Below are 57671 nucleotides of genomic sequence, written 5' to 3'. Positions count from 1 at the left end.
CGAAGCCGAGAACAGTGCGCGGCGCCAGGAGATCCTGCGCGACGCGCGGATGCTGGCGCTGGTCGTGGTGCTGGTCTGGTGGGGCGTGTCCTGGGCCTTGAAGCCGCTGCGCCGGCTGCAGGCCGACATCCGCGCGCGCCGCTCCGATGACCTGACGCCGCTGGACGCCTCGCGCGTGCCCAGCGAAGTCGCGCCGCTGGTCGAAGCCGTCAACCACCACATCGCCCGTTACCGGCGGGTGCTCGACGAGCAATCGAACTTCCTGGCCGACGCCTCCCACCAGTTGCGCACCCCGCTCGCCATCATGCTGACGCAGGCGCAGTACACGCTGCGCGAACGCGATCCGGCGCGCGCGCGCGAAGGCCTGCGCGCCATCGTCGACCAGCTCGGGCGCACGCGCCGCCTCACCGAACAGCTCCTGTCGCTGGCGCACGCCAACCAGGCCGGTCAGACTCCGCGCCAGTTGCTGGACATGAATGCCGTATCGCGCGAAGTCGTGCTGCAGTACCTGCCGCTGGCGCACGAGAAGCAGCAGGACCTGGGCTGGGTGCAGGCAGACGCCGAAGACGGGCAGGACACGCCCGTGCAGGTGTCCGGCAACGAGGCCGAACTGCACGAGGCCTTGTCGAACCTGGTCCACAACGCCATCCACTACGCGCCGGTCGGCGCCCGCATCACGGTGTCCGTCTGCCCCGTGGAAAACCGCGTCGAGGTCGCCGTGTCCGACAATGGACCCGGCCTGGAACCGGTCATGCGCAAACGCGCCTTCACGCGTTTCGAGCGCGTGGGCACGGACAAGCCGGTGGCGTCCTCGGGCTCCGGTCTGGGTCTGGGCATCGCGCGCGCCTATGCCCGGCGCAACGACGGCGATATCGAGCTGCGCGACGGCGAGCCCAACAGCCAGGGGGGCGTGGGCCTCGCGTCGGTGCTGTGGCTGCCGCTGGCGCCCACCGTCTCCCAGTACCCGCGACCTGCCGAGGTCCAGCTCAAGGGCGATCAGTAGCGCCCGCCTTTTCTCGCCTTTCCGCCTTATTTTTTGCGGCTGTCGCCGCTGCCGATCAGGGATAACCCCCGGATTCAGGAACCCGACAGCGCATAGAAAGCGGATTAGCAGCTTCCTTCCGTAATCTGCGTTCCGGCCTGTCGTCAGGGGCCGGGCGTCGCTCGTTTCGGGCGGCGCATCGCGGGCCGGCGCAGCCCGGCACAAGGAAGGAGGATGGAAGTGCAAAAGACAATCAACAGAAAGGACTATTACGGCGGCGCGCTGATGGTCCTGATCGGGCTGGCCGCGATCTACGGCGGAACCGACTATCACATCGGCACGCTCAGCCACATGGGCCCGGGCTTCTTTCCCGCGGCGCTCGGCGGCCTGCTGGCGCTGACCGGCGTGCTGATCGCGCTGTCGGCGCGCTCGGACGCACCTGCCGCGCCCGCGCCGGCAGAGGGCCATCCCACCGGCATGCCCGACATCCGCGGCAGCGTGTGCATCCTGCTCGGCATCCTGGCTTTCCTGCTGCTGGGCCATTACGGCGGCCTCTTGCCCGCCACGTTCGCCATCGTCTTCATCTCGGCGCTGGGCGACCGCAAGAACACGATCAAGCAGGCCATCCTGCTGTCGATCGCCATGTCCGCGATCGCGGTCGTCGTCTTCTGGTGGGCGCTGCAGTTGCAGCTTCCGCTGTTTCGTTGGGGTTGAAGCGCCATGATCTCTCAAGCTCTGGTAGACCTTTGGTACGGCTTTGGCGTCGCGTTCCAACTGCACAACCTGATGTGGTCGTTCTTCGGCGTGCTGGTGGGCAACCTCATCGGCGTGCTGCCCGGCATGGGCGCGCTGTCGGCCATTTCCATCCTGCTGCCGCTGACCTACGTCATGCAGCCCGTGCCCGCCATCCTGATGCTGGCCGGGATTTTCTACGGCTCGCAGTACGGCGGCGCGATCGGCGCGATCCTGCTCAACCTGCCTTCGCATCCGCCGCACGCGGTCACCTGCCTGGACGGCTACCCATTGACCAAGCAGGGCAAGGGCGGCACGGCGCTGGGCATCACGATGATCTGCTCGTTCTTCGCGGCGTCGGTCGGCATCATCGTCATGATCTTCGCATCGCCCCTGCTGGTCGAGGTGGCGTTCAAGTTCGGGCCCACGGAAATCTTCTCCATCATGCTGCTAGGCCTGCTGGCGGGCGCCACCATGTCGCGCGGCTCGCCGCTCAAGGGCGTGGCCATGACGCTGTTCGGCCTGATGTGCGGCGTGGTGGGCACGGACGTGAACACCGGCACCATCCGCTTTTCGTTCGGCCTGCTGGACCTGTCTGACGGCCTGGAACTGGTCGCGATCTCGATGGGCCTGTTCGGCGTCGCGGACTTCCTGATGAGCGTGAACCGCATGACCATCATCGGCAGCGGCGCAAAGCTGAGCCTGCGCGACATGCGGCCCAGCAAGCAGGAGCTGAAGACGGCCTTCTGGCCCATGGTGCGCGGCACGGCCGTCGGCACGCTGTTCGGCGCCATGCCCGGCACCGGTCCCACCATCACCACGTTCGTTGCCTATGCGCTGGAGCGCAAGATTTCCAAGACGCCCGAGAAATTCGGCACCGGCATGATCGCCGGCGTGGCCTCGCCCGAAGCGTCGTCGCACTCGAAGACGCAGGTCGACTTCATCCCGACGATGAGCCTGGGCATTCCCGGCGACGCCGTGATGGCGCTGATCCTGGGGGCGCTCCTGATCCAGGGCATCCAGCCCGGCCCGCAGCTCATCACCGAGCATCCGGACATCTTCTGGGGGCTGATCGCCAGTTTCTGGGTGGGCAACGTGCTGCTCATGGTGCTGAACGTGCCGCTCATCGGCGTGTGGGTCAAGCTGCTGCAGGTGCCGTACCGCTACCTGTTCCCGTCCGCGTTGTTCTTTATCGCGGTGGGCGTGTACAGCACCCAGAACAGCCTCTTCCAGATATGGGAAGTCCTCGCCTTCGGCGTGATCGGGGCCATCCTGATGACGCTGGAGTTTTCGGTGGCGCCCATCCTGCTGGGCTTCGTGCTGGGGCCCATGGTCGAAGAGAATTTCCGCCGCGCGCTGCTGTTGTCGCGCGGCGACCTGGGGGTGTTCATCGAACGGCCCATCAGCGCGTGGTTCATCGGCGCGAGCGCCTTGCTGGTCGCGCTGCAGGTCTGGGCCTACCTGCGTCGCAACAAGGGCAAGAACAAGCCCCAGGTGCCGCAGACCGCCTGATCGCCCGTCTTTCGATGCAGGCGCACACGGCCCGGCTTCATGCCGGGCCGTTTGATTTGTGCGCCAGCATCCCTCATGCTTGGGGTTTTCATCGCTCGCGCGCTGCCACCATGCATATTCTCTTTGCCTGTCCCCATCACGATCCTGATTCCTGGGTGCCTCGCCTCGAGGCCGCCATGCCCGGGTGCCGCATCTCGGTGTGGAATCCCGAAGGCCCGCCGTCCGGCGCGCAAGTCGCCCTGGTGTGGCGTCCGCCGGCCGAACTCTTCAAGCACGAAACCCAGCTGCAGACCTTGTTCAACCTGGGCGCGGGCGTCGATGCGCTGCTGAAGATGCCGGAGATCCCCCCGCACGTGCGCATCGTCCGTCTCGAAGACGCCGGCATGGCGGTGCAGATGGCCGAATACGCGCTGTATGCGCTGCTGCGCGTCTCGCGCGATTTCGAAGCCTTCGACCAGGCCCAGGCGCGCCAGCACTGGGATACCCGCGAGGGCACGCGCCAGGCCGACTGGCCGGTGGGCGTGCTGGGGCTGGGGCAGGTGGGCGCGCGCGTCGCGCAGACGCTCGCCGAGTTCGGCTATCCGGTGGCAGGCTGGTCGCGCTCGCCGCGCGAGATTCCCGGCGTGCAGTCCTTTGCCGGCGAAGCCGCATTGCCCGATTTCCTGGCGCGCACGCGCTTTCTGGTCAACGTGCTGCCATTGACGCCGGATACGCAGGGCATCCTCAATCGCGAAACCCTGTCGCGCCTCCTGCCCAATGCGCATCTGGTCAACGTGGGCCGCGGGGAACATCTGGTCGAAGACGACCTGGTGCAGATGCTCGAAGAGGGCGAAATCGCGGGGGCCACGCTGGACGTTTTCCACGAGGAACCGCTGCCCAAGGACCATCCGTTCTGGCACGACCCGCGCGTCCACGTCACGCCGCACATCGCGGCACGCACGTTGCGCGACGAAAGCATTGAGCAGATCGCGGGCAAGGTCGCGCGCCTGATGCGCGGCGAGCCCATCACCGGCGTGGTCGAGCGCACGCGCGGCTACTGAGGCGCCGGCGCCGCGGCTTTTTCCAGCCGTTGGTACATCGAGGGCAGGCGCTGCGAGAGGAAGTCCAGCAGGGTGCGCACGGCGGGCATCATGCCCCGCCGCGACGGATAGATGCAGTGCACGATGCCCTCGGGCGATTGCCACTGCGGCAGCACCGGCACGAGCTGCCCGCGGCGCAGTTCTTCCTGCGTCGCGATTGACGGCAGCAGGGCGATGCCGCGCCCGCGCACGGCCGCCTCCGTCAGGACGATGAAATCGTTGCACGACAGCTGCGGCTTCAGTTCGATCTGCACCTCTTCGCCCTTGTCATTGCGCAGCGGCCAGCGCACTTCGTTCTGCGGATCGCTGAAGCTCAGCGTGGTGTGCGACGCCAGGTCCTGCGGCGTGTCCGGCGCGCCGTGGCGCTGCAGATAGCCCGGGCTGGCCACCAGTGTGCCGCGCGCCGTGCCCAGGTGGCGCACGACCAGTTCCGCGTCCGTGTCCAGCTTGGTGCGGACCCGCAGGGCCAGGTCCACGCCTTCGCGGATCAGGTCCACGCGCCGGTTCGTGACCAGCAACTGCACGGAAATCGCGGGCCATGCATCCAGGAATTCGGGCAGCAGCGGCGCCAGCACGTCCTGGGCGATCGACACCGGGCAGCTCACGATCACCGGGCCCGTGGGCTCGGCCTGCAATTGGCGCATGGCGTCGTCCGCCGCCCGCGCCGATGCGGCCATTTCCCGGCAGTAGTGCAGGTAGCGTTCGCCGGCGGACGTGAGCCGCAGCCGGCGGGTGGTGCGCTGCAGGAGGCGCACGCCCAGGCTCTCTTCCAGGTGGGAGATCCGGCGGGAGAGGCGGGACTTCGGGATGTCCAATGCCCGCGCGGCGGCGCTGAACCCCCCTTGCTCAACGACTTGGGAAAAGTAGTAAAGGTCGTTTAGATCTTGCATGATTGTTCTATGTTTGGAACGAACAGTTCATCATACCCCTATTTATGTATCTAATTAACCCATCTACAGTGACGTCATGCACAACGGATCTGCCAACGCCGCCGCGGCGGCAAGGCCCCGCCCGATCATCCTGACGGGCTCGGCGGCGACAGGTCCAGCCGCCCGTCCCGGGGCGGTCCCACTGGAGATATTGCAATGAAGACCCTGGTCATCCTTTCCTCGATTCTCGGCGAGCGTTCCAACAGCAAGCAATTGGCCGATCACCTGATCGCGCGCATCAAGGCGTCCAACCCCGCGGCCGCGGTCAAGGTCCGCGACATCGGCGCGCAGCCCATTCCGTATTTCGACGGCAACACCGCCGGCGCCCTCTTCACTCCGGCCGAAGCCCGCACCGTGGAGCAGCAGCGCCTCGTCGAACTCAGCGATTCGCTCGTGGCCGAGTTGATGGAGGCCGACCGCATCGTGTTCGCCGTGCCCGTGTACAACTTCAACCTGCCGGCGCAATTCAAGAGCTATCTGGATCACCTTGCCCGGGCCGGCGTCACGTTCCGTTATACGCCGGAAGGCGTGCCCGAGGGGCTGGTCAAGGGTAAACAGGTGGTCGTGCTGACGGCGCGCGGCGGCAAGGCCGAAGGCACGCCCTCGGACACGATGACGCCTTACCTGCGCCAGATGCTGGGCTTTCTGGGCATGCACGACGTGACCTTCATCGCGGCCGAAGGCATGGCCATGGGCGAAGTCGCCGCGCTGGAAGGCCTGGCGCTCGCCAAGCAGCGCATCGACGCGCTGCTGCCCGCTGCCAGCGAGGCCACGCTCGCTGCGTGAACCATGGGCCGTGAACCCTAAGCCGTGAGACGTAAGCCGCAAGCCTTGCGATCTACGCCCTACACCATGAGGGCATGTCCAAAAAAAAATGGCGAGCCCCGAGGCTCGCCATTTTTGTTTGGCAGAACTGCAGCCGAAATGCAGCAGAACTGCCGCGTCAGTCGCGCAGGCGCTTGATGAGGCTGGACGTGTCCCAGCGGCCGCCGCCCAGCTTCTGGACGTCGCCATAGAACTGGTCCACCAGCGCGGTCAACGGCAGGCGCGCGCCGTTGTTGCGCGCCTCGGCCAGCACCAGGCCCAGGTCCTTGCGCATCCAGTCCACCGCGAATCCGAAGTCGAACTTGTCGTCGACCATGGTGCCGCCGCGGTTCTCCATTTGCCAGCTTTGCGCCGCGCCCTTGCTGATCACGTCGAGCACCAGCTTCATGTCCAGGTCGGCCGCCTGGCCGAACGCGATGGCTTCGGACAGGCCCTGCACGATCCCCGCGATGCAGATCTGGTTGACCATCTTGGCAAGCTGTCCGGCGCCCGGGGGGCCAACCAGCGTGACCGCGCGGCCGAAGCATTGCGCGACGGGCTTGATGGCGTCGAAAACGGCCGGCTCCCCTCCGCACATGATCGTCAGCACGCCGTTCACCGCGCCCGCCTGGCCGCCGGACACGGGCGCGTCCACGAAGTTCAGGCCCAGTTCCTTGGCTTGCGCATGCAGTTCGCGGGCAACGTCCGCCGACGCGGTCGTGTGGTCGACGAACACGGCGCCCGGCGCCATGCCGGCGAACGCGCCGTCCGGGCCCAGCACGACGCTGCGCAGGTCGTCGTCGTTGCCCACGCAGGCAAAGACGATCTGGGCGTCCGCAACCGCTTCGCGCGGCGTGGATGCGCTATGGCCGCCGAACTCGGCGACCCAGGCCTGGGCCTTGGCGGGCGTGCGGTTATAGACGGTGACGTCATGCCCGGCGCGGGCCAGGTGACCGGCCATGGGCAAGCCCATCACGCCCAATCCGAGGAAAGCGACTTTCTGGGCCACGACCGCGTCGTAGCTCTTGGTACCGATCGTTGCCATGCAATGGACTCCGCTCAATAAGGGTAGGTCTGTTTCAGGACACTAACCTTAACGCAATCAAAAGCCGGCGGCGAGCCCATCGCGTCGGCTGTCGCTGGCGCTGACGTAGCCGTCCACGGCCGGATCGCCCAGGCGCCAGATGAATTGGCCGGATCCGAAATCCATGTAGGGATCGTCCATGCCCTGCAGCACGTGACCGCGCTCGCGCAGGCCGTCGGCGACGGCGGATGAGACCGTCGGTTCCAGATCCACTTCCAGGCCGCGGTTCCATTTCCAGCGCGGCGCGTCACAAGCGGCCTGCGGTTGCTGGCCGTAGTCCAGCATGCGCACCAAGGCCTGCATCTGGCCCTGCGGTTGCATGTTGCCGCCCATGACGCCAAAGCTCATCACCGGCGCGCCGTCGCGCATCAGAAAGCCCGGGATGATCGTATGGAAGGGCCGCTTGCCGCCCGCGACCACGTTGGGGTGGGCGGGGTCGGCGCTGAAGCAGTGCCCGCGGTTCTGCAGGCTGACGCCCGTGCCGGGCACCACGACGCCGGACCCGAATCCCATGTAGTTCGACTGGATGAAGCTGACCATCATGCCATTGCGATCCGCGGCGGTCAGGTAGACCGTGCCGCCTTGCGGCGCATGGCCCGACGCGAAAGCCTGGGCCGACCGCGGATCGATCAGGCGCGCGCGCTCGGCCAGATAATCCGCGCGCAGCATCTGCTCAGGCGCAATCCGCATGTGGCGCGCGTCGGCCACGTGCGCGTAGACGTCGGCAAATGCAAGCTTCATCGCCTCGATCAGCAGGTGTTGCGTGTCGGGATGGTCGATCGGACGCGCCGCCAGGTCGAAGTTCTGCAGGATGCCCAGCGCGATCAGGGCCGCGATGCCCTGGCCGTTCGGCGGAATCTGGTGCAGCGTGTGGCCCCGGTACGACTGGCTGATCGGCGTCACCCACTCGGGGGCGTAGTCGCGCAGGTCCGCCAACGTGAGGGCCGCGTCGTGCGCTTGCGCGTGCGCCACCAGCTTGTGCGCGGTCTCGCCTTCATAGAAATCGCGTCCGCTGGACGCGGCGATGCGCTTGAGGGTGGCCGCCGCGCCCGGCAGCACGAAGCGCTCGCCAATGTGCGGGGCGCGGCCGCGCGGCAGGAAGTGCTCGGCGAAGCCGGGTTGCGGCTGCAGGATGTCGGCCTGCGCGGCCCACTTCTGATGCACGATGGGCGTGATGGCGAAACCGCGTTCGGCGTACTCGATGGCGGGCGCCAGGATGTCGGCGAACGACAGGCGGCCCAGCTTTTCGTGCAGCGCGCCCCAGCCCGCCACGCAACCCGGGACGGTGACGCTATCCCAGCCGCGGGCCGGGACGGCGCCCTGGTGCTTGCGGCGGAAATAGTCCACGTTCCAGGCGGAAGGCGCCGGCCCGGATGCATTGAGGCCGTGCAGCCTGGAGCCGTCCCAGACGATGGCAAAGCAGTCCGATCCCAGGCCATTGCTGACCGGCTCGGTCAGCGCCAGCGTGGATGCCGCGGCGATTGCCGCGTCCACCGCGTTGCCCCCTTGCGCCAGGATCCGCAAGCCTGCCTGGGCGGCCAGCGGTTGCGAGGTGGCGACGACATTGCGGGCAAATACGGGCGTACGGGTCGTCGTATAGGGATTCTTCCAGTCGAAAGTCATGGTGAATCATCGCGTGGGGTAAACCCGTAGCTTAACGTAGATGACTCGGTTGGGTACGATTGGTTGCCCGGAGTAATTAATTGTATCTTTCACTCCGCCTTGCGCCAGGGCAAAAAAATCCCCGGGCCAGGCCCGGGGATTCTGTGGCGAAGGCGCCGCCGCAGGGCGGCACGCGTTGCCTTAGTCTTCTTCGACGAAAGTCTCTTCGCGCTTCTTGCGGATGGCCGGCAGGGCCACCAGGATCACCAGGAACACGGCGACGGCCAGCAAGCTAGCAGACAGCGGACGCGTCACGAAGGTGGAGAAGTCGCCGCGCGACAGCAGCAGGGCACGGCGGAAGTTTTCTTCCATCATGGGGCCCAGCACCAGGCCCAGCAGCAGCGGGGCGCCTTCGCACTTGAGCTTCGACCACACGTACCCGATGATGCCGAAGATCGCCGTGGTGAAGATGTCGAACGGGTTGTAGTTCAGCGAATACACACCGATCGTGCAGAACACCAGGATCGCGGGGAACAGGATGCGGTAGGGCACCTTGAGCAGCTTGACCCACAGGCCGATCAGCGGCAGGTTCAGCACCACCAGCATCAGGTTGCCGATCCACATCGAGGCGATCAGGCCCCAGAACAGCTCCGGGTGGCTCGTCATGACTTGCGGGCCGGGCTGGATGTTGTGGATGGTCATCGCGCCCACCATCAGCGCCATCACGGCGTTGCCGGGAATACCCAGTGTCAGCAGCGGGATGAACGACGTCTGGGCCGCGGCGTTGTTCGCCGATTCCGGACCTGCCAGGCCGGCCGGGTGGCCCTTGCCGAAGCGCTCCGGATTCCTGGAGATCTTCTTTTCCAGCGTGTAGGAAGCAAACGAGGACAGCACCGCGCCGCCGCCCGGCAGGATACCCAGAGCCGAACCCAGCGCCGTGCCGCGCAGGACGGCGGGAGCGGCTTCCTTGAATTCCTGCTTGTTCGGGTACAGCGAGCCGATCTTGTCGGTGATGTCGACGCGGTTTTCCTTCTGCTCCAGGTTGGTCATGATTTCGGCAAAACCGAACACGCCCATGGCCACGATGGCAAAGTCGATGCCGTCCTGCAGTTCCGGCACGCCGAAGTCGAAGCGCGCAACGCCCGAATTGACGTCGGTGCCGACCATGCCCAGCAGCAGGCCCAGCACGATCATCGCAATGGCCTTGGGCAGCGAGCCCGAGGCCAGCACGACAGCGCCCACCAGGCCCAGGCACATCAGCGAGAAGTACTCGGCGGGACCGAACTTGAAGGCCACTTCAGCCAGCGGGGGCGCGAAGGCGGCCAGCAGCAGCGTGGCGACGCAGCCGGCGAAGAACGAGCCCAGCGCGGCAATTGCCAGCGCGGCGCCCGCACGGCCGTTGCGGGCCATCTGGTGGCCGTCCAGCACGGTCACCACCGCGGACGTTTCCCCTGGCAACGCCACGAGAATTGCCGTCGTGGAGCCGCCATACTGCGCGCCGTAATAGATACCGGCCAGCATGATCAGGCCGGCGATCGGGGGCAGCACGTACGTGATCGGCAGCAGCATTGCAATGGTGGGAACCGGGCCGATGCCCGGCAGCACGCCGATCAGCGTGCCCAGGATGCAGCCCAGCAGCGCGTACATCAGGTTCTCGGGCGTAAACGCCACCGAGAAACCCATCATCAGGTGGTCAAACAATTCCATGGCTGGTGGCTCCTTAGTTCATGCCCAGAAACGACGGCCACAGCGGGAAAATCAGCCCCAGCCCCTTGATGAATGCCAGGTACGTGAACAGCACCAGGAAGATGCCGTTCGCGACGGCGACCTTCAGGTTGAATTCATGGCTGGCAAGGCTGCTGACGACGACCAGCACGAACACCGAGATGTACACGCCCAGCAGTTTGAGGATCAGGCCATACAGAACCACGGAGCCCACCACCAGGAAGACGATGCGCCAGTCGAACTTGTCGACGTGCGTTTCATGGGCCTTCTTGGACAGCGAGCTAAGCAGCACGATGGCGCCCAGCAATGCGAGAACGATGCCTAGCCAGAAAGGAAAGTACCCTGGGCCCATTCGGGCAGCAGTACCCATTTGGTAGCTGCCTGCCTGCCAGGCGAATCCCAGTCCGAGGGCGATGAACATCACCCCCGACCAGAAGTCCTGTCGATTGCGTAGCTGCATGATTGGTTGGCTCCTGTTTACAGCATGTAGATAAAAGAGGTTTGTAGCCGGATGGATGCTCGCCGAAAGGCGAGTGACAGGCACAAAAAAGGCACTTCAGGGTGCCATTAGTTATTCTGAAAGCGACGACGTGGTTTCTTGGAAGGCCGAATGGTAATGGACGCCTGCCACGCTGCAAACCCTGTAAGGTCGGTGAAAGCCTGGGGTTTTCCCTAGAATTGGGGAACTCCCGATCCTCGTTTGTAACGGGGGCGGAAGATTGAGGGCTTTTTGAAAGCTAAGTGAAAGTTTATAGAAAGAATGGCGAAAGCCGGATCGGCCGGATGCGGCAATTACGACCGATGGGACTTTCCATGGCTTTGAAGAGTCGGTAACCTTCGCGCCCCGACTCACCCCCGTATTTCCTACTGAATATTGCCGGGTTTCTCACCTTGCGTGAAGAGGCCCGGTCCAACCCAGGATGGTTTACGATAGCGCCCATGCTGCAAGATCTAGACCAACTCGCCGCCCGAATCGGGCAACTGGTGCAACGCACCCGCCAACTCCACGCCGAGCGCGACTCGTTGCGCCTGCGCGTGAACGAATTCGAAGCCGAACAACGCGCGCTTAAGCAGCGCGCCGCCGAGCGCGAAGCCGAGGTCGTCACGCTGCAAAGCAAGCTTCAAGATCATGACGGCGCCGTGTCCGCCATGCTCGAGCAGGCCAGGCAGGCAGAAGCCACGCTGCGCGAACAGCTCGCGCGCGAGACCGCCGAGCGTCAGGCGCTCGAGTCCCGCTACGCCGCCCGCGAAAACGAATGGCAGGCCAGTCTGCAATCGCGCGATTCAGAACTACAGCGCCTGCGTGTGGCCGCCGCGTCGGCCCGCGAGCGCATCGACGCCGTACTGGCCCGCTTGCCGGGTGCGCCGTCCGGAGAGCAACACTAATGGAACGTGTAGACGTATCGATCCTCGGCCGCGAGTACTCACTTGCGTGTTCGGCCGAAGAAAAGCCCACCCTGTTGGCCGCCGTGCGCCACGTTGATCAGCTCATGCTGCGCATCCAGGGCACGGGCAAGGTGTCGAGCAATGAACGCATCGCCGTGATGGCTGCATTGCAGATCGCTGGCGAGCTGCTTGCAATGAAAGCACCCGATGGTCCGCTGGGCGGTTTGGCGGTCGGCGACTTCAAGCGTAGAATTGAGGACATGAACGCAGTACTCGATGACGCCTTGTCGGGTCAGGAAAAACTGCTCTAACGTTCATAAGCAGTTCATAAGCAGTATTCAAGATTTTTCAGTTTGTCCCTGCCGTGTTCGTGACTAGGCCATACATTCTCTGAACCTATGTCTTTTTGGCATATTGGTTGCGGGAGTGCAGAGCTGGAGTGATTGTCTCTTGCAGACGAACCCGATGCTCTTCGGAACGCGACCACCTTGAACCTCAGGGTTCGAGATGCCGGCCTTGACGGCACAGGCGGGGCATCTATCCCAGCGGACCTGCCATGCGCGCAGGTCCGCCCCGGGTGCCTCGGCCATCCCCCCTCCGTCCTCCCTCCTAGGACCAGTCCATGTTCAAACACCGTGTTTTTTCGCTCACCAGACTTGGTGCGGCGTGCGCAGCCGTGGCCGCCATCGCAGCCGCCCAGCCCGCTTTCGCCCAGGCCCAGGCGCCGTCCGCAACGCCAGCCGCCGAGCAGGCTGCGAACCGCTCGCCCGAGATGACGCTGCAAGCCATGGCGTCTTCCGAGGTCAAGCAGGACACCGTTCGCATTGCATTGTCCGCGGAAGTCGAGGCCCCGGACCAGCCGACCGCCGGCCAGAAGCTGACTGCCGCGCTCGAAGACGTGGTCAAGCGGGCGCGCGACACCAAAGACGTCGACGTGCGCACCAGCAATTTCAACGTCTGGCCCAACATGAACAACAAGGGAAAGATCGCGTCGTGGCGCGGGCAGGGCGAGATCGTGCTGGAATCCAAGGATTTCGCCGCCGCCGCGGCCCTCGCTTCCAAGCTGTCCGACAAGACCGCCATTTCCAACATCAGCTTCTCGCTGTCGCCGGCCGCGCGCGAGGCCGAAGAACGAAAGCTGCTGAAAGAAGCGGCCCAGGCGTTCAAGGACCGCGCACTGGCCGCGGCCAATGCCTTCGGCTTCTCGGGCTATCGCCTGTCCAAGCTGGAACTCGGCGGATCGGGCGGCCCCGTGCCGATGCCGCGCATGATGGGCGCGGCAATGGCGAAAGGCGGGTCCTTCAGCAGCGCCGACGCCAGCGTTCCCCTGGAAGCGGGGAACGTGACGGTCAGCGTCGCGGTCAACGGGACGATCGTTTTGCAGTAAGGCTGAACATGATGGCGCCCAGGGCGACCATCGGCAGGGACAGCCACTGCCCCATGCTCAACCCGCCCGCGAGCAGACCCAGGAAGTTGTCCGGCTCGCGGGTGAATTCCACCAGGAAGCGGAACGTTCCGTAGCCCATCAGGAATAGCCCGCTCACCTGGCCCAACGGACGCGGCTTGCTCGAGAACCACCACAGCAACGCAAACAGCACGATGCCTTCCAGTCCCAGCTCATAGAGCTGCGACGGATGCCGAGGCAGCCCGTCGCCGCTATCGGGGAACACCATCGCCCAGGGCACGTCAGTGGGGCGGCCCCACAACTCGCCATTGATGAAATTGCCCAGCCGGCCAAAGCCCAGGCCCAGCGGAATCAACGGCGCAATGAAATCGCTGATCGCAAAGAACGGCAGGCCCTTCTTGCGCGCGAACAGCAGCATCACCAGGATCACGCCGATCAGGCCGCCGTGGAAGGACATGCCGCCCTGCCACAGGTACAGCACTTCCAGCGGATGGGACAGGTAATAGCCCGGCTTGTAGAACAGCACGTATCCCAGCCGCCCACCCAGCACCACGCCCAGCACGCTATAGAAGATCAGGTCTTCCAGGTCTCGCACATTGAGCGACGTGGTGTGCCCGCTCTTGATGCGGTGGCGGCCCAGCAGATAAACGAGCGCGAAGCCCGCCAGGTACATCAGCCCATACCAGTGGATGGCGAGCGGCCCGATCTGCAGGGCGATGGGGTCGAATTTTGGATATTCCAGCATGTTCTGCCCGACACAATAAAGTTGAATGATAATAACCGGCGAGCACTGAAGATTCGCATTGCAAGCGAGCCAGCTTCCCCGGGTGCGTTCGCCATGTCCGCGCCCCGACGGCCGACAGGAGACACTGACCATGCCGCACAACGAACGTTCCCGCCACATCACCCAAGGCGTCGCGCGCGCACCCAATCGCGCCATGTATTACGCGCTGGGCTACAAAGAAGCTGATTTCGAAAATCCCATGATCGGCGTGGCCAACGGCCACTCGACGATCACGCCCTGTAATAGCGGCCTGCAGCGGCTGGCCGATGCGGCCATCGACGCGATCCGCGCCTCGCGCGCCAATCCCCAGGTGTTCGGCACGCCTACCATCTCCGATGGCATGTCCATGGGCACCGAAGGCATGAAGTACTCGTTGGTCTCGCGCGAAGTCATCGCCGACTGCATCGAGACCGCCGCGCAGGGGCAATGGATGGACGGCGTCGTCGTGATCGGCGGCTGCGACAAGAACATGCCCGGCGGCATGATCGCCCTTGCGCGCACCAATGTGCCGGGCATCTACGTCTACGGCGGGACGATCAAGCCGGGCCGCTACAAGGGCAACGACCTCACCATCGTGTCCGTCTTCGAGGCGGTGGGTGAATACACCATGGGCCGCATGCCCGAAGAGGATTTCAAGCAGATCGAGAAATGCGCGATCCCGGGCTCGGGCTCCTGCGGCGGCATGTACACGGCCAACACGATGAGTTCCGCTTTCGAGGCCATGGGCATGAGCCTGCCGTATTCCAGCACCATGGCCAACGAAGACGACGAAAAGGTCACCTCGGCCGCTGAATCCGCCCGGGTGCTGGTCGACGCGGTCAAGCGCAATCTGCGTCCGCGCGACATCATCACCCGCGAGTCCATCGAAAACGCCGTGTCCGTCATCATGGCGACCGGCGGCTCGACCAACGCGGTGCTGCACTTCCTGGCCATCGCCCATGCCGCCGAAGTGCCCTGGACCATCGACGACTTCGAGCGCATCCGCAAGCGCGTGCCCGTGTTGTGCGACCTGAAGCCCTCCGGCAAGTACGTGGCGACCGACCTGCATCGCGCCGGCGGCATTCCGCAGGTCATGAAACTGCTGCTCAACGCCGGCCTGCTGCATGGCGACTGCATCACCATCACCGGCAAGACCATTGCCGAAACCCTGGCCGACGTGCCCGATGCGCCGCGCGCCGACCAGGACGTCATCATGCCCATCGATCGGGCGGTCTATCCCCAAGGCCATCTGGCCATCCTGAAGGGGAATCTGTCGCCCGAAGGGTGCGTCGCCAAGATCACGGGCCTGAAGAACCCCGTCATCACGGGGCCGGCGCGCGTCTTCGATTCCGAAGACGACGCCATGACGGCCATCATGGCCCAGCAGATCCGGGATGGCGACGTGGTCGTCATCCGCTACGAAGGACCCAAGGGCGGGCCGGGCATGCGCGAAATGCTCGCGCCCACCTCCGCGCTCGTCGGGCAGGGGCTCGGCGAAACCGTTGGGCTCATCACCGATGGCCGCTTTTCAGGCGGCACCTGGGGAATGGTCGTGGGCCACGTCGCGCCCGAAGCCTTTGTCGGCGGTCCCATCGCGCTGATTCAAGAGGGCGATTCGGTTACCATCGATGCCCACAAGCTGCTGCTGCAGCTCAACATCAGCGACGAAGACATGGCGGCTCGTCGCCAGGCCTGGGTCCAGCCCAAGCCGCGTTATACACGCGGTGTGCTTGCCAAGTTCGGCAAGCTCGCCAGCACCGCGAGCCGTGGGGCAGTAACCGATGCATTTGAAGATTAGTCTGTTGGTGGCCGCGGCCGGCGTCCTGGGTGCCGGCGCGGCGCATGCGCAAGCCACTGGCCTGGATCTGGCCAAGAGCAAGGCCTGCATGGCCTGTCACCAGGTGGAGGTCAAGCGGGTGGGGCCGCCCTTGCAGAGCGTGGCCGAACGCTATGCGGGGCAGGGCGACGCCATGGTGGACTACCTGGCGGGCAAGATCCGCGGCGGTGGCCGCGGCGCATGGGGCGCCGTCCCCATGCCCGCCCAGACCCACGTGTCTCCCGAAGATGCCCACGCGCTGGCCGAATGGATCTTGTCGCTGGCGCCGGCAAAGCAGTAGCCTTGAATCTCATGCCCCGGCATCGAGCCGGGGGCGCGGGCCGCGCGCAGCGGCCGCCTATCAGTAAGGAATCGTCATGGCAGAACAACCCTCACCGGGCAATGAAGTCGCTGTTCTAGGCGGCGGTTGCTTCTGGTGTGTCGAAGCAGTGTTCACCGACCTGCGCGGCGTCCAGAGCGTGTTGCCGGGCTACAGCGGCGGACACGTCGACAACCCCAGCTACGAGCAGGTCTGCGGCAAGGACACCGGCCACATCGAAGTCGCGCGTATCGAATTCGACCCCGCGCAGCTCTCGTACAGCGATCTGCTGCGCGTCTTCTTCGCCACCCACGACCCCACCACGCCGGGGCGCCAGGGCAACGACGTCGGCCCGCAATATGAATCCGCGATCTTCTGGCAAAACGAGTCCCAGCGCGAGCAAGCAGAGGCCGTCATTGCCGAGGTCGAGGCGCAACAGGTCTATGATGCGCCCATCGTCACCAAGCTGCTCCCGCCAGCCCGCTTCTGGCAGGCCGAGGACTATCACAGCAATTACTTCGCCTTGCACCCCGAGCAAGGCTATTGCCAATTCGTCATCGCGCCCAAGGTCGCCAAGTTCCGCAAGCAATTCCACGACCGCTTGAAGCGTTAAGCGTTAAGCGTTGCACGACGCGCGTTGTCCACGAGGCCCCTTTTCGCGGCGAGTGTTTTCGCTGTTCGACAAGGGGCCTTGTCATGGCGGTTGCGCCCACAAAAAACCCCGCCATGCGGCGGGGTTGGAAAATCAGGCGCCCGGGGCGCGACGCCGTGTGCCGGCGTCGCTGGGTCTTATTCCACGGTCTTGACCACGCCGCGACGCATCTGGTCCAGCTCGATCGATTCAAACAGGGCCTTGAAGTTGCCCTCGCCGAAGCCGTCATTGCCCTTGCGCTGAATGATCTCAAAGAAGATCGGACCGATCTGATTCTCGGTGAAAATCTGCAGCAGCAGGCCGCCGCCGGGCGCACCATCCAGCAGAATGCGATTCTGCTGCAGGCGTGCCACGTCCTCGCCGTGGTTGGGCAGGCGACGGTCCAGCAGCTCGTAGTAGGTCTCCGGCGTGTCCAGAAAGACCACGCCCGACTTGCGCAGCGATTCGACCGTTGCGTAGATATCGTCCGTCGCCATCGCGATGTGCTGGATGCCTTCGCCACGGTACAGGTCCAGGTATTCCTGGATCTGGCCCTTCTCCTCGGTGCCTTCCTCGTTGATCGGAATGCGGATATTGCCGCAGGGCGACGTCATCGCCTTGGACTTCACGCCCGTCACCTTGCCTTCAATATCGAAGTACCGCACTTCGCGGAAGTTGAAGAGCCGCTCATAGAATTCCGACCACTCCGCCATGCGGCCCTTGTGCACGTTATGCGTCAGGTGATCCACCAGCGTCAGGCCCGCGCCGCGCCAGTTGACGTCGGACTGCGCATTGGCCGGATCCAGCGGGACGAAATCCACGTCATAGATGCTGATGTCGCCAATGCCGCCGTGCCCCTCCTTGCCCGCCCAGCGGTCGACCAGGTAGATCAGCGAATCGCCAATGCCCTTGATCGCCGGAATATTCAGCTCCATCGGGCCGCTATGCGAGTCGAACCCCCAGGCGCCCAGTTCCAGCGCGCGCTTGTAAGCGGCGTTGGCGTCCTGCACCCGAAAGCCGATCGCACAGATCGACGGGCCGTGCAGTCGTGCAAAGCGCTGGGCGAAGGAATCGGGCTCTGCATTGATCAGGAAGTTCACGCCGCCTTGGCGGTACAGCGTCACATCCTTGTGGCGGTGCTTGGCAATGGCCTTGAAGCCCAGCAGCTCAAACACCTTGCGCAGTGCGGCGGGATCCGGCGCGGCATATTCGATGAACTCGAACCCGGCGGTGCCCATCGGGTTCTCCCACGGTTGAAAAGCGCTGCTCATAAGTCTGCTCCCTTGCATGTTTTGTGAGGACGACTTGTTGTTCAAGTCTAGACGCAGATTGTAGGTACGAAGCACGGGCAGACGATTGCAAACATGGCGCGAAAGGGGATGAGTTGAGCAATAATATTGCTCCATACTCAAACTATGAGGTTGAACATGTCTGCAATCGAGCTTGATAGGACAGATTTAAGGATTCTGGCCGAATTGCAGCGGGACGGCCGCCTCAGCAACCAGGAATTGGCCGACAGGATTTCCCTGTCGCCCAGCCCCTGCCTGCGCCGGGTCAGGCGCCTCGAAGAACAGGGTTTCATCAAGAAGTACGTAGCGCTGATCGACGCCGCCAAGGTCGGCCTGGGGCTGCTCGCCTACGTGAACATCCGCCTGAACAAACACAGCGGCTCCAGTCACGCACCCATGAGCGACTTCGCCCGTGACGTCCAGCTCTGGCCCGAGGTGGTCGAGTGCTACGCCATGTCCGGCGACATGGACTATCTGATGCGGATCCAGGTGGCCGACCTCGCGCATTTCTCCCGGTTCGCCATGGACACCCTCATGCGACACCCGGCCGTGATCGACATGCGCTCATTCTTCGCCCTCCAGCAAATCAAGGAAACGACGGAGTTGCGCCTCTAGTCTTTGTTGGACGTGCTTCGCAGGCGGGCGCCCGTTCACGCACACCACCCTGCGCCGCCCATGTCTCCCGCGGCGAGCGTTCTACTATATAGAGCGTTCTATATATAGAGCGAAGAAGGCTGGCGAGTCGTCGCACGCACGGACCAGACCGGGGCGAATTGCAAGGTCGTCCCCATAAAGAATCATATTTCTGCAAAATGGGTGTCATGCTGGCGACACACGCCAAATTTCTGTGCTATAGTCTCGCTCCTTCGCTGCTCAAGCAGTTTTGAACAGCGAAGCCAAGCAAGTGCAACAGGTCTGGCCGATTTAGCCCGATCTGCCGCAAAAGCCCTCAGCAGTGACGGCGACGCGGTTTGTGCAAGGATTGGAGCAAATTAGGCAGAAGCCAGTTGCACGATCCGCAAAAATTGTGCTATAGTCTTGGGCTTGGTTGGTGATGACGAATCCGGGTTTACCCGGATCTACTTCCAGCCACCTGTGCGGTAACCGGCCCCTGAGTTCAGGGTCGCTTCTAAGAAGCGAGGTTGCAGGATGTGGTGCAAATCAGGCAGAAGCCAGTTGCACAATCTGCAAAAGCTGTGTTATAGTAGAGGGCTTGGCGGTTGCCGAAAAATTAGGGTTTACCCTGAAGTTTCGATAGTCGCTAAGCGCTGAGAAGTCAGCGCAGTGATTAGATTGAATTAGCAGTACCCGCTCTTTAACAATTAAACAACCGATAAGTGTGGGCGCTTGATGCGAGTGCAGCGATTGGGTTTCGGCCTTAATCGCAAGCACAAGAAATCAAGTGCTCACTAGAAGTGAAGTACCTTAGACGTCAAGTTTAAGAACATACCTCACTTCCTTTGAGTAGCGACGTATGACCTGGTTTGAATTGGCGTAAGCCAAGACGGACCAAGAATACGAAACAAATACAGAGATTAAACTGAAGAGTTTGATCCTGGCTCAGATTGAACGCTAGCGGGATGCCTTACACATGCAAGTCGAACGGCAGCACGGACTTCGGTCTGGTGGCGAGTGGCGAACGGGTGAGTAATGTATCGGAACGTGCCTAGTAGCGGGGGATAACTACGCGAAAGCGTAGCTAATACCGCATACGCCCTTCGGGGGAAAGCAGGGGATCGCAAGACCTTGCACTATTAGAGCGGCCGATATCGGATTAGCTAGTTGGTGGGGTAACGGCTCACCAAGGCGACGATCCGTAGCTGGTTTGAGAGGACGACCAGCCACACTGGGACTGAGACACGGCCCAGACTCCTACGGGAGGCAGCAGTGGGGAATTTTGGACAATGGGGGAAACCCTGATCCAGCCATCCCGCGTGTGCGATGAAGGCCTTCGGGTTGTAAAGCACTTTTGGCAGGAAAGAAACGTCCCGGGATAATACCCCGGGAAACTGACGGTACCTGCAGAATAAGCACCGGCTAACTACGTGCCAGCAGCCGCGGTAATACGTAGGGTGCAAGCGTTAATCGGAATTACTGGGCGTAAAGCGTGCGCAGGCGGTTCGGAAAGAAAGATGTGAAATCCCAGAGCTTAACTTTGGAACTGCATTTTTAACTACCGAGCTAGAGTGTGTCAGAGGGAGGTGGAATTCCGCGTGTAGCAGTGAAATGCGTAGATATGCGGAGGAACACCGATGGCGAAGGCAGCCTCCTGGGATAACACTGACGCTCATGCACGAAAGCGTGGGGAGCAAACAGGATTAGATACCCTGGTAGTCCACGCCCTAAACGATGTCAACTAGCTGTTGGGGCCTTCGGGCCTTGGTAGCGCAGCTAACGCGTGAAGTTGACCGCCTGGGGAGTACGGTCGCAAGATTAAAACTCAAAGGAATTGACGGGGACCCGCACAAGCGGTGGATGATGTGGATTAATTCGATGCAACGCGAAAAACCTTACCTACCCTTGACATGTCTGGAATGCCGAAGAGATTTGGTAGTGCTCGCAAGAGAACCGGAACACAGGTGCTGCATGGCTGTCGTCAGCTCGTGTCGTGAGATGTTGGGTTAAGTCCCGCAACGAGCGCAACCCTTGTCATTAGTTGCTACGAAAGGGCACTCTAATGAGACTGCCGGTGACAAACCGGAGGAAGGTGGGGATGACGTCAAGTCCTCATGGCCCTTATGGGTAGGGCTTCACACGTCATACAATGGTCGGGACAGAGGGTCGCCAACCCGCGAGGGGGAGCCAATCCCAGAAACCCGATCGTAGTCCGGATCGCAGTCTGCAACTCGACTGCGTGAAGTCGGAATCGCTAGTAATCGCGGATCAGCATGTCGCGGTGAATACGTTCCCGGGTCTTGTACACACCGCCCGTCACACCATGGGAGTGGGTTTTACCAGAAGTAGTTAGCCTAACCGCAAGGAGGGCGATTACCACGGTAGGATTCATGACTGGGGTGAAGTCGTAACAAGGTAGCCGTATCGGAAGGTGCGGCTGGATCACCTCCTTTCAGAGCTTACGTGCTCGTGTTAAGCGTCCACTCTTATCGGTTGTTTGTTGTAGCTGGCGTCATGTATTGGGCGCAGCGTAGAAACTAACTGATAGCGCTGCTTGCAGCGCTATCAGTTGGGTTTTACCCAACAGCTACATTTGTTCTTTAACAATCTGGAAGAAGCACAACGAAAATGTGTTCATCGAGTAATCAGCTTTGCTGATGAAGATGGGCACGGGTTGTGATTGCATTAATTTTGTTCCAAGTTCTCAAGACTGGGGTGAATAACCTCAGACTGCTTTGAAACTTATGAACGGCACAAACGCTAATACTCAGGTCCTATAGCCTACAGCGTTATAGGATCAAGCGACTAAGTGCATATGGTGGATGCCTTGGCGATCACAGGCGATGAAGGACGTAGTAGCCTGCGAAAAGCTGCGGGGAGCTGGCAAACAAGCTTTGATCCGCAGATATCCGAATGGGGAAACCCACTGCAGCAATGCAGTATCCCTAGCTGAATACATAGGCTAGTGGAAGCGAACCGGGTGAACTGAAACATCTCAGTAGCTCGAGGAAAAGAAATCAACCGAGATTCCGAAAGTAGTGGCGAGCGAAATCGGAAGAGCCTTTACGTTTTAGCATGCAAGATAATCGAACGGAATGGAAAGTCCGGCCGTAGCAGGTGATAGCCCTGTAGATGAAATTTTGTGTGTGGAACTAAGCGTAAGACAAGTAGGGCGGGACACGTGAAATCCTGTTTGAAGATGGGGGGACCATCCTCCAAGGCTAAATACTCGTGATCGACCGATAGTGAACCAGTACCGTGAGGGAAAGGCGAAAAGAACCCCGGAAGGGGAGTGAAATAGATCCTGAAACCGTATGCATACAAACAGTAGGAGCCTCCTTGTGGGGTGACTGCGTACCTTTTGTATAATGGGTCAGCGACTTACATTCAGTGGCAAGGTTAACCGAATAGGGAAGCCGTAGCGAAAGCGAGTCCGAATAGGGCGATTCAGTCGCTGGGTGTAGACCCGAAACCAGATGATCTATCCATGGCCAGGTTGAAGGCACGGTAACACGTGCTGGAGGACCGAACCCACTAATGTTGAAAAATTAGGGGATGAGCTGTGGATAGGGGTGAAAGGCTAAACAAATCTGGAAATAGCTGGTTCTCTCCGAAAACTATTTAGGTAGTGCCTCAAGTATTACTGCGGGGGGTAGAGCACTGTTATAGCTAGGGGGTCATGGCGACTTACCAAACTATGGCAAACTCCGAATACCCGCAAGTACAGCTTGGGAGACAGAGCACCGGGTGCTAACGTCCGGACTCAAGAGGGAAACAACCCAGACCGCCAGCTAAGGTCCCGAATTATCGCTAAGTGGGAAACGAAGTGGGAAGGCATAGACAGTCAGGAGGTTGGCTTAGAAGCAGCCATCCTTTAAAGAAAGCGTAATAGCTCACTGATCGAGTCGTCCTGCGCGGAAGATGTAACGGGGCTAAGCGATAAACCGAAGCTGCGGGTGTGCACTTTTAGTGCACGCGGTAGGAGAGCGTTCTGTAAGCCTGCGAAGGTGGCTTGTAAAGGCTGCTGGAGGTATCAGAAGTGCGAATGCTGACATGAGTAGCGATAAAGGGGGTGAAAAGCCCCCTCGCCGTAAGTCCAAGGTTTCCTGCGCAACGTTCATCGGCGCAGGGTGAGTCGGCCCCTAAGGCGAGGCAGAGATGCGTAGCTGATGGGAAGCTGGTTAATATTCCAGCACCGTCGTACAGTGCGATGGGGGGACGGATCGCGGAAGATCATCAGGGTGTTGGATGTCCCTGTTGCTGCATCGAAGATGGCGCTTAGGCAAATCCGGGCGCGTAAATCAAGGGTATGGCACGAGCGAGCATTGCTTGCGAAGTGATTGGAAGTGGTTCCAAGAAAAGCCTCTAAGCTTCAGCTGTACGAGACCGTACCGCAAACCGACACAGGTGGACGGGATGAATATTCCAAGGCGCTTGAGAGAACTCAGGAGAAGGAACTCGGCAAATTGATACCGTAACTTCGGGAGAAGGTATACCCCGGTAGTGTGAAGCGCCTGCGCGCTTAGCATGATGGGGTCGCAGAGAATCGGTGGCTGCGACTGTTTATTAAAAACACAGCACTCTGCAAAGACGAAAGTCGACGTATAGGGTGTGACGCCTGCCCGGTGCCGGAAGGTTAAGTGATGGGGTGCAAGCTCTTGATCGAAGCCCCGGTAAACGGCGGCCGTAACTATAACGGTCCTAAGGTAGCGAAATTCCTTGTCGGGTAAGTTCCGACCTGCACGAATGGCGTAACGATGGCCACACTGTCTCCTCCTGAGACTCAGCGAAGTTGAAGTGTTTGTGATGATGCAATCTACCCGCGGCTAGACGGAAAGACCCCATGAACCTTTACTGTAGCTTTGCATTGGACTGTGAACCGGCCTGTGTAGGATAGGTGGGAGGCTTTGAAGCGTGGTCGCCAGATCACGTGGAGCCATCCTTGAAATACCACCCTGGTTTGTTTGCGGTTCTAACCTTGGTCCGTTATCCGGATCGGGGACAGTGCATGGTGGGCAGTTTGACTGGGGCGGTCTCCTCCCAAAGTGTAACGGAGGAGTTCGAAGGTACGCTAGGTACGGTCGGAAATCGTGCTGATAGTGCAATGGCATAAGCGTGCTTGACTGTGAGACTGACAAGTCGAACAGGTGCGAAAGCAGGACATAGTGATCCGGTGGTTCTGAATGGAAGGGCCATCGCTCAACGGATAAAAGGTACTCTGGGGATAACAGGCTGATACCGCCCAAGAGTTCATATCGACGGCGGTGTTTGGCACCTCGATGTCGGCTCATCTCATCCTGGGGCTGTAGCCGGTCCCAAGGGTATGGCTGTTCGCCATTTAAAGAGGTACGTGAGCTGGGTTTAAAACGTCGTGAGACAGTTTGGTCCCTATCTGCCGTGGGCGTTGGATACTTGACGGAGCCTGCTCCTAGTACGAGAGGACCGGAGTGGACGTACCTCTGGTGTACCGGTTGTCATGCCAATGGCATTGCCGGGTAGCTAAGTACGGAAGAGATAACCGCTGAAGGCATCTAAGCGGGAAACTCGTCTGAAGATTAGGTATCCCGGGGACTTGATCCCCCTGAAGGGTCGTTCGAGACCAGGACGTTGATAGGTCGGGTGTGGAAGCGCAGTAATGCGTTAAGCTAACCGATACTAATTGCCCGTGAGGCTTGATCCTATAACACTGATGGTTATGACCTGGTGTATAGCGTTCCAAGTGTCGTTCAATACAAATTACTGGCTGCCCCGTCAGCAGCCAGCCAACACCAATTACACCCACTGTGCGTGATCATCGAGCCCAAGCTCTGACCACCACACGTTGCGCTTCTTCCAAGATTGGAGCCGTTGCCTAACCCGCAACCGCTCAACCCGTTACGCCTGACGACCATAGCAAGGTGGTACCACTCCTTCCCATCCCGAACAGGACAGTGAAACGCCTTTGCGCCGATGATAGTGGACGGACGTCTGTGAAAGTAGGTCATCGTCAGGCTTTTATTGTGCAAACCCCCGCAGGGATACCCTGCGGGGGTTTGTTTTTAGTGAGAGCCTATGCTCCCGAGTTGCCGCCAAGTGGAAATATTCACGAACACGGCAGCGTTGCAGGACAAGATGCAAGTTAGGCAGAAGCCAATTGCATGATCTGCAAAACGGTGTTATAGTTTCGGGCTTGGCAGTTGCCGAAAATTCAGGGTTTACCCTGATGTTTCGATAGCTGCTAAGGCAGGGCGAAAGCCCTGGCGAGACCTGAGGAGGTCGCCGCAAGAAAGCGAAGTAAGTGCGGTAAATAAAACGCGACGCTGACTTGACAAGCGATAAAAACTTCTTCATAATCTCGTTTCTCTGCTGCAACGACAGCGACGACGCAAAAGCGAAGTTGGCCGAAGTTGAAAGCAGAAGCAGTACAGAATTTAGCAGTGCCCGCTCTTTAACAATTAAACAACCGATAAGTGTGGGCGCTTGATGCGAGTGCGGCGGTTTGGGTTTCGGCCTTAATCGCAAGCACAAGAAATCAAGTGCTCACTAGAAGTGAAGTACCTTAGACGTCAAGTTTAAGAACATACCTCACTTCCTTTGAGTAGCGACGTATGACCTGGTTTGAATTGGCGTAAGCCAAGACGGACCAAGAATACGAAACAAATACAGAGATTAAACTGAAGAGTTTGATCCTGGCTCAGATTGAACGCTAGCGGGATGCCTTACACATGCAAGTCGAACGGCAGCACGGACTTCGGTCTGGTGGCGAGTGGCGAACGGGTGAGTAATGTATCGGAACGTGCCTAGTAGCGGGGGATAACTACGCGAAAGCGTAGCTAATACCGCATACGCCCTTCGGGGGAAAGCAGGGGATCGTAAGACCTTGCACTATTAGAGCGGCCGATATCGGATTAGCTAGTTGGTGGGGTAACGGCTCACCAAGGCGACGATCCGTAGCTGGTTTGAGAGGACGACCAGCCACACTGGGACTGAGACACGGCCCAGACTCCTACGGGAGGCAGCAGTGGGGAATTTTGGACAATGGGGGAAACCCTGATCCAGCCATCCCGCGTGTGCGATGAAGGCCTTCGGGTTGTAAAGCACTTTTGGCAGGAAAGAAACGTCCCGGGATAATACCCCGGGAAACTGACGGTACCTGCAGAATAAGCACCGGCTAACTACGTGCCAGCAGCCGCGGTAATACGTAGGGTGCAAGCGTTAATCGGAATTACTGGGCGTAAAGCGTGCGCAGGCGGTTCGGAAAGAAAGATGTGAAATCCCAGAGCTTAACTTTGGAACTGCATTTTTAACTACCGAGCTAGAGTGTGTCAGAGGGAGGTGGAATTCCGCGTGTAGCAGTGAAATGCGTAGATATGCGGAGGAACACCGATGGCGAAGGCAGCCTCCTGGGATAACACTGACGCTCATGCACGAAAGCGTGGGGAGCAAACAGGATTAGATACCCTGGTAGTCCACGCCCTAAACGATGTCAACTAGCTGTTGGGGCCTTCGGGCCTTGGTAGCGCAGCTAACGCGTGAAGTTGACCGCCTGGGGAGTACGGTCGCAAGATTAAAACTCAAAGGAATTGACGGGGACCCGCACAAGCGGTGGATGATGTGGATTAATTCGATGCAACGCGAAAAACCTTACCTACCCTTGACATGTCTGGAATGCCGAAGAGATTTGGTAGTGCTCGCAAGAGAACCGGAACACAGGTGCTGCATGGCTGTCGTCAGCTCGTGTCGTGAGATGTTGGGTTAAGTCCCGCAACGAGCGCAACCCTTGTCATTAGTTGCTACGAAAGGGCACTCTAATGAGACTGCCGGTGACAAACCGGAGGAAGGTGGGGATGACGTCAAGTCCTCATGGCCCTTATGGGTAGGGCTTCACACGTCATACAATGGTCGGGACAGAGGGTCGCCAACCCGCGAGGGGGAGCCAATCCCAGAAACCCGATCGTAGTCCGGATCGCAGTCTGCAACTCGACTGCGTGAAGTCGGAATCGCTAGTAATCGCGGATCAGCATGTCGCGGTGAATACGTTCCCGGGTCTTGTACACACCGCCCGTCACACCATGGGAGTGGGTTTTACCAGAAGTAGTTAGCCTAACCGCAAGGAGGGCGATTACCACGGTAGGATTCATGACTGGGGTGAAGTCGTAACAAGGTAGCCGTATCGGAAGGTGCGGCTGGATCACCTCCTTTCAGAGCTTATGTGCTCGTGTTAAGCGTCCACTCTTATCGGTTGTTTGATATAGCTGGGATCAGTTGTAGGCTTGGGTCGAGGGAATCTTCCCTGGGTCTTCAGCTTCCTGACTGCTGATCCGAGAAGGTTTTGGGTCTGTAGCTCAGTCGGTTAGAGCACCGTCTTGATAAGGCGGGGGTCGTTGGTTCGAATCCAACCAGACCCACCAGGTATTTCGCGGCAAGCGAAGTATGGGGGTGTAGCTCAGCTGGGAGAGCGCCTGCTTTGCAAGCAGGATGTCATCGGTTCGATCCCGTTCACCTCCACCATCGATTTTCAAGTCGCCTGGTAGATGTAGAGGCCAACTCATAGTGTCGTCATTAACGATCCTATGAGTTGGGTTTTACCCAACAGCTATATTTGTTCTTTAACAATCTGGAAGAAGCACAACGAAAATGTGTTCATCAAGTAATCAGCATTGCTGATGAAGATGGGCACGGGTTGTGATTGCATTAATTTTGTTCCAAGTTCTCAAGACAGGGGTGAATAACCTCAGACTGCTTTGAAACTTATGAACGGCACAAACGCTAATACTCAGGTCCTATAGCCTACAGCGTTATAGGATCAAGCGACTAAGTGCATATGGTGGATGCCTTGGCGATCACAGGCGATGAAGGACGTAGTAGCCTGCGAAAAGCTGCGGGGAGCTGGCAAACAAGCTTTGATCCGCAGATATCCGAATGGGGAAACCCACTGCAGCAATGCAGTATCCCTAGCTGAATACATAGGCTAGTGGAAGCGAACCGGGTGAACTGAAACATCTCAGTAGCTCGAGGAAAAGAAATCAACCGAGATTCCGAAAGTAGTGGCGAGCGAAATCGGAAGAGCCTTTACGTTTTAGCATGCAAGATAATCGAACGGAATGGAAAGTCCGGCCGTAGCAGGTGATAGCCCTGTAGATGAAATTTTGTGTGTGGAACTAAGCGTAAGACAAGTAGGGCGGGACACGTGAAATCCTGTTTGAAGATGGGGGGACCATCCTCCAAGGCTAAATACTCGTGATCGACCGATAGTGAACCAGTACCGTGAGGGAAAGGCGAAAAGAACCCCGGAAGGGGAGTGAAATAGATCCTGAAACCGTATGCATACAAACAGTAGGAGCCTCCTTGTGGGGTGACTGCGTACCTTTTGTATAATGGGTCAGCGACTTACATTCAGTGGCAAGGTTAACCGAATAGGGAAGCCGTAGCGAAAGCGAGTCCGAATAGGGCGATTCAGTCGCTGGGTGTAGACCCGAAACCAGATGATCTATCCATGGCCAGGTTGAAGGCACGGTAACACGTGCTGGAGGACCGAACCCACTAATGTTGAAAAATTAGGGGATGAGCTGTGGATAGGGGTGAAAGGCTAAACAAATCTGGAAATAGCTGGTTCTCTCCGAAAACTATTTAGGTAGTGCCTCAAGTATTACTGCGGGGGGTAGAGCACTGTTATAGCTAGGGGGTCATGGCGACTTACCAAACTATGGCAAACTCCGAATACCCGCAAGTACAGCTTGGGAGACAGAGCACCGGGTGCTAACGTCCGGACTCAAGAGGGAAACAACCCAGACCGCCAGCTAAGGTCCCGAATTATCGCTAAGTGGGAAACGAAGTGGGAAGGCATAGACAGTCAGGAGGTTGGCTTAGAAGCAGCCATCCTTTAAAGAAAGCGTAATAGCTCACTGATCGAGTCGTCCTGCGCGGAAGATGTAACGGGGCTAAGCGATAAACCGAAGCTGCGGGTGTGCACTTTTAGTGCACGCGGTAGGAGAGCGTTCTGTAAGCCTGCGAAGGTGGCTTGTAAAGGCTGCTGGAGGTATCAGAAGTGCGAATGCTGACATGAGTAGCGATAAAGGGGGTGAAAAGCCCCCTCGCCGTAAGTCCAAGGTTTCCTGCGCAACGTTCATCGGCGCAGGGTGAGTCGGCCCCTAAGGCGAGGCAGAGATGCGTAGCTGATGGGAAGCTGGTTAATATTCCAGCACCGTCGTACAGTGCGATGGGGGGACGGATCGCGGAAGATCATCAGGGTGTTGGATGTCCCTGTTGCTGCATCGAAGATGGCGCTTAGGCAAATCCGGGCGCGTAAATCAAGGGTGTGGCACGAGCGAGCATTGCTTGCGAAGTGATTGGAAGTGGTTCCAAGAAAAGCCTCTAAGCTTCAGCTGTACGAGACCGTACCGCAAACCGACACAGGTGGACGGGATGAATATTCCAAGGCGCTTGAGAGAACTCAGGAGAAGGAACTCGGCAAATTGATACCGTAACTTCGGGAGAAGGTATACCCCGGTAGTGTGAAGCGCCTGCGCGCTTAGCATGATGGGGTCGCAGAGAATCGGTGGCTGCGACTGTTTATTAAAAACACAGCACTCTGCAAAGACGAAAGTCGACGTATAGGGTGTGACGCCTGCCCGGTGCCGGAAGGTTAAGTGATGGGGTGCAAGCTCTTGATCGAAGCCCCGGTAAACGGCGGCCGTAACTATAACGGTCCTAAGGTAGCGAAATTCCTTGTCGGGTAAGTTCCGACCTGCACGAATGGCGTAACGATGGCCACACTGTCTCCTCCTGAGACTCAGCGAAGTTGAAGTGTTTGTGATGATGCAATCTACCCGCGGCTAGACGGAAAGACCCCATGAACCTTTACTGTAGCTTTGCATTGGACTGTGAACCGGCCTGTGTAGGATAGGTGGGAGGCTTTGAAGCGTGGTCGCCAGATCACGTGGAGCCATCCTTGAAATACCACCCTGGTTTGTTTGCGGTTCTAACCTTGGTCCGTTATCCGGATCGGGGACAGTGCATGGTGGGCAGTTTGACTGGGGCGGTCTCCTCCCAAAGTGTAACGGAGGAGTTCGAAGGTACGCTAGGTACGGTCGGAAATCGTGCTGATAGTGCAATGGCATAAGCGTGCTTGACTGTGAGACTGACAAGTCGAACAGGTGCGAAAGCAGGACATAGTGATCCGGTGGTTCTGAATGGAAGGGCCATCGCTCAACGGATAAAAGGTACTCTGGGGATAACAGGCTGATACCGCCCAAGAGTTCATATCGACGGCGGTGTTTGGCACCTCGATGTCGGCTCATCTCATCCTGGGGCTGTAGCCGGTCCCAAGGGTATGGCTGTTCGCCATTTAAAGAGGTACGTGAGCTGGGTTTAAAACGTCGTGAGACAGTTTGGTCCCTATCTGCCGTGGGCGTTGGATACTTGACGGAGCCTGCTCCTAGTACGAGAGGACCGGAGTGGACGTACCTCTGGTGTACCGGTTGTCATGCCAATGGCATTGCCGGGTAGCTAAGTACGGAAGAGATAACCGCTGAAGGCATCTAAGCGGGAAACTCGTCTGAAGATTAGGTATCCCGGGGACTTGATCCCCCTGAAGGGTCGTTCGAGACCAGGACGTTGATAGGTCGGGTGTGGAAGCGCAGTAATGCGTTAAGCTAACCGATACTAATTGCCCGTGAGGCTTGATCCTATAACACTGATGGTTATGACCTGGTGTATAGCGTTCCAAGTGTCGTTCAATACAAATTACTGGCTGCGCCGTCAGCAGCCAGCCAACACCAATTACACCCACTGTGCGTGATCATCGAGCTCAGGCTCTGACCACCACACGTTGCGCTTCTTCCAAGATTGGAGCCGTTGCCTTAACCTGCAACCGCTCAACCCGTTACGCCTGACGACCATAGCAAGGTGGTACCACTCCTTCCCATCCCGAACAGGACAGTGAAACGCCTTTGCGCCGATGATAGTGGACGGACGTCTGTGAAAGTAGGTCATCGTCAGGCTTTTATTGTGCAAACCCCCGTAGGTATACCCTGCGGGGGTTTGTTTTTAGTGAGAACCCAGAAGGTCGATTGCGGCTCAGTCCCGCACCCTTCTGCAGTGCGTCTGGCGCTAGGGTCTCGGTGCAGGATCCCGATTCGAACGGTTGACTCGGATGTCAACTGCTCAAGCAGCTACGCTTGACGACCTTAGCAAGGTGGTACCACTCCTTCCCATCCCGAACAGGACAGTGAAACGCCTTTGCGCCGATGATAGTGGACGGACGTCTGTGAAAGTAGGTCATCGTCAAGCTCTTACCCTCAAAGCCCCACCGGTACCCGGTGGGGCTTTGTCTTTGGCCCGCCTGTCGGCCTGCAAAGCCGCGCCAATGCTGAATGTGCCGAAATAACAACGCCCGTGGTCGGGGTGGCTTTGTGCGGTAAGATTGGTCGAGTCAATTCGTTGGAGCGTTATCGTGAGTGATCCCCAGACCCCCGTGCCCGGTACGACATTGGACCTGCGCACGTTGACCCACGTAGCCTACGGCTTGTATGCGTTGGGCTTCCTCACGAGTGGATTCCTGGGCATTGCCACGATTGCGGCCGTTGTGCTCATGTATCTCAAGCGCTCGGACGCCGCCGGCACGGTCTATGCCGGGCATTTCGACTGGCTCTTGCGCACTTTCTGGTGGGCGCTGCTGTGGCTGGCCATCAGCGGGATCGCGACGCTCATTTTCGTCGGCTGGATTGGCGTGGCCGCGACGATCGTTTGGGTGCTCTATCGACTGATCCGCGGCTGGCTGTCGTTGCTGGAAGGCAGCGCGCCCACGTCATACGCTTGATACGCGCAAGTCCGCCTGAAGGCCGGCGTCAACCCGAGCGTTGATGAGCGGTTCACCACAATCCCCACGTAGCGATCTGACGCTTCGTGGGGATTCTTCTTTTCAGGGGATCCGCTTTTTGCATCTCAGCGCGCTGGTCGGCCTATACGCCAAGATCTAGCGTACTGGCCGCGCTGGTGCCGTCAGGCGCATAGGCAAGCGCGTCACGCCTTGGGGATCAGGCTATGGCGGGTAGGGAGGGAAAGTCCACGAACGTGGCGATGATGGGGCAGGATGAGGGGACTTGCGAGATTGCGCCGAGCTCGCCCGGCAGTGAGCCAGGGCGTCGCGACAATCCAAAGGCAGGGACGTACGCCGTACGCCCTTTGCCTGCTTACTTCAGATGTGCGTTGACCAGTTTGGTCAGTTCGAACATCGTGACCTGATCCTTGCCAAAGATCGGGCGCAGCTTGGCATCGGCGTTGATGTTGCGCTTGTTGCTGGCATCTTGCAGGTTGTGCTTCTTGATGTATTCCCAGATCTTCTTGGTGACCTCGGTTCGCGGCACGGCTTCCGAGCCGATGACGGCGGCCAATTCGGCGCTGGGGGTCAGGGGCTTCATGAATGCAGCGTTCGGCTTGCGCGCGGTCGCGGGTTTGGAGGTTGTGGCCATAATGCGGCGCTCCTTCTCTGGCTGTTGGAAAAATTGTCCTGCGGCCGGAGCATAACGTGTCTCTCCCCTAAAGACAAAGGCATTTATCCTCTGTAGCAACTAAAATGCGCAGACCGTCCCCTCTATCACGTCATTCTGTAACGTCCTATGTACGCACGATCTCCGTTGGAATCGATTCGGCTTTTTCATGACGAATTGACGGCGCTGCGGCGCGATTTGCATGCCCATCCCGAGCTTGGCTTTGAAGAAGTCCGCACCTCGGGCATTGTCGCGGGCTCGCTACAGGCGCTGGGCATCGAGGTGCATCGCGGGATCGGGAAGACCGGCGTGGTGGGCGTCATTCGCGGCAAGCGTTGCGATAGCGGGCGCATGATCGGTCTGCGCGCCGATATGGACGCATTGCCGATGACCGAGGACAACACGTTCGGGCACAAGTCCACCAAGCCCGGTCTGATGCATGGCTGCGGCCATGATGGCCATACCGCGGTGCTGATAGGGGCGGCGAAGTATCTGGCGCAGACGCGAAATTTTGATGGCACCGCCGTGTTGATTTTCCAGCCGGCGGAAGAAGGCCGTGGTGGCGCGCGCGCCATGCTGGAAGATGGCCTGTTCGATACCTTTCCGTGCGATGCGATCTATGCGCTGCATAGCTGGCCGGGATTGAAGCCCGGCACGATTGGCATCAATCCGGGGCCGATGATGGCTGCGGCCGACCGCTTCGAGATACTGATCACCGGTCGAGGCGGGCATGGCGCGCATCCCTACCAGACGATCGACCCAGTGACGATCGCCGGGCAGATCATCACTGCGCTACAGACCATCGTGTCGCGCAATGTGAATCCGCTGGATTCGGCCGTGCTGTCGATCGGTTCGGTGCAGGCCGGGCATCCCGGCGCGATGAGCGTCATCCCGCGTGAAGCGCGGATGGTCGGCACCGTGCGGACGTTTCGCAAGTCGGTCCAGGAAATGGTCGAGACGCGCATGCGCGAACTGGTAAGCGCGATTGCCGGCGCTTTCGGCGGCACTGCGGAAGTCGTGTATGAGCGCATCTATCCCGCAACCTTGAATACGCCCCAGCACGCCAACCTGGTAGCCGACATCGCGACCGAGATGATCGGCAAGGAGAACGTGGTGCGCGACCTGGTACCCTCGATGGGTTCCGAGGATTTTTCGTTCATGCTGCAGGCCAAGCCGGGCGCCTATTTCCGCCTGGGCCAGGGCGGGGCCGATTCCGGCTGCCTGTTGCACAACCCGAATTTCGATTTCAACGATGCCGTCATTCCCCTTGGCAGCGCACTGTTCTGCGCGCTGGCTGAACGGGGCATGCCGCTGGCAGATTAAGAAGCCTTCCATGTCTACTCAAAGCACGACTCAACTTACGATCACCCGCCCCGACGATTGGCACCTGCACCTGCGCGATGGCGCTGCGCTGGAAGCCGTGGTGGCGGATACGGCGCGCCAGTTCGCGCGGGCCATCATCATGCCCAACCTGAAGCCGCCGGTCACGACCACCGAGCAGGCGCTGGCCTATCGCGGCCGCATTCTGGAGGCGCTTGCGAAGACGGACGTCAATCCGGACTCGTTCACGCCGTTGATGACGCTTTACCTCACCGACAACACGTCGGCGGAAGAGATCGTGCGCGCGCATGAATCGGGCCAGGTCTATGCGGTCAAGCTGTACCCGGCGGGCGCGACGACCAATTCGGACGCGGGCGTGACCGATCTGCTGGGCAAGTGCACGAAGGCGCTGGAAGCGCTGCAGGAATGCGGCATGCCGTTGCTCGTGCATGGCGAAGTGACGGACCCGTCGATCGACGTGTTCGATCGCGAAGCGATTTTTGTTGAACGCGTCATGAAGCCGTTGCGCCGCGCCTTTCCGGCATTGAAGGTCGTGTTCGAGCACATCACGACGAAAGAAGGGGCCGAGTACGTGCGCGACGCGGAGGGTCCGATTGCGGCCACGATCACGCCGCAGCATCTGCTGTACAACCGCAACGCGATCTTCCAGGGCGGCGTGCGTCCTCACTGGTATTGCCTGCCGATCCTGAAGCGTGAGACCCACCGCCTGGCGCTGGTCGAGGCGGCAACCAGCGGCAGCCCGCGGTTTTTCCTTGGCACGGACAGCGCGCCGCACGCGCGTGGGCTGAAGGAGCATGCCTGCGGTTGCGCGGGGTGCTACACCGCGCTGCATGCGATGGAGTTGTACGCCACGGCGTTCGACGCGGTGGGCAAGCTGGACAAATTGGAAGGCTTTGCCAGCTTCCACGGCCCGGACTTCTACGGTCTGCCGCGCAACAACGGCACGTTGACGCTGTCGCGCGAGACTTACCTGGTGCCCGACGAATTGGCGTTCGGCAATACGACGCTGGTGCCGTTGGCCGCCGGCGAGGCCCTGGGGTGGCGCGCCCACGTCTGAACGCGGACCGGAGCGGGAACGCGGGCAAGCGGCCCGCGAAAAAAGACAGGGGTGAGCGGCTGTGCCGGTCACCCCTATTTCATCGCGTCGCGTTGTTCTATTTATATAGAGGCGATCTCAGAGCGTGCCGTCGCGCCGCGCTTCCAGGAGTTCCCAGCGCGCGAACTTCTCTTCGAGTTCGGCTTCCAGCTTGGCCAGTTCGCTGTTGATGCGTTCGACTTCCGCCGGGGCGTCGCGATACAGGCTGCCGTCCGCGAGCTTGCCCGCCAGTTCGGCCTGCTGGGCCTCGAGCGCGGCAATGGCGTCCGGCAGGCCTTCGAGTTCGCGCAGGTCCCAGGCGTTGATCTTGCCCGCTTTGGCGGGTTTGGGGCGCGCCACCTTCGCGCGCGCTGCGCTGTCGTCGGCAGGCTTGGCCGCCTTGTCGGCGTCGGCTGGCGCGGCGGCAGGCGCCGGGCGCTGGGCGACCCAATCATCGTATCCCCCGACGTAGTCGCTCCAGTGGCCGTCGCCCTCATAGGCGATGGTCTGCGTCACCACGTTGTTGAGGAAGGCCCGGTCGTGGCTGACCAGCAGTACGGTGCCCGCGTATTCTTGCAGCAGTTCTTCCAGCAACTCCAGCGTCTCGATGTCCAGGTCGTTGGTGGGCTCGTCGAGCACCAGCACGTTGGCCGGGCGCGCGAACAGCCGCGCCAGCAAAAGTCGGGCGCGTTCCCCGCCGGACAGGCTGCGTACCGGCGAGCCTGCTCGGGCGGGCGAGAACAGGAAGTCGCCCAGGTAGGTCATCACATGCTTGCGCACGCCGCCGATCTCGACCCATTCGCTCCCCGGGCTGATGATGTCGACGAGGGAGGCGTTTTCGTCGAGCTGCGCGCGCATCTGGTCGAAGTAGGCGACCGCGACGTTGGTGCCCAGGCGCGTCGTGCCAGTGTCGGGCTGCAGCTCGCCGAGGATCAGCTTGAGCAGGGTGGTTTTGCCGGCGCCGTTGGGGCCGATGATGCCGATGCGATCGCCGCGAAAGAGGGTTGTGGAGTAGTCGTCCACCACGATCTTGTCGCCGAAACGCTTGCCGACGTGTTCGAGTTCGGCGACGAGCTTGCCGGAACGTTGGCCTTCGGCCAGCGCGAGCGACACGTTGCCGACGCGCTCACGGCGTTCGGCCCGCTGCACCCGCAGGCTTTCCAGGCGGCGCACGCGGCCTTCATTGCGCGTGCGGCGCGCTTCGACGCCTTTGCGGATCCAGACTTCCTCTTGCGCCAGCAGCTTGTCGAACCGCGCCTGCTCCAGCCGCTCGGATTCCAGCCACTGGGCCTTGCGTTCCTGCCATTGCGAAAAATTGCCCGGAAAGCTCAGCAGGCGGCCGCGGTCGAGTTCGACGATGCGGGTGGTCACGGCATCGAGGAAGCGGCGGTCGTGGGTGATGATGACCGCGGCGCCTTTCCAGGTGCGCAGCATCTCTTCCAGCCAGGCGATGCCTTCGAAGTCCAGATGGTTGGTGGGCTCGTCGAGCAGCAGCAGATCGGGCTCGTCGACCAGGGCGCGCGCGAGGGCGACGCGCTTGCGCGTTCCACCGGACAGGCCGGCGATCTGGACGTCCGCCGGCAGACCCAGCTTTTCGAGCACGGCGCGCGCACGCGAGGGGCGCTGCCAGTCTTCGTGGTCGCCTTCCACATTGCATACGACGTCAAACACCGTGGCGTCGTCGTTCAGTTCGGGTTCCTGTTCGACGGTGGCGACGCGCAGGCCGGAACTGCGTGCGATGGCGCCGTCGTCGGGTTGGGTGCGGCCGTCAAGCAGCCTGAGCAGCGAGGACTTGCCCGCGCCGTTACGGCCGATGAGGCCGATGCGCTCGCCGGCCTGGATGGCGAAGTCAGCGTGGTCCAGCAGCGGATGGTGCCCATACGCGAGTTGGACGTCGGTCAAGGTGATGAGAGTTTCGAGGGCCATGTAGTGAGAGTGTCTGCGGCAACGGAGCGGATCAACGCGTATTGTCGCAGGAACCGCCGGGCCGGTTGCGCGGGCGCAGGCGGTCGTGGGGGACGGGGCGGCCGGCTGTAATAGAATACGGGCTGCAAGGCGGGTCGGACGATCGCGGCGGGCGCAAGCCCGTCGAGGAAGGTCCGGACTCCACAGGGCAGGGTAACGGCTAACGGCCGTCCGGTTGCGTCTTCGGGCGCGGCTGAGGAATAGGACCACAGAGACGAGACTGCGGCGCGGGCGCGTTTTGCGCGCACCGATACGGCCATCTCCGTATTGCGCCATCCGGCAACGGGCGGCGGCATCGCAGGGTGAAACGCGGCAACCTCTATCCGGAGCAACATCAAATAGGCATGCGTGCGGCCTCACGGCCGTGAAGGGCGGCTCCGTCCTAGCATGCGGGTAGATGGCTACAGCGGCTCAGCAATGATCCGCGCAGAGGAATGATCGTCCGCCAGGGCAACCTGGTGTACAGAATCCGGCCTATAGACCCGTCTTGCATTGAATTCCGTTCGCGCGCGGGTCTCGAGGACCGCGCGCGGCCTTTTGGCGCCGATCGCGCCAATTCGATCCCGCTCCGGGGGTGCCAACCTGCTGGCAGGCCGCGCGAGCCGGAAGGATCGGGCCGGCGTAAGGCGGTAGGCGGCCCCCATTAGCCGCTACTTCTGAAGTAGGACTTTTAGAGTATGTCGCAACCTCCTGATTTATTGGGAGGTTTTTCTTTTTGCGCATTTACATGTTGATCTAAGTCCTTGTTGTGATTGAAAAAATTGCAACCACGCGCTTGACCGCCCCATTGCCATACCGTAGAGTGGGAAATAGTAGGAAATTGTGCAATTAAGTGGGGTAAATGTGGTGTTTCAGGGAAGCAGCGCGCTCACGCTGGATGCCAAGGGACGGATCTCCATTCCGACCCGGCATCGTGACGCGCTCATGTCGCAGGCCGAAGGCCGGCTGACCCTGACCCGCCACCCCGACGGCTGCCTGCTGGTGTACCCGCGGCCCGAGTGGGAAAAGAAGCGCGAACAGATCGCCGCTTTTCCCATGACGGCCCGCGCACTGCAGCGGCTGTTGCTGGGCAACGCGCAGGACGTGGAACTGGACGGCTCCGGCCGGGTTCTGATCGCTCCTGAGCTGCGCAACGCTTCCGGTATGACGCGCGATGTGATGCTGCTCGGTCTGGGCTCGCACTTCGAGCTGTGGGACGCCGCTACCCTGGCCAGCCGCGAGGCTGAAGACCTGGCCAAGGGTATGCCGGATGTGTTGAACCAGTTTTCGTTCTGAAAGAGTTATGGAATTCGAACATCGGCCCGTTCTTCTGGCGCCGACGGTGGACGCGCTTTTGCTTCCCGGCTTCGGGGGCAAGGGCGCGGCGCGGTCGCAGCCGCAGGATGGGCTGGATGTGGCCACGCGTATCGAAAGCGGCGTCTTTGTGGACGGCACTTTCGGTCGCGGCGGCCACAGTCGCGAGCTACTCAGCCGCCTGGGAAAGCAGGCGCGGCTGATCGTGTTTGACAAGGACCCGCAGGCCATTGCGGTCGCCGATGCGTTGGCGGCGCAGGATCCGCGGGTCACGGTCGTGCATGGGGGCTTTGCCACCATGGCGGAAGAATTGCAGCAGCGCGGCATCGACAAGGTCGATGGCGTGATGCTGGATCTGGGCGTTTCGTCGCCTCAGATCGACGATGCCGAGCGCGGCTTCTCGTTCATGCGAGACGGCCCGCTCGATATGCGGATGGACACCACTCGTGGTCCCACGGTGGCGGATTGGCTGGCGCAAGCCAGTGTGGATGAGATGCGGGAGGTCATAGCGGATTATGGCGAAGAACGGTTTGCTTTTCAGGTTGCAAAGGCGATTGCTGCTCGCCGCGCAACAAGGCCGCTGCGCACCACGCTCGAGCTTGCCGAGTGCGTCGCCAGCGCCGTCCGCACGCGCGAAAAGGGGCAACATCCGGCCACACGCACCTTTCAAGCTTTACGGATTTACATCAATCGGGAACTCGAAGAGCTCGCGCGCACCCTCGCGGCAGCTTTAGACCTGCTTGCCCCGGGAGGGAGGTTGGCGGTGATCAGCTTTCATTCGCTCGAAGACCGCATGGTCAAGCAATGCATCGCGGCGGCGGCTCGTCCGGCCGCCGCGCATGCACGCCTGCCGCTGCGCGAAAGCGAAATGCCCCAGCCTGTTCTGCGTTCCCTGGGCAAGGTCGTTGCCGAAGACGCTGAAGTCTCGGCAAACGCCCGTGCCCGCTCGGCCATCCTGCGTGCGGCCGAGCGCACCGAAACCCCGCTGCCAGCCGAAGGCGGCCTGGCTTTCGTGAAGACCGGTTCGCTGCCCGGCAGCGACCTCGTCCCGCCGCGGCGCGGTGGCAAGGGGGGGCGCCGGTAATGGGTCGCGTCAACCTGATCGTTGCGGCTTTGCTGATGCTGTCGGCCATTTCCCTGGTCACCAGCCGGTATCAGTCGCGCCAGCTCTTTGTTGAGCTGGGCCGCGATCAGGCGCACGCTCGCGACCTGGAAACCAACTGGCGGCGCTTGCAGCTCGAGCGCGCTGAACTGGCCCGCAATGCGCGGGTCGATGCAATTGCGCGTGACGGACTGAAGATGATCTCCATCGTCCCGGATCGCACGCTCTATCTGAACCAGGCGCCCGTGCCGGCCGCCGGAGGGGCGCAATGAAGCGCGTGCCCTTCTTCGACAATCCCGTTCTGCGCGGACAGTTGCCCACGTGGCGCGCCCGCCTGGTGCTGATCCTGCTGTTCGGCGGATTCGTCGTGCTGGCCGGCCGCGCGCTGTTCCTGCAGGGGCTGTCGACGGAGTTCCTGCAGCAGCAGGGCGAACGCCGCTATGAGCGCACGCTGACACTGGCCGCCACCCGCGGCAAGATCCTGGACCGCAATGGCGCGGTGCTGGCCTCGAGCGTGCCGGCGCGCGCCATCTGGGCGATTCCCGAAGACGTGAAGCAGGCGACGCCCTCGCAGGTCGATGCGCTGGCCAAGCTGCTGGACGCGCCGGCCGCCGACCTGCGCCGTCGCCTGGTGGATGAGGACAAGAACTTCGTCTACCTGAAGCGCCAGGTCTCGATGGACGTGGCCGACAAGATCAAGCAGCTCGGCTTGCCTGGCGTGCACCAGCAGCCCGAGACGCGCCGCTACTATCCGGACGGCGACGTGATGGCGCACGTGGTGGGCTTCAACAGCGTCGAGGACCAGGGCCAGGAAGGCGTCGAACTGACGTTCAACCAGCAGTTGTCGGGTCGTCCCGGCAGCCGCCGCGTCATCAAGGACCGGCTGGGCCGCGTCATCGAGGACGTGCAGGCCGTGACCTTGCCGGTGGATGGCCGCGACCTGCGCCTGTCCATCGATACCCGCCTGCAGTACCTGGTTTTCAAGGAATTGAAGGACGCCGTTGATAAGCACCAGGCCAAGGGCGCAACTGCCGTGGTCGTGGACGTGCACACGGGCGAGATCCTCGCGCTGGCCAACGTGCCGACCTTCGACCCGAACAACCGCGATACCTTCCATGGCGCCAACCTGCGCAACCAGGCCATCACGGACACGTTCGAACCCGGCTCCATCATGAAGCCGTTCACCGCGGCGTTGGCGCTGGATCTTGGCCGCATCACCACGTCGACGCTGTTCGAGACGGGCAATGGCCGCTTCAACTATCAGGGCAGCACGATCAGCGACGTGAGCCGCAACGGCACGCTGGACGTGGCGGGCGTGCTGCGCAAGTCCAGCAATATCGGCATGACCATGATCTCCGAGAAGCTGGAATCCCGCGAAATGTGGGATCGCTTCACCGAGCTCGGGCTTGGCCAGGCGCCGCAGATCGGATTTCCTGGCGCAGCGCCCGGCCGGTTGCGTCCCTGGGAGCGCTGGCGCCTGATCGAGAAGGCCACCATGGCTTATGGCTACGGCCTGTCGGTGTCGCTGCTGCAGGTGGCGCGCGCCTACACCGTGTTCGCCCGTAATGGCGACATGGTGTCGCTGACGCTGGTCAAGCGCGACAGCGATCCGACCAGCGTCAAGATCTACACGCCCAAGACCACCGCGATGGTGCGCGCCATGTTGGAGGCCGCCGCAGGCCCCGAGGGCACGAAGGCGGCGCAGGTGCAGGGCTACCGCGTGGCCGGCAAGAGCGGCACGGCGCGCAAGATCGTGGACGGCAAGTACAGCACCCAGCGGTACCGGAGCTCGTACGTGGGCTTCGCCCCGGTGTCGGAGCCCAAGATCGTGGTGGCCGTGTCCATCGACGAGCCGACGGTCGGCGGTTACTACGGCGGCGCGATCGCCGCACCCGTGTTCTCCCATATCGTGGGGGGGAGCCTGAGGCTGATGGGGGTGCGGCCCGACGCGCCGTTCGAATCCACGATTGTTGCTGGTATCAAGGAGCCAGGCAGATGAGCGCCAAAGGCTTCCTCTCTGCTCCTGTCGCCACGGTTGCTGAAATCGTGGCGTGGTTGCATTCGCGCGTGTCGCTGACCGCGCATCTCAAGCTGGATTCGCGCGACATCGAGCCCGGCGACGTATTCGTCGCCTGCCCGGGCCTGTCGAGCGACGGCCGTCTCTATATAGAAAAGGCGTTGGCGCTGGGCGCCAGCGCGGTGCTGTTCGAAGCGCCCGCCACTGATGCGATGGCGGCGGGGGCGAGCGATGCGGCCTTGCTGCCCGTGACCGGATTGCGGTCGCTGCTGGGCGAACTGGGCGATACCTGGTACGGCCGCCCGTCGGCCGCGCTGGCGGTAGTGGCCGTGACCGGCACCAACGGCAAGACGTCCTCGGTGCAGTGGATTGCCCACGCGCTGAGCCGCAACGACAAGGCTTGCGGCACCATCGGCACGCTGGGCGCCGTGCTGCCCGACGGGCAGACGCTGGGCGGCGACCTGACGACCCCCGATGTGCTGACCGTGCATCGTACGCTGGCCGCGATGCGCGACGCCGGCGCGAAGGCCGTGGCGATGGAAGCGTCGTCCATCGGCATCGAGCAGGGCCGCATGGACGGCGTGCGCGTGGCGCTGGCCGCCTTTACGAACCTCACGCGCGACCATCTGGACTACCACGTCACGATGGAGCGCTACGAAGAAGCCAAGGCGCGTCTCTTCCGCTGGCCCGGCCTGACCGCCGCGGTGATCAATGCCGACGACGAGGCGGGACGGCGGATGCTGGCAAGCCTGCCGGACGGCGTATCGCCGATGGGCTACAGCCTGAGCGAAGATCCCGCCATTCCCGCCGCGATGCGCGCGCGCGATCTGCAGGCGACGTCGCAGGGCCAGATCTTTACGCTGGTGTCGCCGCACGGCGAAGCCCAGATCGTGACGCGCCTGCTGGGCGCGCACAATGTATCGAACCTGCTGCTGGTGGCGGGCGTGCTGTACAAGCTGGGCCTGCCGTTTGCGCAGATTGCCCGCGAGCTTGCCGCGACCGACCCCGTCGACGGCCGCCTGCAGACCGTGGAGCCGGCCGTGAACTCGCCGTCCCATGCGATACGCGGGCCGCTGGTGGTGGTGGATTACGCCCACACGCCGGACGCGCTGTCCCGTGCGTTGCTGGCGCTGCGGGCGGTCGCCACGGCGCGCTCCGGCCGCCTGGTGTGCCTGTTCGGCTGCGGCGGCGAGCGCGATCCGGGCAAGCGCCCGGTCATGGGCGCCATTGCCGCGGAGCTGGCCGACCACGTGGTGGTGTCCAGCGACAATCCGCGCACCGAGTCGGCCGAGGCCATCGTCCAGCAGATTCTGACGGGCATTCCCGAAGCGGCGCGTGCGGACGTCGAAGTCGACCGCGCCCGCGCCATCATGCAGACGATCTGGGCGGCTGGCCCGGAAGACGTGGTGCTGCTGGCCGGCAAGGGTCACGAGACCTATCAGGATATCGGCGGCGAAAAGCTGCCTTTCGACGATCGCGAATGGGCGCGCCTGGCGCTGCTGCTGCCGCAGGTGCCGGGCGTGTCCACCGACACGCGCCGCATCGGCGAGGGAGAGCTGTTCGTCGCGCTGGTGGGCGAGAACTTCGACGCGCACGAATACCTGGACCAGGCCGCTTCGCGCGGCGCCTGCGCCGCCGTCGTCGCGCATCGCGTGCCCGATGCCGGAATGCCGCAGCTCGTCCTGGGCGACACGCGGGTTGCGCTGACGCGCATCGGCGCCGCCTGGCGCGCGCGCTTTTCGCTGCCCGTGGTGGCGGTGACCGGCAGCAACGGCAAGACGACCACCAAGGAAATGATTTCCGCCATGCTCGCCCAATGGCAGGGCGAGGCGGGACGCCTGGCCACCGCCGGCAACCTGAACAACGACATCGGCGTGCCGCTGACCTTGCTGCGCCTGCGCGCCGAGCACCGCGCCGCCGTGTTCGAGTTGGGCATGAACCATCCTGGCGAGATCGCGCAGTTGGCCGCCATCGCGGCGCCCACCGTGGCGCTGGTCACCAACGCGCAGCGCGAGCACCAGGAATTCATGCACACCGTCGAAGCGGTCGCGCGCGAGAACGGCGCGGCGATTGCCGCGCTGCCGGCAGACGGCGTCGCGGTGTATCCGGGCGACGAACCCTACTCGGACATCTGGGACGCGCTGGCCGCACCGCGCCGCGTGCTGCGTTTCGGGCTGCAGCCGGGCCTGGACGTCTATGCGGAACAGATCATTGCGGAAGTGGATGCGACGCGCTGCCGCGTCGTGACGCCCGTCGGCGTCGCGGACCTGATGCTGCCGGTGCCCGGACTGCACAACCTGCGCAACGCGCTGGCCGCCATCGCCAGTGCGATCGCCGCGGGTGCGCCGCTGGAAACCGCGGTGCGCGCGCTGGCCGGATTCAGCCCGGTGGCGGGCCGCATGCAGCACAAGCGAATGGGTGACGGAACGTTGCTCATCGATGACACCTACAATGCCAACCCCGACTCGGTTCGCGCGGCCATCGACGTGCTTGCGCGCATGGCCGGCAAGCGCGTCCTGGTGCTGGGCGACATGGGCGAAATCGGGGACAACGGCCCCGCCATGCATGCCGAGGTGGGACATTACGCGCGCGAGCATGGGCTCGACGCATTCATCACGCTAGGCGAAGCCAGCCGGGCGGCCGCCGCCGCATTCGGCCCTGGCGCGCGCGCCTGCGCATCGGTAGACGAAGTCGTTGCCGCCTTGCGCGGCCTGCGCCCGTCCTGCGTATTGGTAAAAGGATCGCGCTTTATGCGCATGGAGCGGGTAGTGACGGCTTTTTCTTCGAATGACGGTACGACGGCCTCGGGGCAAGGAGAGCAGCATGCTGCTTGAGATCGCCCGGCTGCTTTCCGACGATGTGCGCGCCCTGGGCGTGTTCGAATACATCACCTTGCGCGCCGTCCTGGCATGCGCGACGGCGCTGGTGATCGGCCTGCTGGCGGGGCCGCGCGTCATCCGCAAACTGACGGAAATGAAGATCGGCCAGGCCGTGCGCAGCTATGGCCCCGAAACGCACCTGGTCAAGACCGGCACGCCGACCATGGGCGGCGTGCTGATCCTGATTTCCATCGGCATCAGCACCCTGCTGTGGGCGGACTGGACGAACCGCTTCGTGTGGGTCGTGCTGCTTGTCACCTTCGGCTTCGGCTGGATCGGCTGGCGGGACGACTACCGCAAGGTCGTCTATCGCGATCCCGAAGGCATGCCCGCGCGGCAGAAGTTCTTCTGGCAAGCCACGATCGGCATCGTGGCGGCCGTGTACCTGGCGTTCGCGGTGTCCGCGCCCGCCAATACCGAACTGTGGCCCCTGTTCAAGGCATGGGTGGGCAGCGGCTTCACGATGGCGTTGCCGACGCGCGCCGACCTGATCGTGCCGTTCTTCAAGACAGTGAGCTATCCGCTCGGCGTGCTCGGTTTCGTGGCGCTGACTTGGGCGGTGATCGTGGGCACCAGCAACGCGGTGAACCTCACCGACGGCCTGGACGGCCTGGCCATCATGCCTACCGTGATGGTCGGCAGCGCGCTGGGCATTTTCGCCTACGTGGTCGGGCGCGTGGACTATTCGAAATATCTGCTGTTTCCGTACATCCCCGGCGCATCGGAATTGATGGTGCTGTGCGCGGCCATCGGCGGCGCGGGGCTCGCATTTTTATGGTTCAACGCGTATCCGGCGCAGGTATTCATGGGCGACGTCGGCGCGCTGGCGTTGGGCGGCGCGTTGGGCACGATCGCGGTCATCGTGCGCCAGGAGATCGTGCTGTTCATCATGGGCGGCGTGTTCGTCGTCGAAACCCTTTCGGTGATGATCCAGGTGACCTGGTTCAAGTACACGAAGCGACGTTATGGAACAGGTCGACGCATTTTCCGCATGGCGCCGTTGCATCATCACTTTGAAGTCGGTGGCTGGAAGGAAACCCAGGTCGTCGTGCGTTTCTGGATCATCAGCATGATGCTGGTGCTGATTGGCCTCTCTACCTTGAAGTTGCGATGACGATGATGGAAACCTCCCGCGCTGACGCGCCGCTCGTCCTGATCCTCGGATTGGGTGAGACGGGTGTCGCCGCCGCACGCTGGTGCGCCCGCCAAGGCGCCCGCTTGCGCGTGGCCGACACGCGCGCCGAACCGGGAGGACTTGCCGCGCTGCGCGACGCTCTGGCGCAAAGCGACGTGGAATACCGCCTGGGTTGCGAGGACTCCTTCGCGACCGACCTGCTGGACGGTGTGACGCAGGTCGTGCTCAGTCCCGGATTGGCGCCCACGCAGGCGCCCGCCGCCGACGTGCTGCGCGAGGCCGAGGCCCGCGGCATCGAAGTCGTCGGCGAGATCGAACTGTTCGCGCGTGCGTTGGCGGATCTGGCCGCGACGCGCGAATACCGCCCGCGCCTGCTCGCCGTGACGGGCACCAACGGCAAGACCACGGTCACCGCGTTGACTCGTCAGCTCGTCGAAGCCAGCGGCCTGACGGTGCTTGCGGCCGGCAACATCAGCCCCGCGGCGCTGTCCGCGCTGATGGACGCGCTGGACACGGAATCGCTGCCGCAGGTGTGGGTGCTGGAGCTGTCCAGCTTCCAGTTGGAAACCACGCGCACGCTGATGGCCGATGCGGCCGTCGTGTTGAACGTGACCCAGGACCATCTGGACTGGCACGGCGGCATGCAGGCCTACGCGCAGGCCAAGGCGCGTCTCTTGAAGATGGCGCGCGTCGCGATCGTGAATCGTGACGACCCGCTCACCGTCGATATGGTGCCGTCGCTCAATGCCATGACCGTGCGCAGTTTCGGTCGCGACGTGCCGGAGCTGGTGGGCGACATGGGCCTGGATCTGGGACAGGGCGTCGCCTGGCTGGCGTCTTGCGAACCAAACGATTTCGACGAGCCCGCGCCGCCCACGCGGCGCAAGAAGGATGCGCCCGAGCCGGTGCGCGCCAAGGGCCGGATGAGCCGCCTGATGCCCGTGGACGCCTTGCGCATCCGCGGCATCCACAATGCCTTGAATGCGCTGGCGGCGCTGCAACTGGCCCGCTGCCTGGATCTGGGCTGGGGCGCCATGCTGCGCGCGTTGCGCGAGTACGCGGGTGAACCGCATCGCGCGGCGTTCGTGCGCACGATCGGCGGCGTCGACTACATCAATGACAGCAAGGGCACCAACGTGGGCGCCACCGTGGCCGCGCTGGAGGGCCTGGGGCAACCCGTCGTGCTGATCGCGGGCGGCCAGGGCAAGGGGCAGGACTTCTCGCCGCTGATCCCCGTGGTCTCGCGCCATGCGCGCGCCGTGATGCTGATCGGCGTCGACGGCCCCGAGATCGGCCGCGTGCTCCACGCCACCGGGGTCCAGTGCGTGACGGTCGAAACGCTGCGCGACGCCGTGCGTGCCGCGGCCGACCTGGCGCAGCCGGGCGATGCGGTACTGCTGTCGCCGGCCTGCGCCAGCCTGGACATGTTCCGCAACTACCCGCATCGCGGGCAGGTATTCGTGGAAGAGGTCGAAGACCTGGCCCGCGATCGTGGGGAGGTGGCATGAACCGCAGCGCCGCTCCCCAGGTGAATGCCATCGTGCGTCGCGCCGAGGCCTCCCAATGAGCCTGATCGCCGACCTCACCGCCAGCGTCAATGCCGTACGGCCCGGCCGTACCCGCATGCGCAACTTCGACCTGCCGCTCGTCATCGCGGCGTCGACGTTGCTGCTGCTCGGCCTGCTGATGGTGTATTCGGCGTCGATCGCGCTGGCCGACGGCCCGCGCTATGCGTCCTATGGCCGCTATTACTTCGTGATCCGCCACGGTCTCTTCGTGAGCGCGGGCCTGGTCGGGGCCGCCGTCGTGCTGTCGATTCCCATCCGGGTCTGGCAGCGCCTTGCCGTGCCGCTCTTCGTGGTGGCGATCACCTTGCTGGTCGCCGTCCTGATTCCCGGCATCGGGCGCGAAGTCAACGGCGCGCATCGCTGGATTCCGCTGGGTCCGCTGAATTTCCAGCCGTCCGAACTGATGAAGCTTGCCGCGCTGCTGTACGCGGCCGACTACACCGTGCGCAAGCAGGAACACATGCAGGCGTTCGCCCGCGGCTTCCTGCCGATGGCCGTTGCGCTGGCGGGCGTGGGCATGCTGCTGCTGCTTGAACCCGATCTGGGCGCGTTCATGGTGATCGTGGCCATCGCGATCGGCATCCTGTTCCTGGGCGGCATCAACGGCAAGTACTTCAGCAGCCTGCTCGGCGTGCTGGTCGGCACCTTCCTGATGCTGATCTGGCTGTCGCCCTGGCGCCGCGCGCGCCTGTTCGCGTACCTGGATCCCTGGAACGAAGACAACGCCTACGGCAGCGCCTATCAGCTTTCGCATTCGTTGATCGCGCTGGGTCGCGGCGAATGGTTCGGCGTGGGCCTGGGCGCCAGCGTCGAAAAACTGCATTACCTGCCCGAAGCGCACACCGACTTCCTGATGGCGGTGGTGGGCGAGGAACTGGGATTCGCCGGCGTGATGCTGGTGATCACGCTCTTTGCCATCATCGTCTACCGCGGTTTCGACATCGGACGCCAGGCCATCGCCATGGAGCGCACGTTTGCCGGCCTGGTCGCGCACGGCGTGGCGATGTGGTTCGGCGTGCAGTCCTTCATCAACATGGGCGTGTGCCTCGGCCTGCTGCCCACCAAGGGCCTGACGCTGCCGCTGATGAGCTACGGCGGTTCGGGCGTGGTGATGAACCTGTGCGCGCTGGCGATGCTGATCCGGGTCGACGTGGAAAACCGCATCATGATGCGCGGAGGACGGGTATGACCGCCTCGCGCACCATCCTGATCATGGCCGGCGGCACCGGCGGCCACATCATGCCCGGGCTGGCCGTGGCCGATGTGCTGCGCGCGCGCGGCTGGCGCGTGCTGTGGCTGGGCAACCCTGAAAAGATGGAAGGCCGGCTGGTCCCGCCGCGCGGCATCGAGCTGGTGCCGCTGCGTTTTCAGGGCGTGCGCGGCAAGGGGGCGTCGGCCCTGCTGAAACTGCCTTTCCTGCTGCTGCGCGCATTCGCGCAAGCCTGGTCGCGCCTGTCCGACGTGCGTCCCGACGTGGTGCTGGGCATGGGCGGTTACGTGGCGTTTCCGGGCGGTGTGATCGCCGCGCTGCGCGGCACGCCGCTGGTCGTGCACGAACAGAACGCCGTCGCCGGCACCGCCAACAAGTGCCTGGCCAAGATGTCGCGGCGCGTGCTGAGCGGGTTCCCCGGCGTGCTGCCCAAGGGCGAGGCCATGGGCAACCCGGTGCGCGCCGACCTGTGCGCCTTGCCCAACCCGGCCGAGCGCTATGCCGGCCGCACCGGCCCGCTGCGCGTGCTGGTAGTGGGGGGCAGCCTGGGGGCGCAGGCCTTGAATACCACCGTGCCGCAGGCGCTTGCCCGCATGCCGCTCGAAACCCGGCCCACGGTCGTGCATCAGGCTGGCGAACAACATCTGCCCGCGCTGCAGCAGGCCTACGCCCAGGCTGGCGTTCAGGCCGACTGCCGCGCCTTCATCGACGACATGGCGGGCGCCATGGCCGACGCCGACCTGCTGATCTGCCGCGCCGGCGCCATGACGGTGTCCGAAGTGGCGGCCGCCGGGGTTGCGGCGCTGTTCGTGCCATTCCCCCACGCCATCGATGACCATCAAACCGCCAACGCGCGCTTCCTGAGCGACGCGCAGGCCGCCTGGCTGCAGCCGCAGACCGCCATGACGCCCGAGTGGCTGGCGGACTGGCTGGGCCAGCGCTCCCGACAAGAACTGCAGGGTGTCGCCGTCCGGGCTCGCGAGCATGCGCGTCCCGATGCGGCTGCCCATATCGCCGACGTCTGTGAACAAGCAGCGGGGCGTTCATCATGAAACACAGAATTCAACATATCCATTTCGTAGGCATCGGCGGCTCGGGCATGAGCGGCATTGCCGAAGTGCTGCTCAACCTGGGCTACGACATCAGCGGCTCCGACCTGAACGAGTCGGCCGTGACGCGCCGCCTGGCGGGCCTGGGCGTGAAGATCGCCATCGGCCACGCGGCCAGCAACGTCACGGGCGCCAGCGCCATCGTCACCTCGACCGCCGTCGCGGGCGACAATCCCGAAGTGATCGCCGCGCGCGCGGCGCGCATCCCGGTGGTGCCGCGCGCCATCATGCTGGCCGAGCTGATGCGCCTGAAGCGCGGCATCGCCGTCGCCGGCACGCACGGCAAGACCACGACGACCAGCCTGGTGGCCAGCGTGCTGGCGGCCGGCGACCTGGATCCGACCTTCGTCATCGGCGGGCGGCTCAATTCGGCCGGCGCCAATGCGCGGCTGGGGCAGGGCGACTACATCGTGGTCGAGGCCGACGAGTCGGACGCATCCTTCCTGAACCTGCTGCCGGTGATGGCCATCGTGACCAATATCGATGCCGATCACATGGATACCTACGGGCACGACGTGGCGCGCTTAAAGAGCGCCTTCATTGAATTCACGCAGCGCCTGCCTTTCTACGGCAGCGCCGTGCTGTGCTCGGACGACGCCAATGTGCGCGAGATCATGCCGTTCGTGTCGCGTCCGATTACCACCTACGGCCTGAACGAAGAGGCCCAGGTGCGCGCCTATGAGGTGCAGGCCGACGGCACGCGCATGCGTTTCAACGTGCAGCGCACCCACCGCGACACGCTGCTGCCGCCCCTGAAGGTGGAGTTGAACCTGCCCGGGCTGCACAACGTGCGCAACGCGCTGGCCGCGATCGCCGTGGCGACCGAGCTGGGCGTGTCGGATGACGCCATCTGCGAGGCGCTGGGGTCGTTCAAGGGCGTGGGCCGCCGCTTCACGCAGACGGGCGATTTCGCCGTGCCCGCCAGCCATGGGGGCGGCACCTTCACGGTGATCGACGACTACGGCCATCACCCGGTGGAAATGGCCGCCACGCTGGCCGCCGCGCGCGGCGCCTGGCCGGATCGCCGTATCGTGCTGGCCTTCCAGCCGCACCGCTACACGCGGACGCGTGATTGCTTCGAGGATTTCGTGCGCGTGCTGGGCTCTGCCGACGCGGTGCTGCTGACCGAGGTCTACGCCGCGGGCGAACCGCCGCTGGTGGCGGCCGACGGACGCGCCCTGTCCCGCGCGCTGCGCGTGGCGGGCAAGGTCGAGCCGGTATTCGTGGAAGACGTGGCGGAGCTGCCGCAGGCAATCGTGGATTTCGTGCGCGATGGCGACGTCGTCATCGTGATGGGAGCGGGTTCGATCAGCAAGGTCCCCGCCCAGGTGGGAGAACTGGCATGAGCAAGCAATTCGGCAAAGTTGGGGTGTTGTACGGCGGCCGGTCCGCCGAGCGCGAAGTCTCGCTCATGTCGGGCAAGGGCGTTCAGGAGGCCCTGATCAGCGCCGGCGTGGACGCGCATCTGTTCGACACCGGGGAACGCAGCCTCGCCGAGCTGGCGCAGCAGGGCTTTGAACGCGTGTTCATCGCGCTGCACGGCCGCTACGGCGAAGACGGCACGATCCAGGGCGCCCTGGAATTGCTGGGCATTCCCTATACGGGAAGCGGCCCGATGGCTTCGGCCCTGGCCATGGACAAGACCATGACCAAGCGCATCTGGCTGCAGCATGGCCTGCCCACGCCCGACTTCGAAGTGCTCGACGCTGATACGGAGCTGCGCCTGGTCCCCGACCGCCTGCAACTGCCGCTGATCATCAAGCCGCCGCACGAGGGCTCGACCGTCGGCATCACCAAGGTCGTGGGCTATTCCGACATGAAGGAAGCCTACGCCGCGGCGGCGCGCTTTGACAGCGAAGTCCTGGCCGAGCAGTTCATCACCGGTCGCGAGCTGACCGTGGCCGTCCTGGGTTCCGGTAAGGCCGCGCGCGCGCTGCCGGTGATCGAGATCGCGGCGCCGGGCGGCAACTACGACTACGAACACAAGTATTTCTCCGACGACACGCAGTACTTCTGCCCGGCCGCGCTGCCGGCGGACGTGGCTGAAGACGTCGCGCGGATTGCCGTAAAGGCCTATCAGGCGCTGGGCTGCGAAGGCTGGGGGCGCGCGGACTTCATCCTCGACCGCGACAACCGGCCCTGGCTGCTCGAAATGAATACGTCGCCCGGCATGACCGGCCATTCCCTGGTCCCCATGGCGGCCAAGGCCGTCGGGATCAGCTATGCCGATTTGTGCGTGGCCATCCTGTCCGAGGCTTCGTGCAAGGTGCACAGCCCCGCCCGCAACGCTTGACCTGGATAATCCGTGTGGAACGACGCTCGCACTACCAACCTGATCGCCAACACGCTTGCCGTGCTGGCGGTCTGCGCCATGCTCGTCGCGGGCGTGGTGTGGGTGGCGCAGCGTCCGTACTTCACCTTGGCGGCGATCGAGCTGGAATCGATGCCGGACACCGAGCTGCACTACGTGTCGACGGGCGCCGTGCGCTCGGCGATCGCGGGCCGCGTCAAGGGCAACTTCTTCACGGTGGACCTGGACGAGGCGCGCGAGATCTTCGAATCGGTGCCCTGGGTCCGGCATGCCACCGTGCGGCGGATCTGGCCCAATGTGCTGCGCGTGCGCATCGAGGAACAGCAGCCCCTGGCGCTGTGGAACGAGAACCAGATGATCAACACCTGGGGCGAGGCGTTCACGGCCAACACGGGCGAGGTGGACGACGATACGGTGCTGCCGCAGTTCTCCGGGCCCGAGGGCACGGAGGCGCTCGTCGTGCAGCGCTACGCCGAGCTGGCGCGCTGGTTCGCGCCGCTGGACATGCATGTGGAGCGGTTGGAACTGAGCCCGCGCTACGCCTGGCGCGTCGTGCTGTCGAACGGCATGCTGCTGGACCTGGGGCGCGATCCGGGCGCGGACGCGCCGGATCCGCACGGCCTGCCCGGCGCCTTGCCGTTCGCGGCTCGCATTCAACGCTTTGTGCAGGCGTGGCCCGCCGTGGCGGGGCGCCTGGAAGGGCGCACCATCACGCAGGCCGACTTGCGCTATCCCAATGGTTTCGCCCTGGCGCTGGCCCCGTTGCCCGCGTCGGAAACCAAATCCAAATCCACACCGAAACCTCCCAAGAAACGCTAACGCCATGACCCGTGACATCAAGGACCTTATCGTCGCCCTCGATATCGGCACCAGCAAGGTGGTGGCTGTGGTGGCTGAAATCCTGCCTGAAGGCCGCTTCGAGGTGCTAGGCCTGGGCCAGCACGAATCGCGCGGCATGCGCAAGGGCGTGGTCGTCAATATCGAGACCACTGTGAATTCCATCCAGCGCGCGCTTGAAGAAGCCGAGCTGATGGCAGATTGCAAGATTCGCGACGTCTACACCGGCATCGCCGGCAGCCATATCCGCAGCTTCAATTCCAGCGGCATGGTCGCCGTGAAGGACAAGGAAGTCACCGCCACCGACGTCGCCCGCGTCATCGAAACCGCCAAGGCGGTGAACATCCCGACCGACCAGCAGGTATTGCACGTGCTGACCCAGGAGTTCATCGTCGACGGCCAGGAAGACATCCGCGAGCCCATCGGCATGAGCGGCCTGCGCCTCGAAGTGCGCGTGCACATCGTGACGGGCGCGGTCAGCGCCGCCCAGAACATCGTCAAGTGCGTGCGCCGCTGCGGCCTGGAAGTGCAGGACCTGATCCTGCAGCCGCTCGCCTCCAGCCTGGCCGTGCTGACGGCCGACGAGAAGGAACTGGGCGTCGTGCTGGTGGACATCGGCGGCGGCACCACCGACGTGGCCATCTTCACCGGCGGCGCGATCCGCCACACCGCCGTGCTGCCCATCGCCGGCGACCAGATCACCAACGACATCGCGGCGATGCTGCGCACGCCCACGCCCGATGCCGAAGAAATCAAGCTGCGCTACGGCGTCGCCAAGCAGGTGCTGGCCAGCCCGGACGAGTCCGTGGAAGTGCCCGGCCTGGGCGACCGCGGCCCGCGCCAGGTCAAGCGCCAGGCGCTGGGCGCGGTGATCGAGCCGCGCGTGGAAGAACTGTTCACGCTGGTGCAGCAGGTGGTGCGCGATTCCGGCTACGAAGACCTGCTGGCTTCCGGCGTGGTCTTGACGGGCGGTTCGGCGCAATTGCCCGGCATGATCGAACTGGCCGAGGACGTGTTCCTCAAGCCGGTTCGCGTGGCGGTGCCCGAGTACGAAGGCAGCCTTGCCGACGTGATGCGCAATCCGCGCTTCTCGACGGTGATGGGGCTGCTGCAGGAGGCGCGCATGCAGCGTGTGCGGGGTCGCAAGGTGGCCGCGCAGACGGGCAATTTCAAGAGCCTGCTTGCGCGCATGAAGGAGTGGTTCATGAATTAAAGGGTGCAGGTTGGGGCCTGCTCCTTGGCGCGAACCGCGGCAGTCTTGCGGGGAGCGCCAGAAAGAGGAGGCGTCTCAAACCCGTGGCGGGCCTATGTAGTCGGCGTCGGCTTTGAGGCGATTCACAAAATATAGGTTGTCGGGGAATTTTTGTGATTTGCAAAATCGGACTTGTGAGGGAGTCATCATGATGAACTTTGAGATGCTTGAGAACAACACCAAAGGGACCGTAATCAAGGTCGTTGGTGTGGGCGGTGCGGGCGGCAATGCCGTCGCGCACATGATTCGCAGCGGCGTGCACGGCGTGGATTTCATCTGCGCCAACACCGATGCGCAAGCGCTGGCGGCTACCAATGCGCCGGTGCAGATCCGTCTGGGCCGCACCGGCCTGGGCGCGGGCGCCAAGCCCGAGCAGGGACGCGCGTCGGCGGAAACCGCGCGCGAGGAGATCCGTGCCGCGCTGAACGGCGCGCACATGGTCTTCATCACGGCGGGCATGGGCGGCGGCACCGGCACCGGTGCTGGTCCGGTCGTGGCCGAAGTGGCGAAGGAACTGGGCATCCTGACCGTGGGCGTGGTCACCAAGCCTTTTTCGTTTGAAGGCAACAAGCGCCTGAAGATGGCCGAAGACGGCATTGCCGAACTGGCCAAGCACGTGCATTCGCTCATCGTGGTGCTCAACGAGAACCTCTATGAACTGATGGACGAGGACGCGACGCAGGAAGACTGCTTCCGTTCCGCCGACGACATCCTGCACAACGCCTGCGCGGGTATCGCCGAAATCATCAACGTCGAAGGCAACGTCAACGTCGACTTCGAAGACGTGAAGACGATCATGGGCGAGCAGGGCCAGGCCATGATGGGCACGGCGTCGGCGTCGGGCGCGGACCGCGCTCGCGTGGCCGCCGAGCACGCCATTGCCTGCCCGCTGCTGGAAGGCGTGGATCTGAACGGCGCGCGCGGCGTGCTGGTCAACATCACCGCCAGCCGCTCGCTGAAGATGCGCGAAACGCGCGAAATCATGGAAACGATCCGCAGCTACGCTTCGGACGACGCGACCGTGATCTTCGGCACCGCCTACGACGAGTCCATGGGCGAAAACCTGCGCGTCACGGTGGTTGCAACCGGCCTGGGCCGCGCGCAAGCCCGTCCGCAACTGGTGCAGAACACCGCTGAAATGCTGCGCACCGGCACCGACAACATGCCCATGGGCACGATGCCGGCCGGTCAAGGCGGTGACTATCGCAACCTGGACATGCCGTCGGTCATGCGCAATCCGCGCAGCCAGGCGTCGGCCCAGGTGCGTGCGCTGGAAAGCTCGGGCATGGATCACTTCGACATCCCGGCGTTCCTGCGCAAGCAGGCGGACTGAACCTAGAGCCGGTCTCCGGCTCTAACTGCACTCCCTCATCTCCGGCTCGCCTGTCCCCACGGGCGAGCCGGAGGCAGAGCGGTCCGTGTTTCCCTTGCACGTTAAAAAAGGGACGGAGGTATAGGTCGATCCGTACGCCAGCCAGATGGCGACATGGATCGGACAGCGTTACAATACATCGGTTACGCCGGCAATCTGCTCGTCATCTTGCCGGCTTCCTGATTCAAATTCCCAAGTCCCATGTTCCGACAGCGCAGCATCCAGAATCTCGTCCGCACGACAGGCGTCGGCGTCCACTCAGGACGGCGGGTGGAGCTCACCCTGCGCCCGGCACAGCCAAACACGGGCATCGTCTTTCACCGCGTGGATTTGCCGCAGGTCGTGGACCTGCCCGCCCAGGCCACTGGCGTGGGCGATACGCGCATGGCGTCCGTGCTGCAGCAAGGCAATGTGCGCGTGTCGACGGTGGAGCATCTCATGTCGGCGCTGGCCGGCCTGGGCATCGACAACCTGCACGTCGACCTCACTGCCGAAGAAGTCCCCATCATGGACGGCAGCGCGGCGACCTTTGTTTATTTGTTGCGCTCGGCCGGCATCGTCGAGCAGAACGCGCCCAAACAGTTCATCCGGGTTCTGAAGCCGGTGGAAGTGCGTGAAGGCGAAGGACGCAACGAGAAATGGGCCCGCCTCGAACCCCACGAAGGGTACGCGTTGGCCTTCTCGATCGACTTCCGCCATCCCGCCATCGACTCGACGGCCAATTTTGCAGAAATCGATTTCGCGACGCACTCGTACGTGCGCGAGATCGCGCGGGCGCGCACCTTCGGTTTCGTCAATGAGGTCGAGGCCTTGCGGTCGATGGGCCTGGCCCGCGGCGGCAGCCTGGACAACGCCATCGTCATGGACGAGTACCGTGTGCTGAACAGCGACGGGCTGCGTTACGACGACGAATTCGTGAAGCACAAGATCCTGGACGCCATCGGCGACCTGTATCTGCTTGGCAAGCCGCTGGTCGCACGCTATGTGGCGTGCAAGTCGGGCCACGGCCTGAACAACCAGCTTGCCCGCGCGCTGCTGGAGCAGCGCGATGCCTGGGAAATCGTCACCTACGAATCGCAGGCCGAAGCGCCCCAGGCGTTTCGCCACGAATGGAAGCTGGCCTGACGGGCGGCTTTCCCCCGGAGGCAGGCTTCTTGGACGAACCTGCGCACGGGGCCTGACCCCGAACCCTGCGCGGGTTCCTGCCCAAGGATGGCGAAGGTTGCCATCCGCTAGTGCAATCGTCGCAAACCGGTAGGCCATCCGATGGCCATTGGTCTGAAAAGTTGGTTTCGCTACGTTTCCGACCCAGGCGACTTGCCTGACAAAGCCGGGTGCCTCAGCTACGCTTGTGGTGCCTCAAGAGCTTGGCCACGGCATCGGCCAGCGGGCCGGGCCGCAACGTGTCATGCAGCGTTTCGAACGCGCCCAGGGCCTTGTCGCCCAGGGGTTGCGCCTCTTTGGGAGGGCGCGGCTGACGGGCGCCAGGTTTGGGCAAACCCGCTTGTACCTTGATGGCAATTTCGTTAAGGTTCCAGCCTTGGTCCGCCAGCGACCGCGCGACGCGCGGCGCCAATTGACGCATTTTGGCCGCGTGCGCGGCGGTGGGCACCACCAGGTGCAGGCATTGGTTTTCCAGCTTGCCGACCTGGCACACAGCACCCAGCGGGGCGGGCAACACCGCCGCCACCGCATACTGAATTTGCAGATGCTTGCGGGCAGTCGCCAATACGCCGGCGCCCCGCATGTCATGACCCAGCCATCCCAGGGCGGTATTTTCCACTCGCCGGCTGGAACCGGAACGTTGGCGGTATGAAGTGGGTCTATTCATGCCGGCTTTAAAAGACTTAGGAAGCAAACCTTGAAAATCGTGATTATGCACGCCCGCGACGGCCAGGACGGGCATTTCACCCTGGGAGGCGCGCGTCTGGCGTTGTTTCTGGGGGGCGCCCTGATTACCGCCGCCATTTTCGGCGCGGCGCTTCAACGATACATCACTCCCATCCTGCCCGCCGTGCACACCATGGGCTGGCCGCTGTCGGAGCAGCCCGGACGCGACGCCGATTTCCTGCGTGAAAACATGAATCTGCTGGCCGCCAAGGTGGGGTCGCTGCAGGCCAAGCTGGTCAGCATCGACGGCCTGGGCCAGCGTGTGGCCAAGGTGGCGGGCGTGGCCTACACCGATCCGGAACTGGCCCAGCAACTGGCGTCGGCCCAGGCCGAGGCGCCGGCCCATCCCGAGGCCACGCAGGTGATGGACGACCTTTTCACCGATCATCCGCCGCCCAGCGCCGCGTCCGCCGAAGCCCTCGGCCGCCAGCTCGACGAGATCCAGGCGAGGCTGTCGCAGCAGACCGACAACCTGAAGCTGCTGGATGCGGCCCTGACCAAACGTTCGGCGGATCAGGCGCGCATGCCGACCGCCATGCCGATCACCGATTATCCCTATCTGTCGTCGTCCTATGGCTGGCGCCGCAATCCCGTGACGGGCCGCTCGGCCATGCACGAGGGCCTGGATTTCGCCGCCCCGTCGGGCACGCCCATCGTGGCCGCTTCCGGCGGCGTGGTCCTGGAGGCGAAGTGGCAGCCCGGGTTTGGCAACATGGTCGAAATCGACCATGGCGACGGCCTCATCACCCGCTATGCCCATGCTTCCTCGCTGCTCGTCAAGCAAGGCGACCTGGTCGAGCGCGGCCAGCAGGTGGCCCGCGTCGGGAGCTCCGGCCGGTCCACCGGCCCGCATCTGCATTTCGAGGTGCGCCTTGCCGGCCAGCCGCTGGATCCGCGTCTCTTCCTCGGGCCGCAGCATCAACACGCGCCGCCCGCCGTGGCCCAGGCCGCCGCGCCGTGAACCCTGGCCGCGTTGGCCGGTCAAACCGGCCAACAGTGCTACCCTGGTCATAGGTCCAGGCTATTACGCTCCAGGTGCGTTAAACTGGTTCGTTTCCCAGCGGACCCCCGCTCAACCAATAACATCAAGTCACGGGTGACGCTGCCCAAGCGTTTTCGGGTGCGGCGTGGCTCGTGCGGCCGACATACGCATGGTTTCTCTGCTCAAAAAAC

Annotated in this window: 42 protein-coding genes, 2 tRNA genes, 7 rRNA genes and 2 other RNA genes (2 of these 53 only partly in view); 43 read left to right on the top strand and 10 right to left on the bottom strand. The window is 62.7% G+C overall.

The window, feature by feature from the left end; genetic code table 11:
* The 4 genes from ACZ50Q_RS24940 to ACZ50Q_RS24925 all read left to right on the top strand — a co-directional run.
* Nucleotides 1-1003 carry the 3' portion of a sensor histidine kinase gene (locus ACZ50Q_RS24940; RefSeq protein WP_231952249.1) on the top strand. Its footprint begins 530 nt before the window's first position, so the window shows 1003 of its 1533 coding nt (coding positions 531-1533); its start codon lies beyond the left edge, outside the window; its stop codon occupies nt 1001-1003.
* Nucleotides 1004-1216: 213 nt separating this feature from the next.
* Nucleotides 1217-1696, top strand: coding sequence for a tripartite tricarboxylate transporter TctB family protein (locus ACZ50Q_RS24935; protein WP_172805874.1), 480 nt, complete (start codon nt 1217-1219; stop codon nt 1694-1696).
* Between the two features lie 6 nt (nt 1697-1702).
* A complete protein-coding gene (locus tag ACZ50Q_RS24930; RefSeq protein WP_464079842.1) occupies nt 1703-3226 on the top strand; it encodes a tripartite tricarboxylate transporter permease in 1524 nt (507 codons plus the stop codon).
* A 110-nt stretch (nt 3227-3336) separates the two neighbouring features.
* Entirely contained in the window at nt 3337-4266 is a 930-nt protein-coding gene (locus tag ACZ50Q_RS24925; RefSeq protein ID WP_076518830.1) for a 2-hydroxyacid dehydrogenase, read from the top strand.
* Here ACZ50Q_RS24925 and ACZ50Q_RS24920 read toward each other — a convergent pair.
* Nucleotides 4260-5195 carry a LysR family transcriptional regulator gene (locus ACZ50Q_RS24920; RefSeq protein ID WP_092579593.1) on the bottom strand — a complete coding sequence of 312 codons (936 nt, stop codon included), beginning with the start codon at nt 5193-5195 and terminating at the stop codon, nt 4260-4262. The genes ACZ50Q_RS24925 and ACZ50Q_RS24920 overlap by 7 nt on opposite strands.
* 195 nt (nt 5196-5390) lie before the next feature.
* On the opposite strand from ACZ50Q_RS24920, the gene ACZ50Q_RS24915 reads away from it, so the two are divergent.
* The gene (locus ACZ50Q_RS24915) at nt 5391-6020 is read left to right on the top strand and encodes an FMN-dependent NADH-azoreductase (protein ID WP_464079841.1); all 630 of its coding nucleotides are present in this window, start codon (nt 5391-5393) and stop codon (nt 6018-6020) included.
* Between the two features lie 157 nt (nt 6021-6177).
* Here ACZ50Q_RS24915 and ACZ50Q_RS24910 read toward each other — a convergent pair whose 3' ends face one another.
* From ACZ50Q_RS24910 to ACZ50Q_RS24895, 4 genes are all read right to left on the bottom strand, one after another.
* Complete coding sequence (locus tag ACZ50Q_RS24910; protein WP_464079840.1) at nt 6178-7083, bottom strand: NAD(P)-dependent oxidoreductase; 906 nt, start codon at nt 7081-7083, stop codon at nt 6178-6180.
* Nucleotides 7084-7140: 57 nt separating this feature from the next.
* On the bottom strand, nt 7141-8745 hold the full coding sequence (locus ACZ50Q_RS24905; RefSeq protein WP_464079839.1) for a gamma-glutamyltransferase family protein: 1605 nt from the start codon (nt 8743-8745) through the stop codon (nt 7141-7143).
* A gap of 180 nt (nt 8746-8925) precedes the next feature.
* Entirely contained in the window at nt 8926-10431 is a 1506-nt protein-coding gene (locus ACZ50Q_RS24900; protein WP_092579587.1) for a tripartite tricarboxylate transporter permease, read from the bottom strand.
* A gap of 13 nt (nt 10432-10444) precedes the next feature.
* The gene (locus ACZ50Q_RS24895; protein ID WP_076518836.1) at nt 10445-10909 is read right to left on the bottom strand and encodes a tripartite tricarboxylate transporter TctB family protein; all 465 of its coding nucleotides are present in this window, start codon (nt 10907-10909) and stop codon (nt 10445-10447) included.
* Between the two features lie 479 nt (nt 10910-11388).
* Between ACZ50Q_RS24895 and ACZ50Q_RS24890 the strand changes: the two genes are divergently transcribed.
* The 4 genes from ACZ50Q_RS24890 (at nt 11389) to ACZ50Q_RS24875 (ending at nt 13222) form a co-directional block, all read left to right on the top strand.
* A complete protein-coding gene (locus tag ACZ50Q_RS24890) occupies nt 11389-11835 on the top strand; it encodes a hypothetical protein (RefSeq protein ID WP_464079838.1) in 447 nt (148 codons plus the stop codon).
* Entirely contained in the window at nt 11835-12146 is a 312-nt protein-coding gene (locus ACZ50Q_RS24885) for a cell division protein ZapA (RefSeq protein WP_076518838.1), read from the top strand. The genes ACZ50Q_RS24890 and ACZ50Q_RS24885 overlap by 1 nt, the downstream gene beginning before the upstream one ends.
* Before the next feature lie 42 nt (nt 12147-12188).
* A non-coding RNA gene (gene ssrS / locus ACZ50Q_RS24880) (6S RNA) lies at nt 12189-12374 on the top strand.
* Nucleotides 12375-12457: 83 nt separating this feature from the next.
* A complete protein-coding gene (locus ACZ50Q_RS24875) occupies nt 12458-13222 on the top strand; it encodes an SIMPL domain-containing protein (RefSeq protein ID WP_464079837.1) in 765 nt (254 codons plus the stop codon).
* Here ACZ50Q_RS24875 and lgt read toward each other — a convergent pair.
* A complete protein-coding gene (gene lgt, locus ACZ50Q_RS24870; RefSeq protein WP_092579583.1) occupies nt 13197-13985 on the bottom strand; it encodes a prolipoprotein diacylglyceryl transferase in 789 nt (262 codons plus the stop codon). The genes ACZ50Q_RS24875 and lgt overlap by 26 nt on opposite strands.
* A gap of 130 nt (nt 13986-14115) precedes the next feature.
* Between lgt and ilvD the strand changes: the two genes are divergently transcribed.
* The 3 genes from ilvD to msrA all read left to right on the top strand — a co-directional run bounded on the left by ilvD (nt 14116) and on the right by msrA (nt 16751).
* Nucleotides 14116-15801 (top strand): dihydroxy-acid dehydratase, encoded by a 1686-nt coding sequence (gene ilvD, locus ACZ50Q_RS24865; protein ID WP_092579581.1) that lies wholly within the window; start codon nt 14116-14118, stop codon nt 15799-15801.
* Nucleotides 15785-16120, top strand: coding sequence for a c-type cytochrome (locus tag ACZ50Q_RS24860; RefSeq protein WP_464079836.1), 336 nt, complete (start codon nt 15785-15787; stop codon nt 16118-16120). Before ilvD ends, ACZ50Q_RS24860 begins: the two co-directional genes overlap by 17 nt.
* 76 nt (nt 16121-16196) lie before the next feature.
* Nucleotides 16197-16751: a peptide-methionine (S)-S-oxide reductase MsrA gene (msrA, locus tag ACZ50Q_RS24855; RefSeq protein WP_092579579.1), complete on the top strand. Its 555-nt coding sequence runs from the start codon at nt 16197-16199 to the stop codon at nt 16749-16751.
* A gap of 176 nt (nt 16752-16927) precedes the next feature.
* Here msrA and hppD read toward each other — a convergent pair whose 3' ends face one another.
* On the bottom strand, nt 16928-18040 hold the full coding sequence (gene hppD, locus ACZ50Q_RS24850; protein WP_092579577.1) for a 4-hydroxyphenylpyruvate dioxygenase: 1113 nt from the start codon (nt 18038-18040) through the stop codon (nt 16928-16930).
* 156 nt (nt 18041-18196) lie between these two features.
* On the opposite strand from hppD, the gene ACZ50Q_RS24845 reads away from it, so the two are divergent.
* The 11 genes from ACZ50Q_RS24845 to ACZ50Q_RS24795 all read left to right on the top strand — a co-directional run bounded on the left by ACZ50Q_RS24845 (nt 18197) and on the right by ACZ50Q_RS24795 (nt 31472).
* On the top strand, nt 18197-18673 hold the full coding sequence (locus tag ACZ50Q_RS24845; protein WP_076521931.1) for an Lrp/AsnC family transcriptional regulator: 477 nt from the start codon (nt 18197-18199) through the stop codon (nt 18671-18673).
* Nucleotides 18674-19595: 922 nt separating this feature from the next.
* A 16S ribosomal RNA gene (locus ACZ50Q_RS24840) occupies nt 19596-21126 on the top strand.
* Between the two features lie 342 nt (nt 21127-21468).
* Nucleotides 21469-24353, top strand: a 23S ribosomal RNA gene (locus ACZ50Q_RS24835).
* A 199-nt stretch (nt 24354-24552) separates the two neighbouring features.
* Nucleotides 24553-24665: ribosomal RNA gene (rrf, locus tag ACZ50Q_RS24830) — 5S ribosomal RNA — on the top strand.
* A 658-nt stretch (nt 24666-25323) separates the two neighbouring features.
* A 16S ribosomal RNA gene (locus ACZ50Q_RS24825) occupies nt 25324-26854 on the top strand.
* A 132-nt stretch (nt 26855-26986) separates the two neighbouring features.
* Nucleotides 26987-27063: transfer RNA gene (locus tag ACZ50Q_RS24820), tRNA-Ile, on the top strand.
* 24 nt (nt 27064-27087) lie between these two features.
* Nucleotides 27088-27163 (top strand) — tRNA-Ala (locus ACZ50Q_RS24815).
* Between the two features lie 293 nt (nt 27164-27456).
* Nucleotides 27457-30341, top strand: a 23S ribosomal RNA gene (locus tag ACZ50Q_RS24810).
* Nucleotides 30342-30541: 200 nt separating this feature from the next.
* Nucleotides 30542-30654, top strand: a 5S ribosomal RNA gene (gene rrf, locus ACZ50Q_RS24805).
* A 176-nt stretch (nt 30655-30830) separates the two neighbouring features.
* Nucleotides 30831-30943, top strand: a 5S ribosomal RNA gene (gene rrf / locus ACZ50Q_RS24800).
* The 16S, 23S and 5S rRNA genes sit together here with 2 tRNA genes alongside, the layout of an rRNA operon.
* Before the next feature lie 163 nt (nt 30944-31106).
* Nucleotides 31107-31472, top strand: a complete 366-nt coding sequence (locus ACZ50Q_RS24795; RefSeq protein ID WP_076518844.1) for a DUF4870 family protein — start codon at nt 31107-31109, stop codon at nt 31470-31472.
* Nucleotides 31473-31845: 373 nt separating this feature from the next.
* Here the strand turns inward: ACZ50Q_RS24795 and ACZ50Q_RS24790 are convergent, their stop codons facing one another.
* Nucleotides 31846-32124 (bottom strand): SWIB/MDM2 domain-containing protein, encoded by a 279-nt coding sequence (locus ACZ50Q_RS24790; RefSeq protein WP_006217453.1) that lies wholly within the window; start codon nt 32122-32124, stop codon nt 31846-31848.
* 147 nt (nt 32125-32271) lie between these two features.
* On the opposite strand from ACZ50Q_RS24790, the gene ACZ50Q_RS24785 reads away from it, so the two are divergent.
* Together ACZ50Q_RS24785 and pyrC are read left to right on the top strand one after the other, a co-directional pair.
* Nucleotides 32272-33465 carry a M20 aminoacylase family protein gene (locus tag ACZ50Q_RS24785; RefSeq protein WP_076518845.1) on the top strand — a complete coding sequence of 398 codons (1194 nt, stop codon included), beginning with the start codon at nt 32272-32274 and terminating at the stop codon, nt 33463-33465.
* On the top strand, nt 33461-34540 hold the full coding sequence (gene pyrC, locus ACZ50Q_RS24780) for a dihydroorotase (protein ID WP_464082036.1): 1080 nt from the start codon (nt 33461-33463) through the stop codon (nt 34538-34540). Before ACZ50Q_RS24785 ends, pyrC begins: the two co-directional genes overlap by 5 nt.
* Before the next feature lie 117 nt (nt 34541-34657).
* Here the strand turns inward: pyrC and ACZ50Q_RS24775 are convergent, their stop codons facing one another.
* Entirely contained in the window at nt 34658-36484 is a 1827-nt protein-coding gene (locus ACZ50Q_RS24775) for an ATP-binding cassette domain-containing protein (protein ID WP_076518846.1), read from the bottom strand.
* Between the two features lie 126 nt (nt 36485-36610).
* On the opposite strand from ACZ50Q_RS24775, the gene rnpB reads away from it, so the two are divergent.
* From rnpB to lpxC, 16 genes are all read left to right on the top strand, one after another.
* Nucleotides 36611-37016, top strand: an RNA gene (gene rnpB, locus ACZ50Q_RS24770) — RNase P RNA component class A.
* Nucleotides 37017-37369: 353 nt separating this feature from the next.
* Entirely contained in the window at nt 37370-37798 is a 429-nt protein-coding gene (gene mraZ, locus ACZ50Q_RS24765; protein ID WP_056322651.1) for a division/cell wall cluster transcriptional repressor MraZ, read from the top strand.
* A gap of 7 nt (nt 37799-37805) precedes the next feature.
* The gene (rsmH, locus tag ACZ50Q_RS24760) at nt 37806-38900 is read left to right on the top strand and encodes a 16S rRNA (cytosine(1402)-N(4))-methyltransferase RsmH (RefSeq protein ID WP_092581287.1); all 1095 of its coding nucleotides are present in this window, start codon (nt 37806-37808) and stop codon (nt 38898-38900) included.
* Nucleotides 38900-39190, top strand: coding sequence for a cell division protein FtsL (ftsL, locus tag ACZ50Q_RS24755; protein WP_076518848.1), 291 nt, complete (start codon nt 38900-38902; stop codon nt 39188-39190). Before rsmH ends, ftsL begins: the two co-directional genes overlap by 1 nt.
* Nucleotides 39187-40917, top strand: coding sequence for a peptidoglycan D,D-transpeptidase FtsI family protein (locus ACZ50Q_RS24750; RefSeq protein WP_464079835.1), 1731 nt, complete (start codon nt 39187-39189; stop codon nt 40915-40917). Before ftsL ends, ACZ50Q_RS24750 begins: the two co-directional genes overlap by 4 nt.
* Nucleotides 40914-43769: a bifunctional UDP-N-acetylmuramoyl-L-alanyl-D-glutamate--2,6-diaminopimelate ligase MurE/UDP-N-acetylmuramoyl-tripeptide--D-alanyl-D-alanine ligase MurF gene (murF, locus tag ACZ50Q_RS24745; protein ID WP_464079834.1), complete on the top strand. Its 2856-nt coding sequence runs from the start codon at nt 40914-40916 to the stop codon at nt 43767-43769. Before ACZ50Q_RS24750 ends, murF begins: the two co-directional genes overlap by 4 nt.
* A complete protein-coding gene (gene mraY / locus ACZ50Q_RS24740; protein ID WP_076518851.1) occupies nt 43759-44928 on the top strand; it encodes a phospho-N-acetylmuramoyl-pentapeptide-transferase in 1170 nt (389 codons plus the stop codon). Before murF ends, mraY begins: the two co-directional genes overlap by 11 nt.
* On the top strand, nt 44925-46457 hold the full coding sequence (gene murD, locus ACZ50Q_RS24735) for a UDP-N-acetylmuramoyl-L-alanine--D-glutamate ligase (protein WP_092581284.1): 1533 nt from the start codon (nt 44925-44927) through the stop codon (nt 46455-46457). Before mraY ends, murD begins: the two co-directional genes overlap by 4 nt.
* A gap of 55 nt (nt 46458-46512) precedes the next feature.
* Nucleotides 46513-47706: a putative lipid II flippase FtsW gene (gene ftsW / locus ACZ50Q_RS24730; RefSeq protein WP_076518853.1), complete on the top strand. Its 1194-nt coding sequence runs from the start codon at nt 46513-46515 to the stop codon at nt 47704-47706.
* Nucleotides 47703-48779 carry an undecaprenyldiphospho-muramoylpentapeptide beta-N-acetylglucosaminyltransferase gene (gene murG / locus ACZ50Q_RS24725; protein WP_464079833.1) on the top strand — a complete coding sequence of 359 codons (1077 nt, stop codon included), beginning with the start codon at nt 47703-47705 and terminating at the stop codon, nt 48777-48779. Before ftsW ends, murG begins: the two co-directional genes overlap by 4 nt.
* Complete coding sequence (murC, locus tag ACZ50Q_RS24720) at nt 48776-50182, top strand: UDP-N-acetylmuramate--L-alanine ligase (RefSeq protein WP_464079832.1); 1407 nt, start codon at nt 48776-48778, stop codon at nt 50180-50182. The genes murG and murC overlap by 4 nt, the downstream gene beginning before the upstream one ends.
* Nucleotides 50179-51129, top strand: a complete 951-nt coding sequence (locus ACZ50Q_RS24715; protein WP_092581283.1) for a D-alanine--D-alanine ligase — start codon at nt 50179-50181, stop codon at nt 51127-51129. Before murC ends, ACZ50Q_RS24715 begins: the two co-directional genes overlap by 4 nt.
* Before the next feature lie 12 nt (nt 51130-51141).
* A complete protein-coding gene (locus ACZ50Q_RS24710; RefSeq protein ID WP_092581282.1) occupies nt 51142-51966 on the top strand; it encodes a cell division protein FtsQ/DivIB in 825 nt (274 codons plus the stop codon).
* A 4-nt stretch (nt 51967-51970) separates the two neighbouring features.
* Nucleotides 51971-53197 carry a cell division protein FtsA gene (ftsA, locus tag ACZ50Q_RS24705; protein WP_006217473.1) on the top strand — a complete coding sequence of 409 codons (1227 nt, stop codon included), beginning with the start codon at nt 51971-51973 and terminating at the stop codon, nt 53195-53197.
* A 187-nt stretch (nt 53198-53384) separates the two neighbouring features.
* Nucleotides 53385-54569, top strand: a complete 1185-nt coding sequence (gene ftsZ / locus ACZ50Q_RS24700) for a cell division protein FtsZ (protein WP_076518858.1) — start codon at nt 53385-53387, stop codon at nt 54567-54569.
* 240 nt (nt 54570-54809) lie between these two features.
* Nucleotides 54810-55733, top strand: coding sequence for a UDP-3-O-acyl-N-acetylglucosamine deacetylase (gene lpxC / locus ACZ50Q_RS24695; protein ID WP_056320776.1), 924 nt, complete (start codon nt 54810-54812; stop codon nt 55731-55733).
* 214 nt (nt 55734-55947) lie between these two features.
* Here lpxC and ACZ50Q_RS24690 read toward each other — a convergent pair whose 3' ends face one another.
* A complete protein-coding gene (locus ACZ50Q_RS24690) occupies nt 55948-56355 on the bottom strand; it encodes a DciA family protein (protein ID WP_083714249.1) in 408 nt (135 codons plus the stop codon).
* Nucleotides 56356-56484: 129 nt separating this feature from the next.
* Between ACZ50Q_RS24690 and ACZ50Q_RS24685 the strand changes: the two genes are divergently transcribed.
* Nucleotides 56485-57459 carry a M23 family metallopeptidase gene (locus ACZ50Q_RS24685; RefSeq protein WP_076518859.1) on the top strand — a complete coding sequence of 325 codons (975 nt, stop codon included), beginning with the start codon at nt 56485-56487 and terminating at the stop codon, nt 57457-57459.
* Between the two features lie 190 nt (nt 57460-57649).
* Nucleotides 57650-57671 carry the 5' portion of a preprotein translocase subunit SecA gene (gene secA, locus ACZ50Q_RS24680; RefSeq protein WP_092581280.1) on the top strand. 2714 nt of this gene lie beyond the right edge of the window, so 22 of the gene's 2736 nt are visible here — the first part of the coding sequence; it begins with the start codon at nt 57650-57652; its stop codon lies beyond the right edge, outside the window.

The sequence above is a fragment of the Achromobacter sp. T5-5 genome, from assembly GCF_055397965.1.
This window is presented reverse-complemented; position numbering and strand designations above follow the sequence as displayed.

What these genes read in the sequence shown, in the direction of transcription:
- ACZ50Q_RS24685 (WP_076518859.1), top strand. Translation starts at nt 56,485, where the DNA reads ATGCACGCCCGCGACGGCCAGGACGGGCATTTCACCCTGGGAGGCGCG.
- ACZ50Q_RS24845 (WP_076521931.1), top strand. Translation starts at nt 18,197, where the DNA reads ATGTCTGCAATCGAGCTTGATAGGACAGATTTAAGGATTCTGGCCGAA.
- ACZ50Q_RS24885 (WP_076518838.1), top strand. Translation starts at nt 11,835, where the DNA reads ATGGAACGTGTAGACGTATCGATCCTCGGCCGCGAGTACTCACTTGCG.
- ACZ50Q_RS24715 (WP_092581283.1), top strand. Translation starts at nt 50,179, where the DNA reads ATGAGCAAGCAATTCGGCAAAGTTGGGGTGTTGTACGGCGGCCGGTCC.
- ACZ50Q_RS24690 (WP_083714249.1), bottom strand. Translation starts at nt 56,355, where the DNA reads ATGCGGGGCGCCGGCGTATTGGCGACTGCCCGCAAGCATCTGCAAATT.
- ACZ50Q_RS24790 (WP_006217453.1), bottom strand. Translation starts at nt 32,124, where the DNA reads ATGGCCACAACCTCCAAACCCGCGACCGCGCGCAAGCCGAACGCTGCA.
- ACZ50Q_RS24920 (WP_092579593.1), bottom strand. Translation starts at nt 5,195, where the DNA reads ATGCAAGATCTAAACGACCTTTACTACTTTTCCCAAGTCGTTGAGCAA.
- ftsW (WP_076518853.1), top strand. Translation starts at nt 46,513, where the DNA reads ATGAGCCTGATCGCCGACCTCACCGCCAGCGTCAATGCCGTACGGCCC.
- ACZ50Q_RS24910 (WP_464079840.1), bottom strand. Translation starts at nt 7,083, where the DNA reads ATGGCAACGATCGGTACCAAGAGCTACGACGCGGTCGTGGCCCAGAAA.
- ACZ50Q_RS24895 (WP_076518836.1), bottom strand. Translation starts at nt 10,909, where the DNA reads ATGCAGCTACGCAATCGACAGGACTTCTGGTCGGGGGTGATGTTCATC.
- ftsA (WP_006217473.1), top strand. Translation starts at nt 51,971, where the DNA reads ATGACCCGTGACATCAAGGACCTTATCGTCGCCCTCGATATCGGCACC.
- ACZ50Q_RS24915 (WP_464079841.1), top strand. Translation starts at nt 5,391, where the DNA reads ATGAAGACCCTGGTCATCCTTTCCTCGATTCTCGGCGAGCGTTCCAAC.
- ACZ50Q_RS24860 (WP_464079836.1), top strand. Translation starts at nt 15,785, where the DNA reads ATGCATTTGAAGATTAGTCTGTTGGTGGCCGCGGCCGGCGTCCTGGGT.
- ACZ50Q_RS24785 (WP_076518845.1), top strand. Translation starts at nt 32,272, where the DNA reads ATGTACGCACGATCTCCGTTGGAATCGATTCGGCTTTTTCATGACGAA.
- ACZ50Q_RS24775 (WP_076518846.1), bottom strand. Translation starts at nt 36,484, where the DNA reads ATGGCCCTCGAAACTCTCATCACCTTGACCGACGTCCAACTCGCGTAT.
- lgt (WP_092579583.1), bottom strand. Translation starts at nt 13,985, where the DNA reads ATGCTGGAATATCCAAAATTCGACCCCATCGCCCTGCAGATCGGGCCG.
- murD (WP_092581284.1), top strand. Translation starts at nt 44,925, where the DNA reads ATGACGATGATGGAAACCTCCCGCGCTGACGCGCCGCTCGTCCTGATC.
- murC (WP_464079832.1), top strand. Translation starts at nt 48,776, where the DNA reads ATGAAACACAGAATTCAACATATCCATTTCGTAGGCATCGGCGGCTCG.
- ftsZ (WP_076518858.1), top strand. Translation starts at nt 53,385, where the DNA reads ATGATGAACTTTGAGATGCTTGAGAACAACACCAAAGGGACCGTAATC.
- murF (WP_464079834.1), top strand. Translation starts at nt 40,914, where the DNA reads ATGAGCGCCAAAGGCTTCCTCTCTGCTCCTGTCGCCACGGTTGCTGAA.
- ACZ50Q_RS24935 (WP_172805874.1), top strand. Translation starts at nt 1,217, where the DNA reads ATGGAAGTGCAAAAGACAATCAACAGAAAGGACTATTACGGCGGCGCG.
- msrA (WP_092579579.1), top strand. Translation starts at nt 16,197, where the DNA reads ATGGCAGAACAACCCTCACCGGGCAATGAAGTCGCTGTTCTAGGCGGC.
- ACZ50Q_RS24905 (WP_464079839.1), bottom strand. Translation starts at nt 8,745, where the DNA reads ATGACTTTCGACTGGAAGAATCCCTATACGACGACCCGTACGCCCGTA.
- mraY (WP_076518851.1), top strand. Translation starts at nt 43,759, where the DNA reads ATGCTGCTTGAGATCGCCCGGCTGCTTTCCGACGATGTGCGCGCCCTG.
- ACZ50Q_RS24875 (WP_464079837.1), top strand. Translation starts at nt 12,458, where the DNA reads ATGTTCAAACACCGTGTTTTTTCGCTCACCAGACTTGGTGCGGCGTGC.
- murG (WP_464079833.1), top strand. Translation starts at nt 47,703, where the DNA reads ATGACCGCCTCGCGCACCATCCTGATCATGGCCGGCGGCACCGGCGGC.
- ilvD (WP_092579581.1), top strand. Translation starts at nt 14,116, where the DNA reads ATGCCGCACAACGAACGTTCCCGCCACATCACCCAAGGCGTCGCGCGC.
- ftsL (WP_076518848.1), top strand. Translation starts at nt 38,900, where the DNA reads ATGGGTCGCGTCAACCTGATCGTTGCGGCTTTGCTGATGCTGTCGGCC.
- ACZ50Q_RS24930 (WP_464079842.1), top strand. Translation starts at nt 1,703, where the DNA reads ATGATCTCTCAAGCTCTGGTAGACCTTTGGTACGGCTTTGGCGTCGCG.
- ACZ50Q_RS24900 (WP_092579587.1), bottom strand. Translation starts at nt 10,431, where the DNA reads ATGGAATTGTTTGACCACCTGATGATGGGTTTCTCGGTGGCGTTTACG.
- hppD (WP_092579577.1), bottom strand. Translation starts at nt 18,040, where the DNA reads ATGAGCAGCGCTTTTCAACCGTGGGAGAACCCGATGGGCACCGCCGGG.
- rsmH (WP_092581287.1), top strand. Translation starts at nt 37,806, where the DNA reads ATGGAATTCGAACATCGGCCCGTTCTTCTGGCGCCGACGGTGGACGCG.
- ACZ50Q_RS24890 (WP_464079838.1), top strand. Translation starts at nt 11,389, where the DNA reads ATGCTGCAAGATCTAGACCAACTCGCCGCCCGAATCGGGCAACTGGTG.
- ACZ50Q_RS24750 (WP_464079835.1), top strand. Translation starts at nt 39,187, where the DNA reads ATGAAGCGCGTGCCCTTCTTCGACAATCCCGTTCTGCGCGGACAGTTG.
- lpxC (WP_056320776.1), top strand. Translation starts at nt 54,810, where the DNA reads ATGTTCCGACAGCGCAGCATCCAGAATCTCGTCCGCACGACAGGCGTC.
- ACZ50Q_RS24925 (WP_076518830.1), top strand. Translation starts at nt 3,337, where the DNA reads ATGCATATTCTCTTTGCCTGTCCCCATCACGATCCTGATTCCTGGGTG.